The sequence below is a fragment of the Mesorhizobium sp. PL10 genome, assembly GCF_053714315.1.
The window spans coordinates 1-55991 of sequence record NZ_JBSKBR010000023.1 but is presented as its reverse complement, the minus strand read 5'-3'; the positions used below and the strand labels follow the sequence as shown (position 1 = coordinate 55991).

Sequence of the window (55991 nt, the reverse complement as noted above, 5' to 3'; positions counted from 1 at the left end):
GGAAACCAGTGAAACGTCGTCTTCGCGCTCCCAGGGGGTGCGGTAGTCGGCATCGTCGGGCAGCCGGTTGCGCTGGGCTGCCGCCAGACAGGCGGCAAACTCGCGCGCCGATTTCTGCGGATAGCCATGCCACCAGTCATCGCGAAGAAAGCGGACATGCCGCGCCTCCAGGGCGCCGGGTTCCAGAACGCCGGTCATGCGATCGTGGTGTTGGCGCAGAATCGCAAACAGCTCGGCAAAAGGCACCGCGCCATCGCCGATGGCGCAACGGATCAGCCGGTAGCCTTCCCCAGTGAACTGCACGCGGTAGTCCTTGAGATGGACATGGCGGACATAAGGGGCGATCCGCCGCGTAAAATCGAGCGGCGCTTCGCCGACCGGGAATGTGTTGCCTGTGTCGAAGGTGACGCCGACGCCGTCGCCGCCAAGCGCACAAAAATCGACGATTTCCCCGCTGGTAAAATCCTGGTGGTTTTCGATGGCAAGGGTGTAGCCTTCGGCATTCGCGCGCGGACCCCATTGCCTCAATCTGTCTCGAATGATGCCGGCGTACTCGCTCCACTTCTCGCCGGCGGCGTTGCGGTCGCCGCACAGAACCGGCGTCAGCGCTGTCCGGATGATCTTGGCATCGAGCAGGCGTGCGGCCCGAAGCGCATCGTCGAGCGGTTCGCCCACCAGAAGGCCACCGCTGACGATCGGCGTAATGCCAAGCACGGCGAGCCGTTCGCGCAGCGCGATCACCGCGTCGTCGGAAAGCTCGCTCAGCCATGGCACCCAGATCTCCAGCACACGCGCGCCGAGGTCGGTCGCCAGCGCGATGAAACCTTCGAGCCCTGCTGGCCTCGGATTGGCGCGTGGCGTGCCGCGACCCTGGAGGCCGAGATGATAGGTCAGGCCGTAGGGGTTCAGGCCAATCTCGAGCATGAAGCGATCCTTTGGATTGGTCATCGCAGGCCGGCATCCACGGTGATCGACTGCTTGGTGATCATGCGGCTGTCGTCGGCGGCCAGGAACAGCACCGTGCGCGCTATCTCCTCGCCGAGCAGAACGTGGCGGATCATCTGGCGCTGCACGACCTGGTCGACCGAGGCCTGCGTCTTGAACCAAAGCTGCCTTTGCCGCTCGGTAATGACGGCGCCCGGCTCGATGGCGTTGACGCGGATGTTGTCGGGCCCGAACGCCCGCGCCAGCGCGAATGTCAGCCCGATCACGCCAGCCTTGGCCGTCGCATAGGGCGCTATGTCAGCCGCGCCGAAACGCCAGGCGATCGAGGAAAAATTGACGATCGAACCAAAGCCCAATTCCTTCATGTGCGGATGCACGGCCTGGGCGGCAAAGAAGTGATGCCGCAGATTCACGTCCTGGGCGTGGTCCCAATATTCCTGCGTCACCTCGACGACGGGGTGGCGATTGTCGTCGGCGGCGTTGTTGACCAGCACCGCGACAGGCCCGAGGCGGTCGCGCACCGTGCCGATCGCGGCCTGGAGGGAAGGGATGTCGGTCACGTCGCAGCGCATAAACAGCGGCGCGTGCGATGCCGTAGCGGCGAGTTCGTGCGCCAGCGCCTCGCCGGCCTGCTGCTGCAGATCGAGAAACGCGACGCGTGCGCCATTGGCGGCGAAGGCGCGGGCCGTGTCGGCGCCGATGCCCGTCGCGCCGCCGGTGATCAGCACGACACGGTCAGCCAGGCTCGGATAGATGGCGAAGGACAAGTGCGAAACTCTTTCAGGTCAGGTCAGATCAGGCGTTGGGTCGTCGGGTCGAACAGGCAGGCACGCGCCATGTCGATGCCGAGCGTCACCGTCTCACCCATAAGCGGCGTGCCGTCGGGGTCGAAACGGCCGGTGATCTCCTTGCCGCCCAGGCGCAGAACGGCCATGGTCTCGGCACCTGTCGGCTCGACCAGTTCGACCACGGCATCGATTTGCGCGATGCCTGGCTTGCGGCGCGCAAGATCGGGATCGAACCGGTAGATGTGCTCCGGCCGGATGCCGAGCACGAGCTGCCGCGGCGTATCGGATGGAAGCGCTTGGACGATCGGCAGGCTGGCCGTCTTGCCATCGGCGGCCTGCAGGGCAACAGAAGGGCGACCGCCTTCATGGCTGAGCTCGGCCGGCAGAAAATTCATCGCCGGCGAACCCATGAAGCCGGCGACGAACATGTTAGCCGGCCGGTTGTAGATCGTGGCCGGCTCATCGAATTGCTGAACCTCGCCCTGATGCATCACGGCGATACGCGATGCCAGCGTCATCGCCTCGACCTGATCGTGGGTGACGTAGACCGTCGTCTTGCCGACACGGTGATGCAGCTTCTTGATTTCGGTGCGCATGTCGACACGCAGCTTGGCGTCGAGATTGGAGAGCGGCTCGTCGAACAGGAACAGTTTCGGATCACGCACCAGCGCCCGGCCCATCGCGACGCGCTGGCGCTGGCCGCCCGAGAGCTGTCCGGGCTTGCGCCCAAGCAGCGGTTCTATCTGCAGGAAAGCCGCGACCCGCTTGACGGCCTCGTCCTGCTGCGGTTTCGGCACGCGGCGGCTTTCCATGCCGAAGGTGATGTTCTCGCGCACCGTCATCGTCGGGTAGAGCGCGTAGGACTGGAACACCATGGCGATGTCGCGGTCCTTCGGCGCAACCGAATTGACCAGCCTTCCGTCGATGCGGATCTCGCCGGAGGTTACCGTTTCCAGCCCGGCGATCATCGCCAGCAGGGTGGACTTGCCGCAGCCGGACGGTCCGACCAGCGCGATGAACTCGCCGTTCTCAGCCTCCAGATCAATGCCCTTCAGCACCTCGACCGCGCCGAAGTTCTTGCGCAGGGATCGGATGGTCAATGTCGACATGCGATGCCCTTCCTGGCGGACGGAGCGACAGGCGACATGAGACAGGCTCCGCTCACTTGATCGTGGCTCACTTGATTGCACCCTGGGTCAGGCCGCGGACGAAATACTTGCCGCCGAAGAGATAGATCAGCAGCGGCGGCAGGGCGCCGATCAGCACGGCGGCGCTCATGACATCGTAGGCGCGTACATTGGTGCCGCTTGCCGTCAGCGCGACGAGCGCGGCCGTGATCGGCTGTTGCTGCCCGGAGGTGAAGACGACACCGAACAGATATTCGTTCCAGATGCCGGTGAACTGCCAGATCACCGTGACGATCAGGATCGGTGAGGAGAGCGGCAGGATGATCTTGCGGAAGATGCGCCAGAAGCCCGCGCCGTCGATGCGCGCCGCCTTGATGAGATCGTCGGGGATGCTGACGTAATAGTTGCGGCAAAACAGGGTTGTGAACGAAATGCCCTGGATGACGTGGATGAGGACAAGCCCGTAGACCGAATTGCTGAGGCCCAGATTGCCGAGGATGAACGCCCACGGCATCAACGAGATCTGGCCCGGAATGAAGACGCCGAGCAGCATGCAGGTGAACAGCGCTTCCGAACCCCTGAAACGCCATTTCGACAGGATGTAACCGTTCATCGCGCCGACCGCCGTCGAGATGATCGTCGCCGGGATCGTCATTTTCAGGGAGTTGTAGAAGTTGCGCTGCATGCCCTCGCAGGTGCCGCCGATGCAATAGGTGCTCCAGGCCTGGCCCCAGGCTTCGAGGCGGAAGCTGCGTGGCAGCGAGATCAACCCGTTGCGCGCGATCTCTTGCTGATCGCGGAATGAATTCAGCACCACGACCAGCAACGGGACCAGGTAGATCGCCGCGAAGATCACCAGCAGCCCATAAATGACGAAGCGGGTGAGAAAATGCCTGCGCGCCGCAACCGTGGCTGCGTGACGATCGAGAGACTGGTCCAGCACGACGTCAGCCATGGCCGGCTTCCTTGCGCCGCCGCCAGACCACCCAGAAAGAATAGGGCACCAGCACCACGGCAAGGGCGGCAAGCATCATGATGGCGGCCGCCGCACCTTCGCCGATCTGGCCGCGTTGGAACATCAGGTCATAGACGTAGATAGCGGGGAAGGTGGTCGAAATCCCCGGGCCGCCTTTGGTGAGCGCCGCCACCAGGTCGAAGGTCTTGATGGCGAACTGGATCTGGATGACGGCGACCGCCAGGAAGATCGGCGCAATCGTTGGCAGAAGCACTTTGCGATAGATGCGGAAGGTCGATGCGCCGTCGATCTGCGCGGCCTTGACGAGGTCCTGATCCACCGAGCGCAGACCGGCCAGGAAGAGCGCCATGGCAAAGCCCGAGGCCTGCCAGACACCGGTGATGATCACCGCGTAGATCGCATAGTGCCGGTCGCTGGCGAGTGCGAAACTGAAGCTCGTCCAGCCGAAACCGCGCACCAGCGCCTGGATGCCGTCGACCGGGTTGTAAAGCCAGCTCCAGACCGTGCCGGTGACGATGAAGGAGACGGCCAGCGGATAGAGGAAGATCGTGCGCCAGACCGCTTCGCCGCGCACGCGCTGGTCGATCAGGATCGCCAGCAGCAGTCCCACGGCCATCGAGCCGACAATGTAGAAACCGCTGAAGATAAAGAGGTTGTTGTAGGCGATGTTCCAGCGCCGGTTCGCCCATAGCGACGCGTAGTTGTCGAGGCCGACGAAGCCGTAGGTCGGCAGCAGCGAGGAGTTCGACAGCGAGATGTAGAGCGTCCAGCCGGTGAACACGAAGACGTAGACGAAACTCGCCACAAGCGAGGGGCCGAGCACCAGCAGGGGCACCGCGGAGCCCAGCCGCTCGCGCCAGGGGCGGGCGGGCGCCGGGACCGACAGGATCAGGTCGTGGTTTGACATTCAGAGCACTGGACTGGCAGGGCGCGGGACTGGGATGGAGGATGGCCGGGCGCGGATGGCGCCCGGCCGTTCGCGTCTATTTCTGTGCTTCGGCCGCGTCGGCCATCGCATTGGCGCCGTCCTCGGCCGACATGTCGGGCGTGGCCACGAACTCAGTGATGGAGTCCATGATCGCGCCGCGCATCTTCTGCGGGATGGTCATGTTGTGGGCCATCGAGCGGACCAGCGTGCCCTCCTTGATCGACGCCTGCAGATCCTTCTGCGAGAGCTGCTGGCACGGATTGAAGCCCTTCGACAGATCGATATCCAGGCGTGAGGGGATCGAGCCCTTGGCCTGGTTGAAGACCGTCTGGAAGTCGGGCGACAGGATCAGGCTGGCAAGCAGCTTCTGGCCGTCAATGTAATCCTGGTCCTTCTGCTTGAAGAACACGACCGAGTCCGAGTTGAGGATGAAGCCGGGTTTGCCCCAATCGGTCGGCGCCTGGGCGCAGACATAGTCGGTGCCTTCCTTGAAGCCGGCGGCGGTCAAAAGGCCGATCGTCCAGTCGCCCATGATGTGGAACGCCGCGTCGCCCTTGCCGACGAGCGCCGACATCGAATCCCAGTCGCGGCCGACCATGCCGGGATCCATGTACTTGCTCGTCATCAGGCGCATCTGCTCGAACGCCTTGACCATGCCCGGGCTGCGCATGGCTTCGACATCGCCCTGGACGAAGGCCTTGCGATAGAGATCGATGTCCTGGCCGTAGAGCACGACCTCGAACACCGTCGAATCCGTCCAGTCGGCGGTCGAATGCGAGATGCAGATCTTGCCCGAGGCGACGATCTTGTCGCAGGCCGCATTGAACTCGGCCCAGGTCTTGGGCATTTCCGCCACGCCGGCGGCCTGCATGACCTTCGGCGAGGCCCATAGCCAGTTGATGCGGTGGATGTTCATGGGCGCGGCGACCCATTTGCCGGTCGGCTTCATCACCGGAAGCAATTCCGGTGCAACCACTTTCTCCCATCCTTCCGAGGCCGCCAGCTCGTCGAGGTCGGCGGTCATGCCGGTCTCGTTCCACTCGGCGATTTCCGGGCCCTTGAGCTGCACGGCAGGCGGCGCATTGCCGGCGATGACGTCGGCGCGCAGCTTGGCCAGCGTATTGGCCGTGTGACCGGCGATCGAGGTCTGTTCCCACTTGCCGCCCTTGGCGGTGAACATCTCGCCGAGCTTGGCGATCGCCTGGGCGTCCGATCCGGTCGCCCATTGGTGCAAAAGGTTCGTCTTGGGCTCGGCGAAGGCGGCCCCGGCGACAAAGGTGCACGCAGCAGCGACCGCGAAGGCGGTCATGACGGATTTCATGGCTTCACTCCCATATGGTTGCACGGTTCGTATCGACCGCTTATGGCCGCGGTTTGAAGCCGCTGCCGGCGAGATGCGTTAATCTCGAGTTCTTTCCAAGATGACATATTGAAGCCATCAGTCAACGGTGTTTATGTTGGTCCATGACAAAACCTTCGCTTAGAGCCTGGCTGATCGACAGACCGTCCGCGTCGCCGGAGAGCATGATCGTGCGCTGCCTGAGCGAGCGCGGCGGCCTCTCGGCGTCGCAGATCGCACGCGTCACCGGTCTGGCGCGCTCGACGGTCTCGACTGCCCTCAACGGCTTGAGAAAGTCGGGGATGATCATCGAAGCCCCCGCCAGCAGCGATGGTATCAGAGGTATCGGCAGACCAGCCGCGGCCGTTACGCTCAATCCGACGGCGGGCACCTGCGTCGGAATTCACCTGGCTCTTCAAGAGATACGGCTCATCGTCGCCGATGTCTCGCATTCCGTCATTGCCGAACAAACTATCTCGATGCCTCTGGACTACCAGCCGCAACAGGCGGCCCAGATGGTCAAATCGGCAATTGCCCAATCTTACAAGGAAAACGGTCTGCCGGTGGCGGGGCTCCTGGGGGTTGGTGTCTCCGTCTCCGGCCCGGTCAGCCGCGATGGAGTGGTGCTGCGCGCGAGCATGGTTCCAACATGGGCCGGCGTCAACATACGGGATGTATTCGGACCCGTCCTGGAACAGCCGATCTTCGCCGACAATGAGAGCAACTGCTCGGCCATTGCCGAGCTGATGTGGGGTGCCGCCGTCGGCCAGGATGATTTCGTGCTGTTCAAGATCGATCTGGGTGTCGGCGGAGCCATTGTCCAGCAAGGCCGGCTGGTGACGGGCATCGCCGGCGGCGCCGGCGAATTCGGGCACATCAGCATTGATCCCGGCGGCGATCTTTGCCGGTGCGGCAATCGCGGATGTCTGGAGCTCTATGCAAGCTTTGCCCGGCCACTGGAACAGATTTCGCGTGTCGTGCGGCGGCAAGTCACCATGGACGATGTCATCACCATGGCCGAAGAGGGCGATGTCAGGGCGTTGCGGATGATCGAGGATACCGCCGAGACCGCCGGCCGCGGTCTCGGCCTGATCGGCTCGGTGCTCAATCCGCCGCTGATCATCATCGGCGGCCACATGGCCTTGGCAGGCGACATTCTGTTGACGCCGCTGATCGCGTCCTATGAACGCCACACGCTCATCAAGTCCCGCGATGTCGCTCCGGCCCTGCGCACACGCATAATCGTCGGCAAGCACACCGAGAACGATGCCTTGCTGGGCGCGGTCGGCCTGGTGCTGAGACACCAGACGACGGAACTGTCGCTCGGCTGATCGTCAGGCCGTTGGAGTTGCGTGAAACGATCGATAGCTCTAGTAGCGCCGAGCGCGCCGGCTCGGCGCCAGACAGACATCGCTGTTGCAGGGCCGAAGGCAACTTTGCGTCCTAAGCGGCCCATTGGCGACGATGAGAGCCACGCCGCTCCTTGGTTCAAACCAATCGACGGCCCGACTTATAGAGGCAACTCCTTGCCTGCCTTCTCCGCCGCCATGTGCTGCGCGTACCAGTCTGGCCAATTCTCATCACGCTGGCCGCCTGTCCGTTTCTCGTGCTCGCCATGGGCCACAGACGCACGCCGGAGCGCGGCCGCGAGCTCGGCCGACGAGCCAAATGTGGTTTCGCCAGCGTCCACGCGACCGGGCGCTCGCGCGGTGACCTCCTGCAACATCCAGATATTTCCGGCCGGATCGCTGAAGGATGCCCACGACAGGTAGCTGCGCCGTTCGGGGTCCGGACCGCTGACGCGGCCTTCGTTGCCGGCATAGTGGTACACTTCGCTCACGTCGACACCGAGATCGGCGAGTTCGGCGCGCGCCACCTCGATGTCCGACACGACGAGCTCGCCAGCGCTTTTGAGGACATCGAGTTCGAGCCGGGCATAGGGCTCCGTTGTGGTCCCTGAGCCGAAGACGACCGAACACGGGGAGCCCGGAGGCGTAAACTGGATGACACGAAATCCGTCGCCTGTGAGGTCGGCGTCCAGTCGCCAGCCCAAGCCGCCATAGAAGTGTTTGGCACGGTCGATGTCCGAAACGGGAATGACCGCGACCTCGAGCCTTATGTCTACGCCTCGCGCTGCGGGTGTCGCTATCGCGGCTTCGCGGCGCTGCTGAATATCGTTCATGTCAATTTCCTCCGATTTTGGTGGCTTCTGAGTTCACATGCGGCGGACCGGGGCGTGTGCCCGGTCCGTCTTGGATGGAGAGCGGAGCAGCAGACGCCCCGTTCATCTCATATCGATTGCCGAAGCGACCGGAACGCGGCGCGAAGCTCTTCGGTAAAGAGCTTCGGCTGTTCCCAAGCAGCAAAATGACCGCCCTTGTCGACCTTGTTGTAGTGGATGAGCTTGGGATACGCCCGTTCCGCCCAACTCCGCGGCGTCTGGTAGAGTTCGTCGGGGAAGACGCTTACGGCAACCGGAACGGAGATGCCCTTGGGACTGAAAAACGCGAGCTTGTTTTCCCAATAGAGACGACCTGACGAAACCCCTGTGTTGGTGAGCCAGAACAGTGTGACATTGTCGAGGACGTCGTCCGGCGTGAGGCCTTCACTCTGCCCATCGAACGAACGCGCGATCATCTGCAGACTGGCCATGTCGTGGTCGAGCAGGAAGGTGGCGAGGCCGATGGGGGAGTCCGCAAACCCGGTCAGTGTTTGCGGGCGCGTTGCCATCCAGAGGGCGTAGTAAACATGCTTGTAGAAGAACACGAGCTGTTCGTACGTGCTTCTCTCCTCATCGGACAGACCGGACGGCGCCGGCGCACCGGCGAAAGATGCCTGGTCGATCTCTGCAGGAATTGCACCGGGCATGTTGGTGTGAATGCCGAGCAGTTCAGGCGGCGCCTGCACGCCGATCTGCTCCGTGACGGTAGCACCCCAGTCGCCACCCTGTGCCACAAAGTGCTTGTAGCCAACGCGTCGCATCAGCGTGGTCCATGCCCGCGCGATCCGTTCGGGATCCCAGCCGGTCGTCTGCGGTTTGCCGGAAAATCCGTAGCCCGGCATCGACGGAATCACGATATCGAAGGCATCCGATGCGCTGCCGCCATGCGCGGTGGGATTGGTCAGCGGCTCGATTATCTTGAGCTGCTCGATGATTGAACCCGGCCATCCATGCGTGACGATGAGCGGCATTGCGTTTTCATGCACCGAACGGACGTGGATGAAATGGATGTCCAGTCCGTCAATCTCGGTGATGAAGTGCGGATAGGCATTCATCCTCGCTTCCGCTTTCCGCCAGTCGTATTCGGTCTGCCAGTAACGCAGAAGCTGCTGGACCGTCTTGAGCGGTACGCCCTGCGAATAATCGGTGACGGTTTCCTTGTCGGGTAATCGGGTCTGCGCCAGGCGTTGGCGCAGGTCGGCCAGATCTTCCTCTGAGGCACTGAACGTGAAGGGGCGAATCGAGTCGGTCCCGGTTGCCGCGTGTAGCGCAGAGGGAAGCGCGCTGATGGCCCCGGCTGCAACTGCGGTGGCAAGAAGTTCGCGCCGCGTGGGCGACATTGATGCTGATGACATGACATCCTCCTCTATTTTTCTATTTGTTCGGATGCGGTCACGCAGATCGAATGGCCGCGGAGGAATGTTCGCTCGAACGGGAGGGAATTGCGCGTTATGCGTTGTTAAGAGTCGTTAGCGGGCGCGTTAGCGCGATGCATTTGCGGATGTGCCGTTCAATTCGGCGAGCAGGGCGCTCGCCGCATTTACATCGGCGGTTTGCACTCCCTCGCCGAACCGCTGAAGGAGCCTGCCGAGCAAATCCCGGGCACGGTCTGCCTGACCTTGCTGCTGCCACATCCTGGCCAGCGGTACGGCAGCCCTCAACTCCCACGCCGTTGCCGATTGTTTACCTGCCCAATAGACCGCTTGAAGCAGCGAGTCCTCAGCCGCACTCACATCGGGCGGAGAGTATGCCAGGCGGATTTCGGCCCACACACGCAGCAAATCCGGACGATCGTACGTCTCGCCGGCTTGGTCCGCCAAGGCAATGGCCCGGTCGATTGTGGTCGTAGCCTCATCAAGCTGGCCGCTTCGCATCATACCTTCGGCGAGCGCTCGGAGGAATGCCGTCGCAAGGATATTGAACCGTTCAGCGCTAAGCGTCGCGACAGCGCTACGGAGCAATTGCGCGCCCTCGGCCGGCTCGCCTTGCAAGATCATGAGCTCACCCTTCAAAGCAAGGCCCATCGCATGATAGGGAGCCAGCGAATACTTCGTCGCATAAGCTAGAACACGTTCGATCCATTGCGCCGCGCGCTCAAAGTCGCCGCTCCAGAGGTAGACTGGGACAGTGTAAACCAGCGACATGCAAACCGCGACCGGATGCTCACGTTTCGTTGCTTCCTCGACGGCTTGATCCGCCATTCTGAGCGCACTCTCCGGCATGCCGCGCAACCACAAGGCACGCGCTAGCGCAATAAGCGCGCGTATCCTGTGGTCGTAGCCGAAGAAGTCGACCTGGACGCTGCCAGCCTCTGCTTCCAGTTCCAGTCCACGCTCGCTGTGTCGCTGCGACGCCGCCTGGTTTCCAACCAGGTGATGCGATACGCCGAGCATCCACTCGGCTATGATGATCCCTGACTGCTCCCCAAGCTCTGCCGCAACGAGCACGCTCCGCTCGGCGCAGGCGAGGGCCCCGCGAAAGTCCCCGATGCGAGTAAGAAAGATGTTCAGCCCGGCCAGCAGATGCAACTTGTATTGGCCGTCCCGCAGCGCCTCCGCCAGTCCGATGCCTCGCTCGATGGCCTTTCTGACGGCATCGCTGTTACCGCGTGTGAACATCGACGAGATCGCCAACGCTGCTTGAAGCGCCAATTCGCGCTCCGTTCCGCGATCTGTCTCCCCTAAGGCGGACAGGCCCCGCTCGCACCACCGTTCGCACTCGCCCAGAAGCGAGAACCCCAAGAACAGAGGCGCCGCTCCGGCTGCAAGTTGGACACCGTTCTGGGCCTCGCCGCCGTCCGAAAAGCTCCACTCGAGTGCTGCTCGAATATTGCCCATGTGCGGCTCATAAGCGGAGACGTCGCGGTTCCCGAACACAGTCGCTCTTGTCGAGTCTGGTTTGAAGCGATCGGCATAATGATGCGCATGTCGCCTCGACAGCACCGCGCCGTCGCCGGTTTCGGCAAGCTTGGCCGCCGCATAAACTCGACTGGTATCGAGGAGCCGGTGGTAAGTCGATCCCGCCAACTCGGACATCCTGATAAGCGACTTGTTCACCAGGCTCTCGACGGCGTCTGCTACCGCTGGCGCATCGGCTTCACCGTCCGATGCGATTGCTATGGCATCTCTGAGCGTGAAAGGGCCGACGAATACAGACAACCGGCGCAAGATCGTCTGTTCGTGCGGGGAGAGCAGGTTGTAGCTCCAGTCGAACATTGCCTGAAGCGTTTGATGACGCGGAATAGCGCTTCGCCGGCCGTGCCATAGAAGCTTGAAGCGGTCATCAAGCAGTTCGGCGGTTCCGCGAATTCCGTAGGTGCCCACGCGGCCGGCAGCGAGTTCAATTGCCAGTGCTATCCCGTCAAGCCGGCGGCATATTGCCGCCAGGATCGGCGCGTCCGCATCGCTGAGTTCGGCACCAAGGCCTCCCGCGACGGCGCGTTCCATGAAGAGTTGCACAGCGGGCGAGGCAAGTGCCTGCGCAGCGGTCAGCCCACTGTCTTCGGACGGCCCTTCAAGGGGCGTCAGCAGATGCACATTCTCGCCCTCGACACGCAAGGCCTCGCGGCTGGTTGTTAGCAGGTGCACGAGAGGGATTTCGGCAAAGAGACGCTCTGCCAGCGCGGCGACTGCATCGATCACATGCTCGCAGCTATCGAGGACGAGAAGAATCGGCTTGTCGACCAGAAAGGCAACCAGAGCAGACACCGGGTCCTGCGCCGCCTGACCGCTCAAACCCAACGTTGAAGTCACAGCGCCGGCGACCAGAGATGCATCTCCCAGCGCGCCAAGGTCGAGAAAATAGATCTGATCGGAAAACTCGCTGCGCAAGGAGTGAGCTATCGCAACCGCAACGGTCGTCTTGCCCATACCTCCCGGCCCGACCACATTGACGAACCGCCGTTCGGTAAGCAGGGAGCGTAGAGCGGCAACCGTTTCTTCGCGCCCGATCATCCTTTCAAGTCGCGGCGGCAGCCTTTTGGGCCGACCGGCTCCTGAGCTGGGCGGGGTGGGGATCATGCGAGCGGAGGTCTGCACCGGCGCTACGAAACTGTAGCCACGTCCGGCTACATTGGCGATGTATCGGTTGCCATCTTTCCCGTCACCCAAAGCCTTGCGAAGATTGGAGAGGTGTACCCGGAGACTTCCCTCCTCAACAATCACATCGGGCCAGACACGCCTGAGCAGATCCTTGCTGCTCAGGACTTCCCCGGCGTGCTCCACCAGTACGATAAGGATATCCAACGCCCGCCCGCCAATCCCGACAGGTTCCCCGCCTCTTGCGAGCAATCTCTCAGAGACGCTCAAGCGAAAAGGGCCGAAAGACGCAATCACGTCATGCGAAACGTCCTGATCGAGCATGGTGGACTCCGGTAGCTCGTGGCTACCTTCACGGCCGCGCTCAATCCGGGGAGGGCATCCGCCTGCGAGACGGGCGTCGACCTTTCACGGGTTTATGGCGCACTCGAACATATACGACATGCGCATTCCGGTGCAATCCGATGAATTTCAATCAAGGCCAGCCGCGTGGGCTGTCACTGCACTCGATGCTCGTTTCGGACCATTCTCTGAAGCCGGTTTTCCGTTCACCCACACGTATCGGCCGCCTTGAGCGCTTCGGCGCGGGAAGGTTGACGCAGATCCGCGATCCGCCGGACAGAAGCGTAAAACCTGGGATAATCGCCCGAACACAAGTCGTACAAGCGAAGAAAGGCCGGAACCTGTTCACCGTAGACAGAAGTCGCGGCGAGCTTCGCGTTGTTGATCGGGGCATTGAACCAGGCGTCGTATCCCCGGTATCCGGCCCAGTTTTTGTTGCGCATCTGCCGGTAGCGCATCCGCAGCCTGTCGATCGTGGCTGTTTTGGCAGCCGTCATCTGCTCCGGGGTGCGGGGGCTTTCATAGACCTGTCTTAACTCGTCGCGCGTTTTCGACACCAGTCCGAGAAAATCGGCGCTGCGCTTGCGATCGGCTTCGTAGCGGCGCAATCCGGCCCGATCGCCGGCAGCGCGGAGCCACTTCCTGACGCCGGTGGTTTCGACGGCAACGGCGAACGCCTCGTTGAATGCGGAATCGCCATCCACATAGAGGCGCTGATGCGCCAGCTCGTGAAAAACAAGGCTTGCGAGGTAGGTGTCGTCCTGACGCAGCATGGTGCTCAGCAGTGGATCGCTGGACCAGCCCAGTGTGGAATAGGCGGTGACGCCCGTGACATAGACGTCCAGTCCCTCTCGATGAAGTTCGACAGCGCTCTCAGCGGCGGATTTCCGGGAGAAGTATCCCCGGTACGGAACGCAGCCGAAAACCGGAAAGCACCATGTGCGTGGTGTGAGCGAGAATTGCGGCGCGGCAAAAACCGCCCAGGTCACGGCGTCCCGATGGATGTCGACATAGCTGCGGTAGCTGCTGTTGTCGGGCAGCGCCAGTTCATCAGTCGCAAACCGCCTGATGGCGCTTGCCGATGTCAGTTTGGCGCGCAAGGCCTTGGGCGTCGAAGGATCATGAATGAGTTTCCCGACATTCCTGCGCGCCGCCATGATCTGCACATGGCCCTCCAGCGACTGCGTGTAGTAGGAAATGCTGGTGCAGCCGGTTACCCCGGACGCCACAATCGCCGCGGCAAGCATCCGAAGAACGCGCTTCACGGTTTGCCCACCCTTGCCCATCTCCCCATGAATCGATGTCCCGATCCTCCGCTCTCAAACAGGCGCACCGATTTTCGTCAAGCTCTACAGGGGCGGTGGGTCTGACTTTCGACTTCGGCAGGGTTGGCAATGCGGCCATTCGCCTTCGATGGACGGAGGTCCACCGGTATCGGCGGAGCCGCGAATCTGTGTTAAGCCGCCGCTCGACCAACCAAAGGACGACAGCTGTGAGCGAACCGACCGTGGCCCAGGCGACCGAGAGCATTTATGCCTCGCTTCGGGCCGACAATGCCGACATTGACGCCCATATCGCGACGCTCAAGGCGGCGCTGGCACGGGAAGGGATAAAACAGGCGGTGTTCGATCCGACCAAGTTGGCACAGAACAACCGCCAGGGACGCAAGTTGATGCAGGCTTATTTTCGGCAGCGCGGCGTGAGCGTGAGCTTTTCGAACTAGCAGAGCCGCGCGCGTCGACTAGCTCCTGGAAAAAACCCAGACCGGAAAATCCCGCAGTGTTGCGGTATAATTGATGACGTGGTCCTTACCGAGCAACATTGAACGCTATATTGCAGTTGCCGCCGCCGCCATTTGAAATGGTTCGCCCCAAACGCCCGTTGTCGAGTCGGTGACGCGGCAACCGGCTGCCTCACGAATCAGCCTAAGTCAAGAGATACCCGCTTGCGAGCCGGGTATTTTGCTGACATGCTCTGTTTTTTATGGGGTTTTACACCGTGGCAGGTGTTCAGATGGAAGGGCAAAAGCATGGCAAAGGAATCTACGAATACCGTTTCTTCAGAAAAGAAGGCGGACGCAAATCTCCTAGGTAACGCAGAAGGTAACGGGCTGAACTTCCTGGGAGTCCAGGCTCGTGAGAACGGCGGCGCCGGCGACGCCGTAGGTGTCGACAAGATACGTGATCTGCTGTTCGGCAACCAGATGCAGGACTATGACCGCCGTTTTTCCAAGCTTGAAGAACGGGTCTTGCAGCGCTTCAAGGATGTCGAATCCGAAGCCAAGCGCAATCTCGAAATGTACGAGTCGAATGCAAAGAAGCAGATCGACTCGCTTGCGGGGCAGTTGCGGACCGAAAAAGATTCGCGAGCCGACGCCGACAAGGAGATTGACCGGAATCTTCGCGAGCAAAACCAGGCACTTGAAAAGCAGGTGCGCGCCCTGTCGGATCAACTGAGCGCGCTTGAGCGCGACGTTTCGGACCGGATAAATCGAAACGATCATTCGCTGCGTGAGGAAATCAAGCAGAAGAATGAAGGCGTTCAGATGCTGATCGAGAAAATGTTTGCCGATCTCAGCAACGTCAAGACCGACCGAAACCTTTTGGCTGGCCTGTTTGTCGAGGTTGCAAAAGCTCTGAATCAGGATCCCGTCGGCAGCAAGAGCAACTCGGACCGTAGCTGGAAAGTGAGTTGATGGGACCTTGACGTCAACCGTCGACCCACTCAACCTACCGAAAAGAACAGCCTCGAACGATACAGAGATTGATCGCGAGGCTCTGGCTCGCCTTTTGATCGAAATTGCCCGGAACGTCGATCCGGACTACCGTGCGCGTTTCGAGGCTGTTCCAACCGCCGATCCTCGCATGGAAACGCTGCGCCAGTTGCTGGTCAGCCGCGAAATTTCGGAGCTTTCACGAGTCACGCATCTGCTGGACGAACCGGAGCAGCTTGCGGCAGCAGTGGGCGACGTTCTTCCCAGTGCGACAGCGCGAGCGTCTCATGCGCAACTCGGCGAGGCGCTTGCGCCAGCTGTCGAAAGGGCTGTGCAGCGGTCGATCCAGAAGAGCCCGCGCACGCTGACGGATATATTATATCCGGTGTTTCTGCCGGCAATTCGCAAGTCGATCGGGGAAAAGATCGACCAGACCTTTCAGTCGCTGAATGAAACTTTAAGGCATATATTTACCTGGCATGGGCTCAAGTGGAGATTTGAAGCTTGGAGAACGGGCGCTAGTTTCTCGCAAGTTGTTCTGAAGCATTCTCTTGTCTATCGTATAGAGCATGCCTTTCTCATTCATCGGAATTCCGGGCTTTTGATAGCGCATGTGACGGCCGATAATGCGACGAGCGAAGATCCTCAGCTCATCTCTTCGATGCTTAGTGCAATTCAGGATTTTGTGAAGGACTCGTTTAACGAGAAAGAGCAGAGCGGCCTGGACACTATTCGTTTCGGCGACCTTCGACTCTGGTCGGAAGTTGGACCGTTTGCGACCCTGGTTTCGGTGATCCGGGGAAATCCGCCGGAGGAATTGCACGACATAATTCGCGATGTATTGCTTCGCATCCATGAGGAAAGCTCACAGGCTTTAGAGCAGTTTGACGGCGACGGTTCGCAGTTGGTCGGCGTAGAGACGCAGTTGCAGACCTGCGTCGAGCTGAAGCAGGAGGAATCAAACGAGGGATTTCCGTGGCTGGTGGCGGCCGTGGCTCTGCTGCTTTTGAGTCTGGCAGGCGGCTGGTACTTTCTTTCCTGGCAATCAGCGCAGCGCTGGCAAGCTTACGTGTCGCGCTGGCAGGCTTACGTGTCGCGACTGGAGGCCCAGCCGGGCATTATCGTTGCCGAACAACAGGTGCGCGATGGCCAATTCTACATTGCCGGCTTGAGAGACCCGCTTGCCGCCGACCCGCAGTCGCTGTTGTCCGGAACGGAGGTCGATCCCGCCCAGGTTCATTCGCAGTGGCAATTCTATCAGAGCCTTGAACCCGAGTTCGTGTTGAAGCGGCTGACGGCGTCGCTGGCTCCGCCGGATTCAGTACGACTGTCGATCGTCAATGATCGCATCGTTGCCGAAGGCGAGGCGCCCGACACCTGGATAGATCGGGCGCGCGCAGCGGCCCAGCAGCTTTCGGCAGGCGGGCCGGTCTTCGATATCTCCGGGGTCCGTGACGTAAGCCCTGAAGTACGAGCGGCGGAGCGCTGGCAGGCCTATGTGTCGCGGCTGGAGACCCAGCCGGGCATCATCGTTGCAGAACAAAAGATACGCGATGGCCAATTCTATATCGCCGGCTTGAGAGACCCGCTTGGCGCCGACCCGCAGTCGCTGTTGTCCGGCACCCAGGTCGATCCCGCCCAGGTTCATTCGCAATGGCAGTTCTATGAGAGCCTTGAGCCGGAGTTCGTGTTGAAGCGGCTGACGGCGTCGCTGTATCCGCCGGATACAGTACGACTTTCGATCGTCAATGATCGCATCGTCGCCGAGGGTGAGGCTCCCGACACCTGGATAGATCGGGCGCGCGCAGCGGCCCGACAGCTTTCGGCAGGCGGACCGGAATTCGACATCTCCAAGGTTCGTGACGTGAGTCCCGATGCACGCTCGGCGGAGCACTGGCAGTATTATGTCTCGCGACTTGAGGCTCAACCGGGCATCATCGTCGCCCAACAAACGGCGAGGGGCGGACATTTCTACATTTCCGGCCTGAGAGACCCGCTTGCCGCCGACCCGCAAGCGCTGCTGTCCGGAACGCAGGTTGATCCTGCCCGGGTTCATTCACAGTGGCAATTCTACCAGAGCCTTGATCCGAAGTTCGTGGTGAAGCGGCTGACGGCGTCGCTGAACCCGCCGAAAACGGTTCAGCTGTCGATCATCCAGGGTCGTATCGTTGCCGTGGGTGAGGCTCCTGCCGGCTGGATCAGCCGCGCGCAGGCCGCCGCCGAACAACTTTCGGCGGACGGAGTGGTTCTGGATGTCTCGCAGCTGAGCGAGCTGAATCTTGCAGAACTGAATTATTTGAGAGAGGCCATCCAGACGACCGATATCTTCTTCTCTTCCGGCAAAGTTGTGCCGGGGCCAGAACAGACGCCGGTTCTCGACAGGTTGGCGGATCAAATAAAGGTATTCGCCCAAAATGCCCGCAAGTCGGGCGTAACAGCGCGGTTCATGTTGACCGGCCATTCGGACACCACGGGCCGCGAGACGGCCAACGCGTCGATCAGCGCCGCCCGCGCCGAGACAGTTCGTGCGCTTCTCAACAAGCGCGGCGTCGCTCCGGAACTGCTGCTGGTTCGGGGCGCGGGCACGTTTGAGCCGCTGGTGCCTGAAAATAGTCAAAACGGGAGCTCCACCAACCGCCGGGTTTCGATTACTGTGAACCTGGACTAGCGGAGCCCGAAATGTTGCAAAAAAAGATCTGCATGCTGGGCGGCTTCGCTGTCGGAAAGACGAGTCTGGTTCGCAGGTTTGTGCAAAGCATCTTTTCAGAAACCTACCTGACCACGGTGGGAGTGAAAATCGACAAGAAGAGTGTCGAACTCCCGGGCAAAACCGTGGATCTGATTTTGTGGGATTTGGCCGGCGAAGACGATATCGGCTCATTTCGCGTCAGCTATGTTCGCGGTGCAACCGGGCTCGTGCTTGTCGTCGATGGAACCCGCGCTGCTACCCTTGCCGTGGCGGTCACGCTGCGCGAACGGGTCGAGGCCGAATTCGGCGCTATGCCGTTTGTATTGCTGATCAACAAATCCGATCTGGCCGATCGATGGGAAATATCGGATAGTGAGATTGACGAACTGAGGCAGCGTGGATGGCAAATCTATCTGACAAGTGCGCTCTCAGGTCAGCATGTTGATGATGCGTTTCATCAACTTGCTTTGATGGTCGCAAAATAGACCATGCATGGATTGCCAAAAGAAGTCGTAAATTGGATTTTCAATTTCTTCTACAATGGGCACTCTGTCGCTTATGTGAAAATCGACGCCCAGCTTTGCGTGACTGCGAAGGGCGGTAATGTTGAACATCACGGACTGTCGTCGCTTCGCATTGGCAAGCCTGTTGCCGAGCAGCTTGAGTTTATGGAAGGGCTGCTGCCTTGCCCGGAACTTCCGTTTCATATTCCCATGGTCGAGCTGCCCAGCGGGCGTGTCGCGGACCTTCATTTTTTTGCTGACGACGCCTGCGTGTGGCTGCTCTTTCTCGACGCCAGCGTCGAACGCGCCAACAGGCAACGGCTTCAACAGAAGGCTTATGAGATGACGCTCCTGCAAGAAAGGGAGCGTCAACTCAACGAGAAATTACAATCGGCGAACGAGGCGTTGAGGAAGAGCCAGGAGGGATTGGCGCGTGAATACCAGCGCGCCGAAACCCTGCTCCTCAACATTCTTCCGGCGTCGATCGCGGAGCGGTTAAAAGCGCACAAGAAGATTGCGGACAACCACGCAGAGGTGAGTGTGCTTTTTGCCGACATCGTCGGTTTTACGGAAAGAGCGCGGAGCGTCGGAGCCGTGACGACGCTGGCTATTCTGAATTACTTCTTCAAGGCGGCGGATCGGCTTTCGGAACGATACGACTGCGAAAAGATCAAGACAATCGGCGATTGTGTGATGGTGGTCAGTGGCCTGCCCACCGCGCGATCCGATCATGCAAAGGCCCTCGCGCGCTATGCGCTTGAGCTGCGCAAGGCGGTCAAGCGCGAACGTTTCGCAGGAGAACCGATAAGGCTCAGAATTGGAATTCACTCAGGGCCGATCGTCGCCGGCGTGATAGGCAAGAGGCGGTTCGCCTATGACCTGTGGGGCGAGACCGTTAATCTCGCCTCACGTATTCAAACGTCCGCGGAGCCCGATGAAATCCGCATTTCCGACGCAACGCGCCAACTGCTCGGACCAAAATTTGCTTGCGACCCACTCGAGGAAACGGAATTGCGTGGCGCAGGTCGCGTGCGAATGTGGCGGCTCCCGGCCTGATTTAACCGCTTGCCAGTGCCGACGCTGCAGCCCGTTGCATCTCAAGCCAGCCCGGCCGCGCCGTCCGCCGGCATCTGTCCCGGTGAGCCCGATCCAGCTTGAATGACCCCAAGCTAATATGCTATTTCTCCGTTATGCGCGGAATGCTGGCACTTGGCATGCTGGTATTGGCGGCTACGACAGCAGCCGCAGGTGAGCATTTGTTCGACTCCATCGCCGCCGGAGACAAGGGTGCCGTGGAGCAAGCCTTGGCAGGCGGTGCCGAGGTCGACAGCCGGGCACGCGACCAGGCAACCCTCCTCATCGCTGCAGCGCTCGACAACCAGCCGGAAATTGCCGCGTTCCTGGTGGGCAAGGGCGCCGACGTCATGGCGCGTAACTCGGGTGGCTTTACCCCACTTCACGCGGCTGCTTTCTCGGGCAGCCTGCAGATTGCCAGGCTGCTGCTGGAAAAAGGCGCGGTGCTTGACGATGCCGCCAACAAGGCGGGTGCTACGCCGTTGTTGGTGGCCGGCGAGGAAAACCACGTTGAACTGGCGGAATTCCTTATAGCGAAAGGTGCGGATGTGAATCATCCCGAGGGGCATGGCTACATGCCGATAACGCGCGCATTCTGGAAGGACAACACGGATATCATACGACTTTTCAAACGCCATGGTGCTACCTGCCAAGCCAAAATCCTTGGCGAGGCGAACGCGGCGAAGTGCGCCGAGATCCATGATTAACGGAGGATGCAGATGAGCACGATGATCAAGTCACGACTGGTTCGGAATTTGGGGGCGGCTGGCCTGGTCGCGGTAGCTGCGGTCGTCGGCGCGGGATCGGCCTGGGCCGACGATTCGGTAAACACCGGCTATTTCGGCGGTGTGGCGATCATGGGCTACGACACGGTCGCCTATTTCACCGACGGCAAGGCCGTGAAGGGCTCCGAAGAGTTCACTTATGAATGGCTGGGCACACCTTGGCATTTCGCCAGCAAGAAACACCAGGAAATGTTCATGAGCGAACCGGTCAAGTACGCTCCTCAATATGGCGGCTACTGTGCCGGCGAAGTCGTGGGCGGTGGGGTCACGGTCAATGTCGATCCGGAAGCATTCAAGATTATCGACGGCAAACTCTACCTGATCTACGACGTCGGCAATGCCGACGATTTCGCCGCGCATGCGGCTGAAAACATTCCGAAAGCCGACGCCAATTGGCCGCAGGTCGCGGCCAATTTGGAGCTCGACAAGTATCACTGACACCAGGTTCGCCTACTGGACGACCGTGAAGTGAAACACCTTGCTTGTATTGGCATAGGAGTAGCCTTTGCCAGCGGTGCCGTTGCGTCTGTAGACGGGACCGCAGTCGGGGCGCCCGAACAGGTTCTCGCTCTGCTCGCACAAGAGATTGCCATCGACGTAAACGGTCTCGGTGACCAGCCGCGTCGTCGTGCGGAAGGCCGCCTTGCCGTCGCTCCCGATCTGAAGGAAGGCTGGTTGGAGACCGGGTTCGATCTGGCCTTGAAGTGTATGGCCAATGACGAGGGACGCGATCTCAGCACCCTTCAACTGGTCGCGTTCGTCCGGGGTAAAGCCGTAGGGCCATTCGGGTAGTCCTGCTTGGCGCAGCGCATTGACGATGGTCGCCAGATCCTGCCGGTTCCGGAAATGTTGAGTCATCTGCCACCCAGCCACGGAGTCCACGTAGCTGGACCCTGCGGCGAGGCGGAGCCCATCGGCGATTGCGGCTTTCGCATCCGGTAGACGGCCGCCGCGGACATATGCCGCAGCGAGCGTAAACCGAAAGTTGGCAACTGTCGGCGCGTCGTCGCGTGTGCGTTCGAGCGTCTCGATCGCTTTCTCGACATTCCCCTGGAGAAGAAAAACCAGCCCAGCAGCTTCCCGGTTGATGGCGGAAAGGTCGGGGTCGAGCCTGAGCGCCGTCTCGACCGCATTGGCTGCGTCGACATGATTGCCGGCGTATAGCTGAACATATCCAAGGGCTGCTTGCGCCTCTGCATCGCCCGGACCGATTGAAACAGCCTTCGTGGCAGAGGCAATCGCATCTTCGTAGCGGCGATTCACGACTTGCATGATACCGAGAATAGCATAGGGCGACGAAAGGTCCGGGTCGAGTTCCAAAGCTCGACTCGCCTTCTCATAGGCTCTCTTTCGTGCGGGCGCGCTCTGGATGATGTCGTTGAAGGACTCGCGCCAGACATAGACGGTCGTGCGCGCGTCAGCCGCAAAGGCTTCTGCGAAGGCGGTGTCGAGCCCCTCCGCCTTTTCATAGAGCGCAAGCGCCTCCCGCAGACCGGCCAGCAGGCCGCTGCGTGACGCCGTCTCGGCTTGTAGATAGTAGTCGTAGGCCTCGAGGTTCTGGGTCGGCGGGCGTGCCATGCGCTCGCTTTCCGCTGCCGAAGCCTGGATACCGAGAGCTTTGGCGATCTCCCCGCTCATCTCGTCCTGGACACTGAACACTCCAGCTATGCCGCGGTCGAACCGATTGGCCCACAGATTATCGCCGCTTGCTGTGTCGATGAGCTGGGCATTGACGCGGATTTGCTCGCCGGTGCGTCGGACGCTGCCCTCAACGACGAAGCGGACGCCAAGGTCGCGCGCGACGTCCGCCAACGCTGCAGGCTTGTTCTTGTAGGCGAAGACGGAATTGCGGGCGATGACATCGAGACCGGAAAGTTTGGTGAGGTCGGTGATTAGATCCTCGGTGATGCCGTCGGCAAAATAGTCCTGGCTCGGATCGCCGCCGAGGTTTGTAAACGGCAGCACGGCGACCGATGGTCGGTCGGTCAGGGAAGATGTCCTCGATTGCCACGCAAACAATCCTGCAAGGAGCGCGACGAACAGCACCGCTATTCCTGCCATCCCGATCGCCCGCGAGGATACCGGCCGGCGAACTGCCACCTTGATCTTCCCTGCGGCCGCGGGATCCAGCAGCAGCCGATAGGCGCGAACCGGATCGGCGATGTTCTTGAGCCGCTGCTCGCCAAGACTGGCAAAGCCGACATCAACCTTGTGGACCGCGTGATCGAATGCGGTTCCGGAGATGCAGACTCCGCCTGGCTCGGCCATAGCCTCGAGGCGCGCGGCGATGTTCACGCCATCGCCGTAGATGTCATTGTCGTCAACGATGACGTCGCCGAGATTGACGCCGATGCGAAACCGGATATGGCGGCCATCAGCGGTGCCCTTGTTGCGATCGGCCATCCGGCGTTGGATCATGGCAGCACACTGGACGGCATCGACGACACTCGCGAACTCGACCAGCGCTCCATCGCCCATGAGCTTGATAATGCGACCGTGGAATTCCTTGATCGCGGGGTCGACCAATTCGCGGCGGCAACTTTTCAATCGTTCGAGCGTGCCTACCTCGTCCTCGCCCATGAGGCGGCTGTATCCGACAACATCGGCAGCAAGGATTGCGGTAAGCCTTCGCTCCATACCTTCCATCCGCGAGTCCAGAGATATCAATGAGACGCGTGCATCTACTGAGCCACCGTGAAGTGAAACACCTTGCTTGAATTGACAAAGGAATAGCCGCCGCTTCCATCGTCGTGGCGTCTGTAGACGGGACCGCAGTCGGGGCGCCCGAACATATTCTCGCTCAGCTCGCACAAGAGATCGCCATCGACACGGACGGTTTCAGTGATCAGCCGCGTCGTGGAGCGAAAGGCTGCCTTGCCGTCGCTCCCGATCTGAAGGAAGGCTGGTTGGAGACCAGGTTCAAGCTGGCCCTGCAGAGTATGGCCCAGCACCAAAGAGGCGATCTCCTCGCCCTTCAAGCGGTTGTGCTCGTCGCCGGTGAAGCCGAACGGCCATTCGGGCAAGCCCGCCTGCTGCAACGCCTCGATGATGAGAGCCAAATCCTGCGGGTTGCGGTATTGCGCACCGTTGACCCGATATGCGGACAATGAATCGAACCCCGAAATCGACATGGCGCGTAGTCCCTCGGTGACCGCCGCCCTGGCATCCTGCAGGCGGTCGGCACGGGCGTAAGCGGCACCAAGCGTGATCGTGAAATCTCCGACGGATGGCGCTTCGTGGTGGATACGTTCGAGCGCCTCGATCGCCTTGTCGTTGCTGCCTTGAATGAGAAAGACCAGACCGGCAATTTGCCGGTTGATGGGTGAAAGGTTGGGGTCGAGCCTGAGCGCAGTCTCGACCGCTGCGGCTGCCTCGGCATGATTGCCGGCGAACAGTTGCACGTATCCCAGGGCTATTTGCGTCTCCGCATCGCCCGGGCCGAGCGCAACGGCTCGTTCGACCGAAGCGATGGCTTCCTCGTAGCGGCGATCCACGACCTGCATGATGCCGAGAATCGCATAAGGCGACGAAAGGCCTGGGTCGAGTTGCAGCGCGCGGCTTGCCTTCTCATAAGCGCGCTTGCGCGCGGGCGCGCTCTGGATGATGTCGTGGAACGATTCGCGCCAGATAAAGACTGTTGTGCTTGCATCCGCCGCGAAGGCTTCTGCGAAAGCGGGGTCAAGCTCCTCCGCCTTGTCGTAGAGCGCAAGCGCCTCCCGCAACCCGTCGCGCCGGCTGGTCCGTGCTGTCTGTTCTGCGCGAAGGTAGAAGTCGTAGGCCTCGAGGTTTTCGGTCGGCGGGCGTGCCATGCGCTCGCTTTCCGCTGCCGAAGGTTGCATGCCGAGCGCTTTGGCGATCTCCCCGCTCATCTCTTCCTGGACGGCAAACACGCCGGCCATGCCACGGTCGAACCGGTTGGCCCACAGATTGTCGCCCGTTGCCGTATCGATGAGCTGGGCATTGAGGCGGATCTGCTCGCCGGTGCGGCGGACGCTGCCCTCGACGACGAAGCGAACGCCAAGGTCGCGCGCGACGTCCGCCAGCGCTGCAGGCTTGTTCTTGTAGGCGAATACCGAGTTGCGCGCGATGACGTCCAGACCGGAAAGCTTGGTGAGGTCGGTGATCAGATCCTCGGTGATGCCGTCGGCAAAATAGTCCTGGCTCGGATCGCCGCCGAGGTTTGCAAACGGCAGCACGGCAACGGATGGCCGCGATGGCACCGAGAACTTCTGCCAGGCAAAAATGCCGGCAAGCGCGGCAATCACCAGGGCGGCTGCGCCTGCCAGGATCATGACGCGCGAGCCCGGCCGGTGTGGCGCGGCTGTGACCTTGCCCGATGCCGCGGGATCCAGCAGCAGACGATACGCGCGAACCGGATCGGCGATGTTCTTGAGTCGCTGCTCGCCAAGGCTGGCAAAGCCGACGTCCACCTTGTGCAGCGCATGGTCGAACGCCGTGCCCGAGATGCATACCCCCCCCGGCTCGGCCATAGCCTCGAGGCGCGCGGCGATGTTCACGCCATCGCCGTAGATGTCATTTTCCTCAACGATCACATCGCCGAGATTCACGCCGATGCGAAACCGGATCTGCCGGGCATCTGCGGTGCCATTGTTGCGATCGGCCATCCGGCGTTGGATCATGGCAGCGCACTGGACCGCATCGACGACGCTGGCGAACTCGACCAGCGCGCCGTCGCCCATGAGCTTGATCATGCGCCCGTGGAATTCCTTGATCGCAGGGTCGACCAGTTCGCGGCGGCAACTTTTCAACCGCTCGAGCGTGCCGACCTCGTCCTCGCCCATGAGGCGGCTGTAGCCAACCACATCGGCAGCAAGGATTGCGGTAAGCCTTCGCTCCATGTTCGGTGTCTTCCCCCTAGGTCAACGCCTCGCTGACGAGCGTATTCCAGTACTCCTTTGATTGCGAGCGTCCTCGGCCCCTTGGGCAGCGGACAATGCAACCGCCCCTGGTCACTTACTTCACGTTCAGCTCCATCATGTAAGGGTTCGCACTCCCGGGGGGCCGTACGCCAATGCTGGACAATTATGAGATCGACCGGTTTGGCGTGATCCACCAGATCGACGTCACGCCGATCAAATACGACAAGAAGTACATGTCCTACTACGAGGATCTGAGCGACCGCACCATCAAGCTCGGCTATCAGCGGCTTGGCTGGGTGCTGGGCATCACCGGTCAAATACCGCGGTCCGTGCTGGAGATCGGCTATGGCACCGGCACCTTTATCGAAGCCGCGAAGATTACCGGAGTTGCCGACTGCGCCGGCTGCGACGTCACCAGGTTTCCGCTGCCCAAGGGCGTCCGCTTAGTTGACTGGCAGGAGGCGCTCGCCGGCGCGTGGGACCTCGTCGCCATGTTCGACGTGCTCGAGCACATCCCCGACCTGGGTTTCCTCGCCCGCCTTCAGGCCCGTCATTTGGCCATCGCCGTGCCCTATTGCCGCTGGCGTGAGCTCGGCGCCGATGGCGACGCGTGGTTTGAGACGTGGCGCATGCGTCTGCCCAACGAGCATTTGCACCATTTCGACCGGGACTCCCTGGTGGCGCTGCTCGCGCACCACGGCTTCGAATGCGTGACTTTGAATGGCTTCGAGGACGGGATCAGGCTGCGGCCGGGCGAGGCGGGACCGAATATTCTCTCGGGCTTTTTCAGGAAGCTATAGGCCGGGTTCTTCTGCGGCCGCGGTCAGCTGTCAGGCCTTCTGCTTGGTGAGCCGCTCCAGCGCATCCACAATCAGATCGCAGAATTTCGGATGGTCGAGCTTCATCGCCACGGTGTGGCGGAAGTCGGTCTGCTCGCTCGCCGAGCCTCCGAAATGGTGCATGCCGCCCATTTTCTCGAAATTGCAGACCGTCATGCCCTTGGTCCACCGTCCCGCGAGCTCGACGCGGATATCGGCTTTCTCGGTGGTGATGATGGTGGGATCGATCAGGGCCGCGACGCAGCACGCATCATGGATGGCGGGATACTCGATCTGCAGCAGGCCGCCATGGGTGGTCGCGATGAACTCCCATATATCGAGGATGAACTTGGCCATCGGGCCGCCGACGGCGCGCACCCTGTCCTGAAGACCCGGAGTTGCCAGGGCCTGAGTCTGCGTCAGGTCGAGACCCACCATGGTAACGTCCCACTTGGCCCGGAACACCACGTCGGCGGCTTCCGGATCGCCATAGATGTTGAACTCCGCCGCGGGCGTGATGTTGCCTCTGGTATAGGCGCCGCCCATCGCGACGACCCCTTTCACCCGCTCGACGATGCGTGGGTCCTTGCGCACGGCAAGCGCGATGTTGGTATAGGGACCGACCGGCACCAGCGTGATCGTCTTCGGCTCATGCGCCATGACCGTGTCGATGATGAAGTCGACGGCGTGGCGCTTGTCGAGCTCGAACGAGGCCGGCGGCAGCACGGGGCCGTCTAGCCCGGTCTCGCCATGGATCTCGATGGCCAGCACCTGATCGATAAGGAGCGGGCCGGGAGAGCCTTTCGCCACCGGCACCTTGATGCCATAAGCGGTGCAGACGGAAAGCGCATTGCGCGTGGTGTTCTCGACATTGTGGTTGCCCGAAACCGTGGTGATGCCGAGGAGATCGATGTTTGGATTGCCTGCCGCCAGCAGGATGGCGATAGCATCATCATGCCCAGGGTCGCAGTCCAGGATGATCTTTTCCATGGTGATACCTCCTCCGCCGACCGAGCTTGCCGGAACAAGAGACTGGCGTGTTTGCGTCGTCAAGGTTCTGGTCCTCGACAGATGTAGGGCCAACCCGCTCTGCCCGACACCGGCAGCTTAGCCAGGTTGCGGGAGGGGCCTTGCTATTTCCAACGCCAGGCCGGAGGATGCCGGCATGAAGAAAGAATATTCAAAGCCGACGCTCTTCCGCAAAGGCCGGCTGTCTGCCCAGACCGCCCAGCAAGCCCCATCCGGAGATTCGCAGGCTCCGGAATAAGGGCTAGCCAACGGCGGTTGAATCGACACGTCAGGCCAGCGAGCCAAGTGTCTGACATCGTTGGATGTGGGTTCTCTGGCCCTTCGCAGCGCCTCTCACATTCCCCAACTAATTTGCATACAAATGTTTCCGGCCGGCATCGCTACGTGAAGCGTTTCACCGTTGCCGCGCAATCGATCGGTTACAGACGCGGTTCAAGAGCCTGCCCGAGGCAGCGCTCTGCTGCTGCATAGGGGGGTACCGATGTTTGAAAGTCTCACCAGAATTCGCGCCGCCTTCGCGCGCGCCAGCAAGCACAGGAAGACCGTGCGGGCATTGAATGCGTTGCCGACGGAGATCCAGAAGGACATTGGCTGGACGGAGTCGAAGGCGATCGACGAGATACGGCTGCCGTTCTAGGCGAGGCAGTGGTCGCAGCGCCGAAATCGCACACGTGCGCAGCCCCTTGGCAAAGGGAAGGCGGGATCGTCGCCCTCCATTAGACATCCCTGCAAATCGGTCGTGGAAGGCAATGTTCCGGAAGAGCGGTGGCGTTCGCTTGCCGCTTCACTGGTGCGCGACCTGACCGGCCACGAAGACGTCGAGCCGGATCTCCTCGAGTGGATCGCGCGCAAGTAGCGGCAGCGCTACCCCACCCACCACCACAGCGCCGCGAGCACAAGCACGACCGCCGCGATCGACAGCCCCAGCATGATGTAGCTGCCCTTGATGATGTCGCGGATGATCTTCTTGACGCTTTCACGGTCGTTGAGGTTGGGGAAGGGCTCGTTGGGCTGCGCCACGCCGAGGAAGGCGCACAGCGGCGCCCAGCCTTCGCTGACCTTGAATACCAGGAGCTTTTCCGGTGGCACGGCGGCCTTCACCTCTTCAGTGTAGGCGTTGTAGCGGGCCACGGCCTTGGCGCGGTCGTCCATCACGCCGGCAAGCGTGCGGCCCCACACCAGCTTGTGCGACATGTCGCCGAATTTGCGGCCGAACGGCGTCAGCCATTCCAGTACCTTGAACTGCCACAGCGTCTCGGTGAAGTGGATCGTGTCGATGGTGCTTTCGTACCAGGCTTCGGCACCGCGCGGGTGCAACGTCAACAGCACCTTGGCGTCGGGATAGGCGGCCATCAATTCGCGCCACACGCAGCAGCCGGGATTGTCGACGGTCGCCGTGTAGTTGGCGAACACCCGGTTCCAGTCGTGCTGGGTGCCGGGCGGGGTGTTCGCCACCTTGCGCCAGAAATCGAGATGGCCCTTGTTGGCCTTGTTGAGGATGACTTCCTGCATGTGGTAGCTGGGAAAGCCGAGCCTGTTCAGCGCGGCAAAGGTCGACCATGTGCCGGTGCGGCCGAAGCCGGCCCCGATGAGCTTGAGCGTCATCTGCATCCCCCTTTGAACCGGTTTCTTTTTGTTCGGCCCAGCCAGGAATGAGGTTGCATCCACGCCTTTGGACGCGCAACAATTTTCCACGTTGAGCGATAAAAATGTCTCTGCTTTTTCGCCTGGGCCACGCGGAACGGCTTTCTGGCTATTCCAGCGGGTGAGGGAGCCTGATAATAGGTCAGCTAGATTGACCTAAATTCGCATGGCCGGAACGATCATGCCGGACCAGATGCCGTATCCCGGGAGGTGGGCTGATGAGTTTGATGGACCTGTTGGCGTCGCGCGCCTCGCGGATGAAGGCGTCGGAAATCCGCGAGCTGCTGAAACTGCTCGACCAGCCCGACATCATCTCGTTTGCCGGCGGCATTCCCGATCCGGCTTTGTTTCCCTCGCAGGCCATCGCCGACGCCTATGCCTCGGTGCTCGGCGGCCCGGATGCGGGCACAGCACTGCAATACCAGGTCTCGGAAGGCTATCTGCCGCTGCGGCGCTGGTTGGCCGGCCAGATGGGCAAGCTCGGCATCGGCTGCGACGAGCACAACATCTTCATCACCTCCGGCTCGCAGCAGGCGCTCGATTATCTCGGCAAACTGTTTCTGTCGCCCGGCGACACCGCGCTGGTGACGTGGCCGACCTATCTCGGCGCGCTGCAGGCCTTCAACGCCTATGAGCCGCGCTACGACCGGCTGACGCCGGACGGCGGCAACATGACGCCGGCCGCCTACCAGGCTGCGGCTTCCGCTGCCGGCGGCAAGGTAAAGTTCGCCTATCTCGTGCCGGATTTCGCCAATCCGACCGGCGAGACGCTGAACCGCGCGCAACGCGAGGCGGTGCTCGATCTCTCGGGTGAGCTTGACATCGCCGTCATCGAGGACGCCGCCTATCGCGCGCTGCGCTATGACGGGCAGGGCGAGCCGCCGATCCTGGCGCTCGACTGCGAGCGCTCGGGCGGTATCGACAATGCCCGCACGCTCTATTGCGGTTCGTTCTCAAAGATTCTGTCGCCGGGCATGCGCGTCGGCTGGGTCTGCGCGCCGCGCCGCGTCGTCGAGCGCCTGGTGCTGATGAAGCAGGCGTCTGACCTGCACAGCCCCTCGATCAACCAACTGGTCATGCACCGCGTCTCCGAGGCCGTGTATGACGGCCAGGTGGAAAAGCTGATCGGCGCCTACCGCGGTCGCCGCGACGCTCTGCTTGCCGCGCTCGAGGCCGAAATGCCCGACGGTGTGAGCTGGAGCCGCCCTGAAGGCGGCATGTTCGTCTGGCTGACGCTGCCCGAAGGTGCGGACGCCACAGCGCTGCTCGCCCGCTCGGTCAAGGAAGCCGGCGTCGCCTTCGTGCCGGGCAACGCCTTCCACGCCGACGGCTCGGGACGCAACACGATGCGGATGAGCTTCACGCTGGCCGACAGCAGAGCTGTGGGTGAGGGTGTGCCGAGACTGGCGAGGTTGATGCGGTAGCCAATCTCCCCCACATGGGGGGAGATCGGCAGCCTCAGCGCCTCACTCCGCCGCCACCAATTTATCCTGCGTCTTGGTCTCGAAATCACTGGCGTCGTGGCGTTCGTGCAGCTGCATGGTCGGGTCGCCGAAGGCGCGGTTGACCATGCGGCCGCGCTGCACCGTCGGGCGGGCGTCGATCGCCTTGGCCCAGCGTTGCACATGTTCGTAGTCCTGCACCGACAGGAACTCGCCGGAGTCATTGTACATGCGGCCGAGCACCAGCCCGCCATACCAGGGCCACACCGCCATGTCGGCGATCGAATAGCCGGCACCGCCGAGATATTCTGATACCGCCAGCCGCCGGTCGAGCACGTCGAGCTGGCGCTTGGTCTCCATGGAAAAGCGGTCGATGGCGTATTCGAACTTTTCCGGCGCATAGGCGTAGAAATGGCCGAAACCGCCGCCGAGATAGGGGGCGGACCCCATCTGCCAGAACAGCCAGGACAACGTTTCGGCGCGCGCCGGCTGTTCGGTCGGCAGGAACTCGCCGAACTTTTCCGCCAGGTACAGAAGGATCGAGCCGGACTCGAAGACGCGAACCGGCGTCTTGCCGCTGCGGTCCAGCAGCGCCGGGATCTTGGAATTGGGATTGATGTCGACGAAGCCCGAGCCGAACTGGTCGCCATCGTTGATGCGGATCAGCCAGGCGTCGTATTCGGCGCCCTTGTGGCCGAGCGCCAGCAGTTCCTCCAGCATGACAGTCACCTTGACGCCGTTCGGCGTCGCCAGCGAGTAGAGCTGCAGCGGATGCTTGCCCACCGGCAGCACCTTGTCATGCGTCGGTCCGGCGATCGGCCGATTGATGCTGGCGAACGTGCCGCCATTGGGTTTCTTCCAACTCCAGACTTTCGGCGGGGTGTATTCGGTCATGCGAGGAATTCCTTGGATTTGACGGGGCGGAACCGGCTTGCGCGACGGCGCGAGTTGATGGCGGAAAAAGTCGGCGGAACGTAGATACTGACAGAGATAGGTGCAATTCAGAAAGGTTCAACTTCCGTTGAACTATTATCAATGTCGGTGCCTTTTCCTTCGCCCCGTTCACGGGGAGAAGGTGCCCGAAGGGCGGATGAGGGGCAGCGCTGGCCTCTGAAAATGATGTCCGGAGATGATTGTCTCGATGCCCGGCCCTTCGCAAGGCTCCCAGCCCTTCGGGCGTTCAGCCCCATCAAAAGGTCCACTGGACCTTTTGATCCGCCCGAAGGCGGACCGGGCCATCACCGCTCGAAGCTCGAAAAGCCAAGCAATTGGCTTTTCGTTCGCTGCGCGAACCACCTCTCGCCCCTTGTGTCTTGTGGGGCGCGGCATACCTATAGAGGGTAATCCCCGCCCGCCAGGATGAAAGCATGCCCATAGATCCCCTTTCCCCGCTCTTGCGTTCGGTCGTCGCCGTGCGTGCCACGGTTCCCGATGACGCTTTTACGGCGAACGCCTTGGGCACGCGCCGGGAAGGCAGCGGCGTCGTTATCCGCGGCGACGGGCTGGTGCTCACCATCGGCTATCTCATCACCGAGGCCGAAGAAGTCTGGCTGACCGATCAGGACGGACGCGTCGTGCCGGCGCACGCGCTGGCCTACGACCAGGAGACCGGCTTCGGCCTGGTGCAGGCGCTGGCGCCGCTCGGTCTGCCGGCGGTGGCGCTCGGCGATGCCGAAAAGGCCAAGGTCGGCGACCCCGTGGTGTTTGCCGACGGCACCGGCCGCTCGGTCAAGGCGCACATCGTCACCAAGCAGGAATTCGCCGGCTATTGGGAATACCTGCTCGACGAGGCGATCTTCATCGCGCCGGCGCATCCGTCCTGGGGCGGGGCGGCGCTGATCGGCCAGGACGGCAGCCTGCTCGGCATCGGCTCGCTGCTGTTGCAGATGAGCCGCAATGGTGAGGTCGCTGACATCAACATGGTCGTGCCGATCAACCTTCTGACGCCGATTCTCGACGATCTCCTGACGCGCGGCCAGGTGGCGAAGCCGCCACGGCCGTGGCTCGGCGCCTTCTCGGCCGAGTCGAACGGCGCTGTGATAGTGATGAGCGTTGCCGAAGGTGGCCCCGCCGCCAAGGCCGGTCTGCGCCAGGGCGACATCATCTCCGACGTGCGCGACGGCGAGGTCGATGGGCTCGCCGATTTCTACCGCAAGCTATGGCAGAACCCCGCCGGTTCGGAGATCCCGCTCAGGGTGGTGCGCGACGGTCGCGAAACCTGGCTGCGTGTCAAATCCGCCGACCGCAACAGCTTTCTGAAGAAGCCGCATCTGCAGTGAATGAGCGCCTCCACCTTCTCCCACAGGGGGAGAAGGGAAGGGGGTCCGATGGTTGGCCTGCGGAGGTCTGCTGACGAAAACCGGCATCGACCGCCGGTATATCAGGTGCGGCAACGAACGAGGTGATGATGGCGCCGATCACGGTCGATCCGCAAAAGGTTCGCGAATTCCCCGATCCGGAAAGTTTTTACGCCTGGCTGAAGGAGAATCATGCCAGCGAGACCGAGGTCTGGATCAAGGTGCACAAGGTAGGCTCGGGCCTCGCCTCGATCACGCCCAAGCAGGCCATCGACGTGGTGCTGTGCTTCGGCTGGATCGATGCGGTGCGCAAGTCGCTCGACGACAAGAGCTTTCTGCAGCGCTACACGCCGCGCGGCAAAAAGAGCATCTGGAGCAAGATCAACATCGACAATGTCGCCCGCCTGGTCGAGGAGCGCCGGATGACCGAACACGGACAGAAACAGGTCGAGGCGGCCAAGGCCGACGGCCGCTGGGATCGCGCCTATGCCAGCGGCAAGGACATGAAGATCCCCGACGAATTGCAGACCGCCATCGATGCCGAACCCAAGGCGAAAGAGATGCTGGCGAAGCTTTCCGCCCAGAACCGCTTCGCGCTGGCGTTTCGAACCCACAACATGAAAACCGAGGCGGGCCGCAAGAAGAAGATCGAGGCTTTCGTCGAGATGCTGAAGCGCGGCGAGACGATCTATCCGCAAGGGAAAAAGTGACTGAGGACCGAGCGATGACCACCGCACTCCATTCCGGCAAGGTCGCACTCGTCACCGGTGGTAATCGCGGCATTGGTCTGGAGACCGGCCGACAGCTTGCGGCGCTTGGCTTCACCGTGCTGCTCGGCTCGCGCGATCTCGCCAAGGGCGAGGCGGCGGCAAGACAGCTAGGCGGCAAGGTGGAAGCGATCGCGCTGGATGTAGCAGCAGTCGATGCGGCAGCACTTGCCGGGGCCGAGGTTGAGCGCCGCTTCGGCCGGCTCGACGTGCTCGTGAACAATGCCGCCATCCACTACGATCCGCGTGCGCGGGCGCTCAAACCGGACTGGACGGTGATCCGCGAAGCCTTCGAGACCAATGTCTTCGGCGCCTGGCGCGTCGCGGCCGCCTGTGCGCCGCTGCTCGGCACGTCCGGTCATGGCAGGCTGGTCAACGTCTCCTCCGAGGGCGGTTCGCTCGCTTCGATGGGCGCCGGCGCGCCGGCTTATTCGACGACCAAGGCGACGCTCAACGCGCTGACCTGCATCCTGGCGGCCGAATTGCGAGGCGCCGGCGTGCTGGTCAACGCCATCTGCCCCGGCTGGGTGGCGACCGACATGGGCGGTCCGGGCGGCCGCCCGGTGGGACAAGGTGCGGCCGGCATCGTCTGGGCCGCCACCTTGCCGGATGACGGCCCGACTGGCGGCTTCTTCCGCGACGGCAAAAGATTGCCGTGGTGAAGAAGCCGCCGCGCACCCTGCGCCATGCTACCAAAATAGCATTCTCGCCTTGCGATATGTGATGCTAGGCTCCCGATGCACCCAGGGCGGAGGGCGCTAGAGGAGGAGTGGCGGGCGCGACCGCCCGAACTTTCAGCGAGAATCGGGACAGAACTGTTGAACCATTGCGAGGCAACCGCGTTCCCCGTGGTTGGCCATATGGGAGGAATTACCTGTGAAAGCATCCTATCTCGTTTCAGCCGCGCTGCTTGCGGCGACTGCGATGCCGGCGGCGGCCGGCGAAATTTCCGACGGCAAGGTCAAGATCGGCATTCTCAACGACCAGTCGGGCGTCTATGCCGATTTCGGCGGCAAATGGTCGGTCGAGGCCGCCAAGATGGCCGTTGAGGATTTTGGCGGCAAGGTGCAGGGCGCGCCGATCGAGATCGTCAACGCCGATCACCAGAACAAGCCCGACATCGCCTCCAATATCGCGCGCCAGTGGTACGACACCGAACAAGTCGACGCCATCATGGAGCTCACCACCTCGTCCGTCGCGCTGGCCGTCCAGGGGCTGTCCAAGGAAAAGAAGAAGATCGACATCGTCACCGGCGCGGCTTCGGCGGATCTCACCGGCAAGCAGTGCTCGCCCTATGGCTTCCACTGGGTCTACGATACCCATTCCCAGGCGGTCGGCACCGGTGGTGCGCTGGTCCAGCAGGGCGGCGACAGCTGGTATTTCATCACCGTCGACTATGCCTTCGGTTATTCGCTGAAGGAACAGACCGCAAAGCTGGTTGAATCAAGCGGCGGCAAGGTGCTCGGCGAAGTGCGCTATCCCCTTGGCTCCACCGACTATTCCTCCTTCCTGCTGCAGGCGCAGTCCTCCGGCGCCAAGGTCGTCGGCCTTGCCAATGCCGGCCTCGACACCGCCAACTCGATCAAGCAGGCGGCCGAGTTCGGCATCGTCGCCGGCGGCCAGCGGCTGGCGGCACTTCTGTTCACCCTTGCCGAAGTGCATGGGCTCGGCCTGCAGGCGGCGCAGGGCGTGGTGCTGACTGAAGGTTTTTACTGGGACCGCGACGACAAGAGCCGCGACTTCGCCGACCGCTTCTTCAAGCGCACCAACCGCATGCCCAACATGGTCCAGGCCGGCATCTATTCGGCGGTGCTGCAATATCTGAAGGCCATCGACAAGGCCGGCACCGACGAGACCGAAGCGGTCGCCAAGCAGTTGCACGAACTGCCGGTCGACGACGTCTTCACCGCCAACGGCAAGGTGCAGGCCGACGGCTCGATGGTGCACGACATGTATCTCTATCAGGTCAAGAAGCCCGAGGAGAGCAAGAAGGACTGGGACTACTACACCTACCTGGCGACCATTCCGGGCGACAAGGCCTTCATCAAGGCCGAAGACAGCGGTTGCCCGCTCGTCACCAAGTGACGCTGGAGACCGCAGCCGCCGCCCGCGCGGACGGCAAAGAGCAGATGCCGCGGGTGGTGCTTTCCGCCCGCGGTCTCAGGCGCGACTTTGCCGGTTTCGTCGCCGTCAACAATGTCGACCTCGACGTCCACCACGGCCAGATCCATGCGCTGATCGGGCCGAACGGCGCCGGCAAGACGACGATCTTCAACCTGTTGACCAAATTCCTGCAGCCGAGCAGCGGCAGGATCGAACTGCTCGGCAACGACATCACCCGCACCGCGCCGGCCAAGGTGGCGCGCATGGGCCTCGTCCGCTCGTTCCAGATCTCGGCGATCTTTCCGCACCTCAGCGTGCTGGACAATGTGCGCGTCGCCCTGCAGCGGCCGAGCGGGCTGGGCTTCCAGTTCTGGCGCTCGCTGTCAGCGCTCGACGAACTTACGCCACGGGCGCGCGAACTGCTCGCCATCGTCGGCCTCGACGATGTCGCGCATCGTCTGGCCGGCGATCTTTCCTATGGCAGGAAGCGCGTGCTCGAGATCGCCACCACGCTGGCGCTCGATCCGAAGGTGCTGCTGCTCGACGAACCGATGGCCGGCATGGGGCACGAGGATGTCGGCACCATCTCCGGCATCATCCGCTCTCTGGCCAGGGAGCGCGCCGTGCTGATGGTCGAGCACAATCTCACCGTCGTTGCCGATCTCTGCGACTGGATCACGGTGATGCAGCGCGGCCAGGTGCTCGCCGCCGGCGACTATGCGACCGTCAGCAGCGACGAGCGTGTCCGCGTCGCTTACATGGGGACCGAGCCAGAGGACCGGGCATGAGTGAGCCGCTGCTGGCCGTGCGCGATCTCCACGCCTGGTATGGCGAGGGCCATGCCCTGCATGGCGTCAACCTTGACGTCTTCCGTGGCGAGACGGTGACGCTGCTCGGCCGCAACGGCGTCGGCAAGACCACCACGCTGCGCGCCATCATGGGGCTGGTACGCAAGCGCAGCGGCAGCGTCACCTTCGACGGCAGCGACCTTATGCGCCTGCCATTGCATCGCGTTGCCCATAAGGGCCTGGGCTTCGTGCCGGAAGAGCGCGGCATCTTCGCCACGCTCACCGTCGACGAGAACCTGATCCTGCCGCCGGTGGTGGCCAAGGGCGGCATGAGCGTCGAGGAAATCTTCGATCTCTTCCCCAACCTCAAGGAGCGTCGCAACAGCCCCGGGACGAAACTCTCCGGCGGCGAGCAGCAGATGCTCGCCATTGCCCGCATCCTGCGGACCGGCGTGCAGATGCTGCTGCTCGACGAGCCGACCGAGGGCCTGGCGCCGGTCATCGTCCAGCGCATCGGTGAATTGCTGGCCGCCTTGAAAAAGCGCGGCATGACCATCCTGCTCGTCGAGCAGAATTTCCGCTTCGCCGCCCGCATCGCCGACCGATTCTATCTGATGGAGCATGGCAAGGTGGTGGAGGGTTTTGCCGTAAGCGAGCTTTCCGCTCACACCGAACAGCTGCACGAGGTGCTTGGGGTATGACGCCATGACGATGATCTTCGGCATCCCCGTCCAGGCCTTGCTCGGGCAGATGCTGGTCGGGCTGATCAACGGCTCCTTCTATGCCATGCTCAGCCTTGGACTGGCCGTTATATTCGGCCTCTTGCGCATCATCAATTTCGCCCATGGCGCGCTCTATATGTTCGGCGCCTTCATCGGCTATCTGATGCTCGTTCATCTCGGCATCGGCTACTGGCCGGCGCTGGTCCTGGTGCCGCTCGTCGTCGGTGTGTTCGGCATGGCGGTGGAGCGCCTGGCGCTGTCGCGGCTTTACCGTCTCGATCCGCTCTACGGCCTGCTCTTCACCTTCGGCCTGGCGCTGGTCATCGAAGGCGTGTTCCGCTTCTACTACGGTGTGTCCGGCAATCCCTACGCCGTGCCGTCGCAACTCGCCGGCGGCACCAATCTCGGCTTCATGTTCCTGCCCAACTATCGCGGCTGGGTGGTGGTGGCTTCGCTCATCGTCTGCATCGGCACCTGGCTGCTGACCGAAAAGACCAGGCTCGGCTCCTACCTGCGCGCCGCGACCGAGAACCCGGAGCTGGTGCAAGCCTTCGGCGTCAACGTGCCGCTGCTGCTCACGCTCACCTACGGGCTGGGCGCGGCCCTTGCCGGCCTGGCAGGCATCCTCGCCGCACCCGTCTACCAGGTCAGCCCGCTGATGGGCTCGGATCTCATCATCGTCGTCTTCGCCGTCGTCGTGGTCGGCGGCATGGGCTCGATCCTCGGCGCCATCGTCACCGGCTACATGCTCGGTCTCGCCGAAGGCCTGACCAAGGTGTTCTATCCCGAGGCATCGAACCTCGTCGTCTTCGTCATCATGGCGATCGTGCTGCTCTTGCGCCCCGCCGGCCTGTTTGGAAGGGATGCCTGAGATGAGCGAGGCGACCCTTCACGAACAGCGTACCGCCGCTTCGGTTCGGCTTGAGCGGGTACTGATAGCATTGGCCATACTGGCGCTCATCGCCGCGCCCTTCTTCGTCTACCCCATCTTCCTGATGAAGATGCTGTGCTTCGCGCTGTTTGCCTGTGCCTTCAACCTGTTGCTTGGCTACACCGGGCTGTTGTCCTTCGGCCACGCCACCTTCTACGGCGCCGCCGCCTATTTCTGTGCCTACGCCGTCAAGGCATGGGGCTGGCCACCGGAAGCCGGCATCCTGCTTGGCACCGCCGGCGCGGCTGTGCTCGGGCTGGTCATGGGCTTCCTCGCCATCCGCCGGCAGGGCATCTATTTCTCGATGATCACACTGGCGCTGGCGCAGATGTTCTACTTCTTCTGTGTCCAGGCGCCGTTCACCGAAGGCGAGGACGGCATCCAGGGCGTGCCGCGCGGCACGCTGTTCGGCATCGTCGATCTCAACGTCACGCTCAACATGTACTTTTTCGTGCTCGCCGTTTTCCTCCTCGGCGTTTTCGCCGTCTGGCGCATCGTCAACTCGCCCTTCGGCATGATCCTGCGTTCGATCCGCGAGAACGAGAACCGCGCCATTTCGCTGGGCTATTCGGTCGGCCGCTACAAGCTCGCCGCCTTCGTCATGTCGGCAGCGCTCGCCGGGCTTGCCGGCGCGACCAAGGCAATCGTCTTCCAGTTCGCCACGCTCACCGACGTCACCTGGCAGATGTCGGGCGAGGTGATCCTGATGACGCTGCTTGGCGGCATCGGCACCATGGTCGGTCCGGTCGTCGGCGCCGGCCTCGTCGTCGGCCTGGAAAACACGCTCGCCACCTCGGGGTTTCCGGTCACCATCGCCACCGGCCTGATCTTCATGATCTGCGTGCTCGTCTTCCGCCGCGGCATCGTCGGCGAAATCTATGCGCGGTGGCTGGCGCCGGCTGACGGCGGCCCCGACGGAGCCTGACGTCGTCCGCGCGCTTCAGTCCTTGGCCTCGCATGGGTGAGTTCGGCGTCGCGATGCGCGACCGGGCCGCTGATTCGAGCAGGCACTCTCCGGTGTTTGTATCCAGACAGGTGAATTTCGGTCGGATTCTTGTCTCCAACAGCAGTGAAATTGTCTTGTACCGCATGGATATTGCTGGCCTCTGGACAACAGTTTAACTGGTCCAATAGGTTGCGCATCCGACTGAAGACGCGCACGCAGAAAGACGCGGTTGCCCTTGAAAAAGAATGTCTTCTCGTCGGTCGACCTCCCGGCGCATCTCGACGATCGCTCGCGTTTCGCGCTCTGGCAGGACATCCATGTCGCCGAGATTTGGTCGGTCGAATATACCATCTCCGGCAACCGGCCGTTCGAGGCGGCAATCGAAGCGACCGCCGTCGGGCCGGTGGTGCTCGGGCAGATGGCCGGAACGATCCAGCATGCCAGCCGCAAGGGGCGCAATATCGCCGACGATGGGCGCGACGGCTATCTGCTGCTGGTCAACAATGGCGACACACTGCTGAGCGGTGCCCAGGTCGGCCGTGACTACAGCGTGGGCAAAGGCCAAGCCGCGCTGGTCTCGGCTTCGGAAGCGCTGGAAATGTACGGCAGCGACTGGAACATCTGGGCCAATGTGGTGGTGCCCCGCGAAACCCTGGAGAAAGCCTTCGCCAATATCGACGACCGGCTGGCGCTGACCATCGGCGCCGGCAATGAGGCGCTCGACATGCTCAAGCGCTATTGCAGCTTTCTGGGAGCGGGACCCGCCTTGGTCTCGCCGGAGCTGGTCACCCATGCCACCGAAACGATCGTCGACCTGATTGGCCTGGCGACCGGGGCGAAGGGCGAGCCCGCCGAGCTGGCGGGACTGCGCGGGCTGCGCGCGGCAAGGCTGCAGGCCATCCTGGACAAGATCCGGGACAATTTCGCCGATCCCGCCATTTCGGCCCAGAGCGTCGCCCAGCAACTGCGGCTGTCCCCGCGCTATGTTCATGATCTCCTGCAGGAGACCGGGACGAGTTTCGCCGAGCGCGTTCTCGAACTGCGCCTGCAGAGGGCTCACCGCATGCTCGCCGACCGTCGCAACGACCGGATGCGGATCAGCGAGATCGCGTTGCTCAGCGGGTTCTCCGACGTATCCTACTTCAATCGCTGTTTCCGCCGCCGCTTTGGCTCGACACCGAGCGGCGCCCGCTAAGAAAATCGATGTCCCCGAAGGCACGCTCTTGGGTCCTGACCCAAGGGCGCGGAGCCTTTTTTGGATGGCCACATTCAAAAAAACAATGACTCGAGCGCGTCGGTTGATTCTGTCGAACTGCTTTGCAGGCCCATCGGCTGATGCCGAACGGCCACACTGATCGCGCAAGTGCCGTAGCGCTTTCCAGGACAATTCCAGTGCGGCTCAGCCCAAGACGCCGCCGGCGAACAATGCAAAACCTCGACGACGCCCGGATCGCCGCGGAGCATTTCCACGGCCGGGGGGACGCAACATCATCGGGGTAGCAAACAGTGAAAACGATTCTTCTCGCCACAGCCTTCATTCTCGCGCCTGTCGGCATCGCGTCCGCGGCCGACATCAATGAAACCTTGCCCGTTGCCGCCGAGTACGACTGGTCAGGCCTCTATGCCGGCGTTCACTTCGGGTACGCGGCCGGAAAATCCGATCTTTCCATCCCCACCAGTGCCATTGAAGCTTCGCTCGATCCGGACGGTTTTATTGGCGGCGTCCATATCGGCGTCAATCAGGAAATGGCGAACCGCTTTGTGCTCGGTGCCGAGGCTGACATTGCCTACAGCAATGTAGACAGTCTGACGACCTTCGCCGGTGCTGGCGCGTTGCTCAAGAGCGAACTCAAGTGGTCGGGGTCGGCCCGGCTGCGGGCCGGCTATGCTTTCGATCGGACCATGCCTTACATCACTGCCGGCGTGGCCGCGGCCAAGTATGAAGTGACTGCGATCAGCACGGGCCCCGGCGGTACGATTCCATTCCACGACGAAACCCATATTGGCTGGACGGCTGGCGCCGGCGTCGAGCACGCCTTCACCGACAAGTGGATCGCTCGCGTCGAATATCGCTACACCGACTTCGGCAGCAAGCCTCTCTCGATTGCAGCTGGTCTTGGTACGGCTGCGGACGTCGATCTCCAGACGCACGATATCCGGGCCGGCCTTAGCTACAAGTTCTGATACGCCGGACCGAACAAGACCCCGAAGGTTGTGTCCAACTTTCGGGGGTCAGTTCACCCCGTGCGGGGGTTGTTCGTGCCTGAGGCATGATCTGCGTGCTCGTCTTCCGTCGCCGCACAGTCGGCGAGTTTATGCGATGGCTGGTGCGGCCAGGCGCTCAATAGGTGATGGTGACCACCACCGTGTCGGTGTAGACGCCGGCCGACGGCGTCGCCTGCGGCGGCACGCGGCCGTAGACAGCGAGCGGCTGCGCCGCGCCGGTGCCGGTGCCGGCGACCGTGCTTCCCGGCGTTCCTGCGTCACCCCAGGGCTGCGAGCGGGCGTTGTCCTTGTAGAGGCCGTAGGTTACCCGCTCAGCCCCCTTCGACATCTTGCGGGTGGTCGGTGTGCCGCCCGTAGTGCCGCCATTGAGCGAGACCGTATAGGCGGTGGACGGGGTGCAGGTGACCGAAACCTGGCCGGTGGCGTCGACATTCGCGTCGAGCACGCCCTTGGAGCCGAAATCGATGTTCTGGGTGGTGACCAGGCAGTTGGCCGCAATCGTGGCGTTGATGGTGAAGGTCGGAGAGGCGGCCAGGGTGCCCAAGCCGGTGTCGCAATTGCTGCCCAGCAGGGTTGTCCGGTAGCGGAACTCGACATGCCCGCCCGAAAACGTCGACAGATAGGTGCCGGGCGGAACGGTCGCCTGCCCGCCGGGAACCCGGCCATAGAGCGTCAAGGTGCCGGATGAGTTTCCCAGGATACTGGGGCTCAGCAGCAGCGGCGGCGGGCGCGAGGCATAGGCCCAGGCATAGGAGCCCCAGACGACGCTCATCGCCGGGTCCGAATAGATCTGGTAATCGAGGCTGTTGGCGCCGCTCAGCATCTGCCTTGCTGCCGCCGAGGTTGCGCCGCCGGTGCCGGCGGCGAGATGCGGACAGACCAGGATGGGCAGCAGCAACGGCAGGCTGCCGCTGCAGGTCACGCTGAGGGTGGCCGTCGATGTCGCCGCGCTGCCCGACAGCGTGTCGACCGCGCCGAAATTCATATTGGTGACGGTAAAGCTGCAGCTTTGCGCCAGGGCAAGCGACGGCAGCAGCGCCAGGAAGGCGACGAGTACGGCGCGCAGCATCTGGCTTCGCATTGTCATTGGCACACCACATCCTTGATCGTCACCTGCCGGCCGCGCGCCGCCTCGAAGGTGAAACTTGCCGTGCACGACGTGCCGTCGACGCGATCGACCTGGACGGAGTTCTGCCGCGACAGACCCTTGACGTAGGCCTGCCCGTCATAGCCGACGACGAAGTCTTCCTTGCCGCCGTCCAGCCGTCCGGAAAGCCCGGCTTCGAGCGGCGTGCCGCTTGCATCGATCAGGGTGACGAGCGCTGCCTGCGCCGCCTCCGACACGCCGAACTTCAGCACCACGCCGTTGCGGTCGGCCGGAACGACGGTCTCCTTGGTGGCCGGAACATCGGCATCGACCGGCAGATTCTTGGGGTCGATCGACACCGTGTTGAGCTCATAGGAATTGAGTCCGGTGACCAGAATGCGGCCCCTGCTGTCGGTCTTTCCGACCGGCCGATTCTGGTGCAGCACCTCGACATCGGGCGTGCCGACATCGACGACGGCAAAGGCATCGTCGATGCGGGTTGTGGCGAACACGCCGCCACCCGCGACTGCGATGGCGCCGTCCATCTGCCCGGTGACGCGAAAGTCTTTGTCGAATTGCTGCCCGCCAGCCTCGAAACGCGCAAACGGCGCCCGGTAGCTCACCGCGGCCGAGCGGTTCGGCGTTTCGCCTTCCGAGGTGCGCAATCGCCAGCCGATGCTGCCGTCCTCGGCCCGATCCGACTTGGCGATGTCGGCGACGACGTTGACGCCGTCAGGACCTTGCTCGACGCCGGTCGAGACCGTCACGTCATTGTCGAACGGGATGGAAATCCCGGCGAACACGCCATAGGAGTCGTTGTCGTCGAGATCGGCAAAGGCGGTGGCATAAATCGTGCTGCGCTTGAAAATTGACTGGCTGTAGGACAGGCCGACGATCTGGTTGGTGTCGCCCTCGGCGGTCTTGAGATGGGTGTAGGACAGGTTGAGGCTGGAGAAATCGAGCGGCATCGGCACGCTCAGCGTCACCTGGTCGACGGCGCGCGGCACGCCGGCGCTAAACCGGGTGAAATCGTTGGGGTCGATAATGACCGGCAGTGCCGTCACCGAGGCTATGTCCTCATAGCCGCCGAAGGCGCGCTGCATGCGGGCGTTGAGAGCCCAGCCGTCATAGCCGAACTCCACGCTGGCGTTGACCAGCGAGCCGGTGTGCCCGTCATGATGGCTGCCGGCCATCGCCACCGAGGCGGCACCGTAGGGACCGAGCGGGAAGGCTGCGCCGACGCCGCCATTGATCAGATCGGCGCCGCCCTCGGCATGGGCCTCCAGCGTCAGCTGATCGGTCAGCCCATAGCGCGCCGTGGCGACGCCCATGACGCGGCCGTCATAGTCGTCGGAGGAGATGCCGAAATTGCGCCGCGCCATGCCAGCCTCGACGGAAAAATCGAGCAGTCCCTGGCGCAACAGCATGCTGGAGGCATAGAACGGTAAGGTGGCGGTGGTCTCGCGGCCGAGGCTGTCGCGCAGCACCACCTGCGCCTGGCCAGCGCCGGTGAACACCGGCAAATTGGTGACCTGGAACGGCCCGGCCTGGATGTCGCCGGAATAGGTTCGCACGTTTTGCGTATAGACCTCGAGCGTCGACGGCACCGCCGCCGTGCCGCCGAAGGAGGGTAGCGGCAAAGTCACCAGGTCCGAGCGCAGGCTGAAATTACGCTGCGCCTGGATGCCGCCGAGATAGACTGGACGCGTCCACGACAATCCGCCCGAGACGAAGTCGCCGGCCCGGTAGGTCATCAGCCGGTCGGGGTCGGAATAGCTCCAGGTGGTGTTCAGCCGCGTGAAGCCGCCGAGCCTGCCGTCGGAATAGCCGGCGATGAATGACTGGCTGAGCGTTCCATAAGGGCTGAAGACACGCGTGTCGAAGCCGCCCGAGATGCCCTGGAACAGTTCGTTGTCGCCGTCGAACAGTGTGTTTGAGCTGGCAAACAGCGAGTAGTTGAGCACCGCGCCATAGCCCGATTGCGGCGCCGGCCGGTCCTGCAAGCGCAAGCCGAGATCGACGATGCGCGCCTCGCGGCTGTCATTGGCGGCGGTGACATAGAGGCGCTGCGCGGCCTCGTCGATTTGGTAGGACACATCCGCCAGCTGGTCGATGCGGACCAGGCCGTTGGCATCAGCCACACCTTCCGGTGGCTTCAGGCCGACGTCCTTCAGCTCCTGCGGCGTTGCCGCCAGTCCGCCATCGGGCATCTCAGTGAAGTTGCCGATGAGTTTTGTCGACGCGTCGTTGATGAACACCTCCAGATAGAGGCTGCGTCCCTGGTCGGGCTCTTCAATGTCGGTACCGGCCGGCAACTCTTGCGAACGCACCGCCGAGCAAGGTGTAAAAGTCGCGAACGCGACGATGACAGCGATGCTACTTGCCCTTGACTGCAACTTTTGCATCGAAGGGTCCAACATCGCTCTGTGCCTTCAAGAGCACCGAGCCCGCCGACAGCGATTTTGAGCTGCCGATCGGCCACTGCATGGTCGCGCCTCCCAGCACATAGCCGACCAGCCCGTTTCGGCTGCCGAGCTTCTTGCCGTTCTGGCTCAGCATCAGGTTGGACAGGCGAAAGCGGCTCTCGCCACTGTTGCTGGCGGTGAGCATCAGGCTGCCGCCATTGCGCGAAAGGCTCCACGCGATGGCCGGCGCCGCCGCATCGGCATTGCGGAAAAACACCGGCACCGAATAGCGCAGCGCCAACGCAACCGTGCCGGCCTTGCGGCGTGAGGGGTCGGGCAGCTCGTCGACGACGATGCGGTAGCTCTCCTCGGCCCGCACCGGCGCCTTCGAGACGCGCACGACGCGAACCACGTATTGGGCATTGGGCGCCAGTTTGGTCGATGGCGGGCTGGCGACGACGTCCGAGGTCGGCGTCAGCGTTTCGATGCCGCCGGCCTGGCTCCAGGCGAACACCCGGATCTGCACGTTGATCGGCCGCTTGGCATCGTCATTGCTGAGGTTGAGGACTGCCGCGCTGTCGGGCGCGATCAGTTCGAGACCTGTCGGCGCCACCCTGAGCGACGTGGCGTGTGAAAGGCCGGCGCACAGCAACAGAACAGCCGTGGCGCCGATGCATGAAAGCATGGATCGCATGTCGTCCTCGTCTAGGCATCAATGGTCAGTAGGTTACCGTGATCGCAACGGTGTCCGTATAGAGGCCCGCCGCAGGTGTTGCCTGCGGTGGAACCCGCCCGTAGACCGGGATGTTCTGAACGCTGCCGTTGCCGGTTCCCGCAACCGTTTCAGCGGGGATGGTCGTCCCCCAGACCACCGTGCGGCCGGGGTCCTTGTAGAGCGAATAGTTGACCACGGCGGCGGCCGGCCCGGTCATCTTGCGCGACGCGAGCGTTGCGCCGGCGCCGGTTCCGACGTCCAGCCCCACATCATAGGTCTGGCCGGTGGTGCATTGCACGCCGATGGTGCTGTCCACGTCTAAATTGGCGTCGATGACGCCGTGCGAGCCGAAATTGAGATCGCTTCCTGACTGGACCTTGCATTCACTTGTGATCGTGATGCGCACGGTCAAATTGCCGGTCGCGACCGTGGCGACCGCGGGCAGGGTTGAAAACAACGATGCCCCGCACAGCAACGCGTATTTCAGCAATCTCATGCTATGTCCCTCCGTCGGGCAGACCGTTCCTCGCAAACAGTCCTGACCCGGATTTCACCCCTGCAGCTCCTCCCGCTGCATACCTCGCAAAGACATCAACCATATCGGTAATATCAAAGCGAACTGCGAAATGATTATTGCAACTTAGATTCGAATTACAATAGGCGGATAACTCAAAGACTATCAGATAACTTTGGTTAATATTTGGTTAACAGGGGTAAAATCGACATATTTTGAAAGTGAAGAATCGTCTATCGATAATTTATTTTAGTCTTTTTGCCGAAAATGCGAAAGAATTGGAAAATCATCTTGATTTGATAGAGTCTGACCTGTCGTCTATTATTATCGATTATTTCGCGGCGTATACCGACGGCAAACACGTTCGAATCATTCTTGTCGCTCCACCAGATTTCCTGCGGCAGCGCATCGCCCGGACGGGAGATGCGCCTGTTGTCCCTCGGAGCCATGATCATAAGGCTGGCAGGAGCGCCGGCCGAGTGCCAGACGTCAAGGAAGAACGATGAAGAAGACCTGTGAACAGCCAAGCCTCGAAAAGCGCCGGAAGCTGTCCTCCGTGACGGCAGTGGCCGCGCCGTCGGCCGGCGATCTCTGAGCTGAAATCTTGCCTTCAAGACTTTCGAACCAAATGGGACAAGGAGAATGGCCATGGATCGGCATGTGAACCCGTCACCGGGCTTCAGGCGCAATCCCGGCAAGGTGATCACCATCGTGTCCTTCAAGGGGCGTGTCGTCGTGTATGCGAATGGCGCCATCATCGCCTCCTCGGCGAAAGCCAAATTGGTGACCGAGCCGCCTTATCCCTTCAGCTTCTACATCCCGTTCGAGGACATCGACTTCCGCAAGCTCGGGAGGACGGAGCTGTCGACGCTGTGCCCCTACAAGGGCGACGCCAGCTACTGGAACGTGCTGCCGGCGGGTGAGGCCGGCAAGGACGCGATGTGGGCCTACGAGCGGCCTTTCGACGAAATGGCAGAGATACGCGACCACGGCGCCTTCTATCCCGACCGGGTCACCATCGATGCTGCGCCGCGCTGAGCGGGTCATGCCTGTCGCCCAGAAATGCTTCGCGTTTTGGAGCCAACGACAGGCATGAACAGAGGAACTTTCCAAAGTTGCCCTCGCCCGAGGGGAGCTGCGGTTCTGCGGCAACGGCATGCCGAAACAAAGACAAAAGGTCATGGACGAAAAGCAGAGAGCTATTCTCGACGAAATCCCGCGTCTGCGGCGCTATGCGCGCTCGCTGGTGCGCGACCGCGATTCCGCCGACGATCTCGTCCAGGACTGCCTGGAACGGGCGCTGCTGCGGCTGGACAACTGGCAGACGGGAGAGAGCCCGCGAAAATGGCTGTTCACGATCATGCATCATCTGTTCATCGACCAGATGCGCAAGGTGAACCGGCGCGGCGAAGCCTCGATGCTGCCGCTGGAAGCCGGCGAGGTGCAGGCCTCTCCCGCCGACCAGCTGGAGAATGTCGCCGCCCGCGAGATCATCGACGCGCTGCAGGCGATCAGCCCCGACCGCCGTGCCGCGCTGACCATGGTTGCCGTCGAGGGCTTTTCCTATGCCGAGGCCGCCGAGATGCTCGGCGTACCGGCCGGCACGCTGATGTCGCGCATTGCGCGCGGCCGCGAGGAACTTCGCGGCCTGCTCGAGGACAATGCGCGCCGCCGCGCGATAAGGATCGTCGAGTCCGGTCCGGGCCGGACGACTCCCATCAGAGCGCCCATGGCATGACGAACCCCCATCGCATGATCACGCCACACGGCATGATAAGGCCCCACTGCAGGCATTGCGCCTCGTACGGGCGCGCCGGTAACGGTTTCTTGTCTGCTTCGATGCATATTGGCGGGAATGGGGTGGATGAAACCAAGGCATGGCTGAAGAGAAAAGACGCAACAGCGAGTTCTGGGCGCTGGCGCTCGAAAGCGCTCATCTCGGCGTCTGGGACTGGGATGTTTTGAGCGGCGACTGTTTCTATTCGCCGACCTGGTCGCACATGCTCGGCTATAAGGATGGCGAGCTTGCCGACACCACCGATCTCTGGCTGAAGCTGACGCATCCCGATGACCGCGAGCGGGCGCTGGCCAGCGGCGAGCGCCACATTGCCGGCCTGACCGCATCGATCGAGACCGAGCTGCGCCTGAAGCACAAGGACGGCCACTGGATCTGGGTGCTGGACCGCGGCGGCATTGTCGAGCGTGACGAGACAGGCAAGCCGGTCAGGCTGATGGGCGTCCAGACCGACATCAGCCGGCAGAAGGAAGCCGAGGCCGAACTGGAGCGTGTCAATGTGCGCTTCCGCCTGGCGCTGGCCGCCAGCGGCACCGGCATCTGGCATCACGATATCGATGCCAACAAGAGCTATTGGGACGCCCGCACCAGGGAGATCTTCGGCCTCGTCGCCGACACCGACGAGGTCGCCGCCGAACTCTGGCACACCTATCTGCACCCCGACGACAAGGTCGCCACCGAGCGCGCCCATCTGGCGCCGGTTGTGTCGGATGAAGTCGTTGCCTCGCAATACCGCATCATCAGGCGCGATGGCGAAGTCCGCCATGTCGAATCACTGGTGCGCTTCATCGCGGACCCGGACTCCGCGGGCCAGATTCTCGGCACCGTGCGCGACATCACCGAGGACAAGAAGCGCGAACGCGAACTCGCCTACGCCGCGCACCACGATGCGCTGACCGGCCTGTTCAACCGCGCCGCCTTCGACCGGCTGCTGGCCGAACACATCGCAACGGAGCGGCTGCTGCCGCTGGCGGTGTTCTATGTCGATCTCGACTACTTCAAGGCGCTCAACGACTTTGCCGGCCACGCCGCCGGCGACCTGGCGCTGAAGGGCATCGCCGCCGGCATCCTGGGTTGCCTGCCGGCATCGGCGCGTGCCGCGCGCCTTGGCGGCGACGAGTTCGCGCTGCTGGTGCCCAATTGCGAACCGGCCGCGGCCGAGACGCTGGCCGACGCCATTCTTGCGGCGGTCAGCGACGCCGACCTCGGCCTGCCGGTGACGTCGCGCAAGCTCGCGGCCAGCATCGGCATCGCCTTTGTCGACGACACCACCACGACGGTGGCCGATGCGCTGGCCTGCGCCGACGACGCCTGCTACGCCGCCAAGGCGGCCGGGCGCAACCGCTTTGCCTTGTTTTCGGCCGACGCGGCGTCGGGTTCCGGCGGCCTCAACGCCGCCCGCGTCGCCGCCGACACGGTCGACGCGATGGATGATGGGCGGCTGAAACTGTTCGGCCAGGAAATCCATCTGCTGGGACTGCCCTGGCGGGAGAGCCGTCATGTCGAAGTGCTGGCGCGGCTTGCCGGGCGCAATGGCAAGCTTATCCCTCCGGGCGAGTTCATTCCGGTTGCCGAGCGCTTCGGCATTGCCTCGCGGCTGGACCGCTGGATCATCAGGACCGCACTGTCGCAGCACGGCCTGGCCATGAAATCGGGCGTCATCACGCTCGGCTTCAACCTGTCGGCGCAGACGTTGAGCGACCCGCTCTTGTGGGATTTCGTCGACGCCGTCATCGCCGAGACCGAGGCGCCGCATTCCGGCATCGGCTTCGAGATCACCGAGACTGCGGCCGTCACCAATTTCGACGCCGCCGAACAGTTCGTGCGCAAGGCGCGCGAGCGGCAATGCCGTGTCAGCCTCGACGATTTCGGCGCCGGCATGAGCTCGTTCGAATATCTGCGCCGCTTTCCCGTCGATCAGATCAAGATCGACGGCTCGTTCATCCAGAACATTGCGCAAAGCCGCTTCGACCGCGAGATCGTCTCGGCCATATCCGGCATCGCCAGGAGCCTCGGCTGTTCGGTGGTGGCCGAAAAGATCGAACAGCAGGCCGCGCTCGACATTTTGCGCGACATGGGCGTCGCCTACGGCCAAGGTTTTCTACTGCACCGGCCGGAGCCGCTTGAGGGGATCGTCGCAAGGGCAAGCGCTGAGACGCCGCGCAAGCGGTTCGGCTGACGGGCGAGCCCGGTTGAAGTGGCAACTCGCCGGCAAGAAAATTCGGTCACGGCAGATCGTTACGCTCAAGGCATGATGTCTTCGCTTGAAAGTCCGGCGCACCGGTCAATCACATGTGCAAGAGAACGATCTTCCTTGGGGGAGATCGGCACTCAGCGATGCGCGTGGCTATCGTTGCGCTTTCGAGTTGCTGCAGCCTTCTTTGCCGACGCCGACTTGCTGGCCGAAGAGCGCGAGGCTGACGCCTTGCCGCCGAGCTTGCCGCCCTTGTGCGCGGCCGGATGACCGGTGTCTTTGCCGCGGCCCGAGCCGCCTTCCTTCTTGCCGCCGCCATCGTCTTTGTTCACCGTCGCCCAAGCACGACGTTCGGCCTCTTTTTCAGGGACGCCTCGATGCTCGTAGCCTTCGGCGATATGGTCGGCCTTACGCTCCTGCTTGTCGGTATATTTCGATTTATCTCCACGCGGCATTGTCTTCTCCCTTCGTCTACGTGATGCGGCAGTCGTCATCCGCATGCCCGCTTGAGAGCAGCCTCAGCTTAGCTGGCGTCGGCCTTTTCCTGCTTCCGCTGCGCGGCCTCCTTCTTGCGGCGCAACACCTCGTCGGTGCCGACAAGATCCTTCGACCCGCCCGAAATCGAGGTTGAGACAACGGCCGGCGGATCACTGGCCGGAAAGCTGTCCTCGAGTCCGGATTGCAGCTGTTCTTCGAGCGTGTCGGGATTCTCCGAGCGGCCCTCGGCGCGGCGTTCGCCGACGTCCTCGACGTCGCTCTTGCTGTCGGGATGGGCGCGGGCCTCTGATATCGTCGACACCACCAGCTGGATGGCGAACTCTCTCATCGCCTCGGCTTGCGGCTCATTGACGTCGGAGACGTCGGAGTTCTCGATCAGGCGTATCAGCGACTTTTCCAGATCGCCGAGTTCCTTGGTTCCTTGACAGCGCGCCAGCCGCTTGGTCAGCGAACCGATGAGCACCGGGGCAAAGGTGGAATAGGCGTGGTCGCGTGTCGCGTCGACCTGCTCGGGATGAAGCTTTTGCAAGGACATGGGTTCGTGCCTCCAGCCAACCAACTGGGCCAGCAGCTTCTGCCGCTGGGCCCTCCCTTAGGAAACTGAGGGGAGGGCAAGAGGTTCCATGCGGTGGTCGACAAGGCCGCCACGCTCAACTCCACAGCGACTCCATCGTCAACGATGCTTCGAAGATCTGTTGCCTGTTCTCGTTCAGCATCTTGACGGTGATCCGCCGGTGCTCGCCTTCCGGTATCTCGTCCCGGGCGACATCGTGCAATATGCGCAGCGCCTCTGCTCCCGCGCGCTCTCGGTTTGGAAACAGCTGTCCCACCTCATCGAACTGGTTTTCGGTATTATACAGATCGAAGTAGAACCGTTCCATGTGCGGCATTCCCTGCATGAGAACGGTAAATCCCCTTTCTCGCTCATGGTTCCATCCGCCTGATTCCCAAACAGATTTCTCGCAATCGTCTGAGCAAGATGCCGGCGCGCCGTCATGGATGCAACCGCACCCGATCTGCGGCGTTGAGCTAGGCCTACCGGTTTCTTCTCCACCCATTCGGATGGAAAAACCATCGATGCTAGAGTCGCTCTATCTGAACCTTGGCCAGCATGACGCCCTCTCGGAAGAGGAGAAGGGGCTGCTCGCCGGGGCCATGACCATCGAGCTCGATTTTGCCACCGGCCAGGACATCGTTGCCGAGGGATCGAGACCCGGCTACAGCACGCTCATCATCGAGGGGCTGGCTGCGCGCTACAAGGTGCTGGAGAATGGCGGCCGGCAATTCACCTCGCTGCAGGTCCCCGGCGATTTTGTCGACCTGCACGCCTTTCTGCTCAAGACCATGGACCATGGCATCATTGCTTTGTCGCCATGCCGGGTGATCGCCGCCGACCACAGCCGGTTGCGCGCCATCACTGAACAGGCGCCGCATCTGACAAGGTTGCTGTGGCTGGACACGCTGGTCGACGGCGCCATCCACCGCGAATGGATCGTGGCCATGGGCCGGCGCTCCAAGACCTCGCATCTGGCACATCTGGTGTGCGAACTGTTCGTCAGGCTTCAAGTGGTCAAGCAGACCAACGGCATGAGTTTCCGGCTGCCCTTGTCGCAAGCCGAACTGGCCGACGTGCTGGGGCTGTCGATCGTCCATATGAACCGGGTCATCGGCGCGTTGCGAAGGCTCGGCGTGATTGGCTGGGCAAATTACACGGTGACAATCCTGGACTGGCAGCGGCTTGTAGAGATTGCCGAGTTCGACCCGACCTATCTCAGCATGAACCGCGAGCCGAGGTAGGTATCGCGGAGCGGTGAGGAGGCAACGCGTCAGCCGGTTTTTGTCTGACCGTCCAGCGACGCCAATTCGTCGAGCATGGCAAGGGCGGCACTTGGCTTCGCCGGCTTCAGCAAGCCCTGTTGGGCGGCGGCATTTCTGAAGGCGGCAAAGGCAATGTCGGGGCGGCAGATGCCGTTCAATGCGTCATCCACCAGCCTGACGGCCGCCTTGTAGGCAACTGCTTCCTTGTTTTTCCATGTTCCGCCCAGCGCCTTCCTGGCGTCGGCGATCGACGACACCGTCATCGTACTGTAGTCCACGAATTTGATCGTCAGGGGAAGAAATCGGCTCATGAGAAATTCACCATCCGAACCATTCGCGCGTCCGCCACAAAAGCCCGGCGAAAGGCGCGGCCAGAAAGGCAGCTGCACCCAGGACGAGAATGGGATTGTTTGTCCGTATTGATTTCATGCATAGCCTCCGTAAACGGGATCGCCATAAACGAGGAAATCGCGAAGTGGTTGCGGCCTGCGCAAGCTACATGTTGCTTGCCGGCCGGATCGGTTGGCGTGGCCGGTAGGGCGGTCGCGACTGCGTCTTCAACGGGATGTCGGCGAGCGAGTGGCGGATCGGCCTGAACAGTATTGGCGGAGATGGGGCGCGCCGGCGCAGTACCGCGGCCGACAGTTTGGCAACTAGATCTAGAACGTCCATGGACTCCTCCCGAGAGTTTTAGAGCCCCCCTGTCGCACCCACCTACCACCTGATGCCTGTGCCTCGCATTTAACTTTGATGTAGGCCGGACGAATGCGCTCGCGGGCGCGCAGCACCTGCCGCGACCTTTTTGCTCGGCCAACCTTTTTGGCTGACACGCGTTGTCCTTCGACACGGAAGGAGAGCCCCATGCTGACCAAATCGGAAACCTCGAAGGCGGTGCGCAGGCAGCGCAGCGTGCAGCGCAAGGTCGATAACGACGATCGCCGCAAGCCGAAGGCTAAATCATCGGCCGCCATGCAGGCCGGCGCTCGGCTCTATCCGGAGCCGCCTTTTCCCAAGCAGCATCATCCCAAGCCCGGCGAGGAAGGCGAGATCAAGCCGGCGCCCCTTTATGACGCGCCGTTCTGGCAGGGCTCGAAGAAACTTGACGGCAAGGTGGCGCTGGTCACCGGCGGCGATTCCGGCATCGGCCGCGCCGTGGCAGTATTGTTTGCGCGCGAAGGCGCCGACGTCGCCATCGTTTATCTCAGCGAAGACAGGGATGCCGACGTGACCAGGCAGGCGGTCGAGACCGAGGGCCGGCGCTGCCTGGCGCTGCGCGGCGATGTCTCTAGCCGAGCCTTCTGCCGCCGCGCGGTAGAGCGCACGGTCAAGCAGCTCGGCAGGCTGGACGTGCTGGTCAACAATGCCGCCTTCCAGGTTCATTCGGCCGACTTCGCCGACCTCACCGAGGAGCATTTCGACACCACGCTGAAGACCAACCTCTACGGCTATTTCCATATGGCTCAGGAAGCGGTGGCGCATATGAAGCCCGGCTCGGCCATCGTCAACACCGGTTCGGTCACCGGCATAGACGGCTCGAAGGAGCTGGTCGACTATTCGATGACCAAGGGCGGCATTCACGCCTTCACCCGGGCGCTGTCGGGCAGTCTGATCGGCAAGGGCATCCGCGTCAACGCGGTGGCGCCGGGGCCGGTCTGGACGCCGCTCAATCCGTCCGACAAACAGGCAGCCGATGTCTCGCAATTCGGTGCCAAGACTCCGATGAAGCGCCCGGCCCAGCCGGAGGAGATCGCGCCGGCCTATGTGTTCCTGGCCTCGCCGCAATGCTCAAGCTACATCACCGGCGAAATCCTGCCGATCGTCGGCGGGTATTGAGGGCGGCCCAGGCTGGCGGTGATGCATCCGGGCAGTGACGTCGCAGGCGCTGCTGCAACCGGATCACTTTTCGTGCATTCTTGTGCATGGCCACGATGCAGCGCCCCGACCCGCCTGCAAAATGCTGCTCCTACTGCGGCTCGCGCGACCACGACTACGAGGATTGCCCGAAGCGCAAGAGCGACGAGGCCGAGCGTCGGCGCGAGGAGCAGGAGGGGCGGGAGCAGCACCCCGCCGATACGAGATTTCCGGACCGCTGAATTCAGGCCGTCAAGCGCAAAACCAGCCTATCAGCCTTTGCCCGACAAAACGCGCTCGCCCACTTCGATGCTTCCGACGAAGGCCATCAGCAATTCCATTCCCGCCGGCCATTCGCCGAGGCCGCTGTCGCTGTTTATATGGCCGAGCGGCCCGGCGATGTGCAGCGCGCTGCCCCATTGCCCGGCCTTCGCCCTGGCATAGCCGTGCGGGTCGTAGGGATCGTCGGTGCTGGTGACGATCAGCGAGGGGAAGCGGAGCCGTTGGCGTGGCGTGTCGCCAAAGGGGATGCCGTAAGCGGGAAACACCGGCGATGCCGGATCGGGAACTGCAACCAGAAACGCGCCGCCGACCGGGCGGCTCGACACCAGCTGCCAATGCGTCACCAGCAGGCAGCTGAGGCTGTGGGCGATGAGCACGGGCGGCGTTGTTGCCTGCGACACCGCGGCGTCCAGGGCCGCCAGCCAGTCGTCGAAATCGGGCAGCTCCCAGCTCGCCGGGCTGAAGCGGCGCATCGCCGGGTTGGTCCGCTGCCAGCGTGTCTGCCAATGGGCCTCGCCCGATCCGCCGCTGCCTGGCAGGATGATGAAGTCGGTCATGGAAAGTCGTGTCTCCTTGAGTGCGATAGCGCCCAATTCTAGGTCTTCTCCTCGTCGACGGAATGAGAGATCATCGGAAAGCGACGAAGAATTCCGATGGATTGAAGGTGCGCATGGCAAATGGCGATTATCGGCCGCGGCTCGACCCCACCGACATGGCGATCATCGAGATCGTGCAGGAGGATGGCCGCATCGGCATTTCCGAACTCGGCCGGCGCGTCGGCCTCTCCCAGCCCGCCACCTCGGAAAGGGTGAAGCGGCTGGAGGAGCGAGGCATCATCGCCGGTTATCGGGCGGCGATCGATCCCGCCGCCCTTGGTCTCGGCACCATGGCGATGATACGCCTGCGCACCACGCATGAGCACATCCAGACCTGCCTGAAGAAGTTCGCTGCCATGCCGGAAGTGGTCGAGGTGCTGCGAGTGACCGGCGAGGATTGCTTTCTGGTCAAGGTCGTCGTCCCTTCGCCGCCCGATCTTGAAAGCATCGTCGATGCCATTGGCCGCTACGGCGCGGTGACGACGAATGTGGTGTTACGGGCAGAGCCGCCGAAGCGGCTGGGACGGGAGTTGATGGCGAAGCTCTGAGCAACGTGCCGGCTGTCGGGAGATGGCGCCTGCGAGACGTCCTGGCTTTGCCCGCCAAGAATTTTTGCCGGATGATGTCGGATCGGCGGCGTGCCGCCCGTCCTTGGAGCGAAACCATTGCAAACCTTGGAGGACATTATGGAAACCGTTCAATCGCCGTGGCAGACCGCGGTCATCCTCATCGCCCGCCTGATCTTCGCTGCCATGTTCGCGATGGCCGTGGCCTTCAAGTTCATGGATATGGGAGCGACCGCCGGCTATATCGCCGCCGCCGGCTTCCCGTTCCCGCTGTTTCTGGCCTGGTGCGCGGCGATCCTCGAAACGCTGCTGGTGATCGCCTTCCTGACCGGCGCCTTCCTGACCCCGGCAGCGCTGATCGGCGCGGTCTACGTGGTCTTCCTCGGCTTTGCCTTCCATGGTCCGTCGCACTGGGCCGCGGACCAGGCCGAGTTCGGCGCATTCATGTCCCATTTCCCGTTCGCCGCCGGCCTGCTGTTTGCCGCGGTCCATGGACCGGGCAGCGTCCTGGCGTCGAAGCTTGGCAGGGCGTGAATGTCTCTCCCCTAGGGACCTGTTGCACAGTACGAGAGAGTGCGGCCGGGATGCGAATACAGTGGTTCGTTGCTTG

At 62.4% G+C, this 55991-nt stretch carries 55 protein-coding genes (1 of these 55 running past the window's edge); 30 read left to right on the top strand and 25 right to left on the bottom strand.

What is annotated here, in order from left to right:
• The 6 genes from ACWGTO_RS27150 to ACWGTO_RS27125 all read right to left on the bottom strand — a co-directional run.
• Positions 1 to 924, bottom strand: partial view of a sugar phosphate isomerase/epimerase family protein gene (locus ACWGTO_RS27150; RefSeq protein ID WP_454577871.1) — the 5' portion only. It extends 69 nt beyond the left edge of the window; the window shows 924 of its 993 coding nt (coding positions 1–924); the start codon lies at positions 922 to 924; its stop codon lies beyond the left edge, outside the window.
• A gap of 20 nt (positions 925 to 944) precedes the next feature.
• The gene (locus tag ACWGTO_RS27145) at positions 945 to 1712 is read right to left on the bottom strand and encodes an SDR family NAD(P)-dependent oxidoreductase (RefSeq protein WP_454577870.1); all 768 of its coding nucleotides are present in this window, start codon (positions 1710 to 1712) and stop codon (positions 945 to 947) included.
• A gap of 23 nt (positions 1713 to 1735) precedes the next feature.
• Positions 1736 to 2842, bottom strand: a complete 1107-nt coding sequence (locus tag ACWGTO_RS27140) for an ABC transporter ATP-binding protein (RefSeq protein WP_454577869.1) — start codon at positions 2840 to 2842, stop codon at positions 1736 to 1738.
• Between the two features lie 67 nt (positions 2843 to 2909).
• Positions 2910 to 3815 (bottom strand): carbohydrate ABC transporter permease, encoded by a 906-nt coding sequence (locus ACWGTO_RS27135; RefSeq protein WP_454577868.1) that lies wholly within the window; start codon positions 3813 to 3815, stop codon positions 2910 to 2912.
• Positions 3808 to 4743, bottom strand: coding sequence for a carbohydrate ABC transporter permease (locus ACWGTO_RS27130; RefSeq protein WP_454577867.1), 936 nt, complete (start codon positions 4741 to 4743; stop codon positions 3808 to 3810). The genes ACWGTO_RS27135 and ACWGTO_RS27130 overlap by 8 nt, the downstream gene beginning before the upstream one ends.
• Positions 4744 to 4819: 76 nt before the next feature.
• Positions 4820 to 6085 carry an ABC transporter substrate-binding protein gene (locus ACWGTO_RS27125; protein WP_454577866.1) on the bottom strand — a complete coding sequence of 422 codons (1266 nt, stop codon included), beginning with the start codon at positions 6083 to 6085 and terminating at the stop codon, positions 4820 to 4822.
• Positions 6086 to 6228: 143 nt separating this feature from the next.
• Here ACWGTO_RS27125 and ACWGTO_RS27120 point away from each other — a divergent pair, with 143 nt between their 5' ends.
• Entirely contained in the window at positions 6229 to 7434 is a 1206-nt protein-coding gene (locus ACWGTO_RS27120) for an ROK family protein (RefSeq protein WP_454577865.1), read from the top strand.
• Between the two features lie 179 nt (positions 7435 to 7613).
• On the opposite strand, the gene ACWGTO_RS27115 is transcribed toward ACWGTO_RS27120, so the two are convergent.
• The 4 genes from ACWGTO_RS27115 to ACWGTO_RS27100 all read right to left on the bottom strand — a co-directional run bounded on the left by ACWGTO_RS27115 (position 7614) and on the right by ACWGTO_RS27100 (position 13950).
• Positions 7614 to 8285, bottom strand: a complete 672-nt coding sequence (locus tag ACWGTO_RS27115) for a VOC family protein (RefSeq protein ID WP_454577864.1) — start codon at positions 8283 to 8285, stop codon at positions 7614 to 7616.
• A gap of 107 nt (positions 8286 to 8392) precedes the next feature.
• The gene (locus ACWGTO_RS27110; protein WP_454577863.1) at positions 8393 to 9679 is read right to left on the bottom strand and encodes an epoxide hydrolase family protein; all 1287 of its coding nucleotides are present in this window, start codon (positions 9677 to 9679) and stop codon (positions 8393 to 8395) included.
• A 126-nt stretch (positions 9680 to 9805) separates the two neighbouring features.
• Complete coding sequence (locus tag ACWGTO_RS27105) at positions 9806 to 12685, bottom strand: ATP-binding protein (protein ID WP_454577862.1); 2880 nt, start codon at positions 12683 to 12685, stop codon at positions 9806 to 9808.
• Between the two features lie 224 nt (positions 12686 to 12909).
• The gene (locus ACWGTO_RS27100) at positions 12910 to 13950 is read right to left on the bottom strand and encodes an aminopeptidase (protein WP_454577879.1); all 1041 of its coding nucleotides are present in this window, start codon (positions 13948 to 13950) and stop codon (positions 12910 to 12912) included.
• A 245-nt stretch (positions 13951 to 14195) separates the two neighbouring features.
• On the opposite strand from ACWGTO_RS27100, the gene ACWGTO_RS27095 reads away from it, so the two are divergent.
• The 7 genes from ACWGTO_RS27095 (at position 14196) to ACWGTO_RS27065 (ending at position 20905) form a co-directional block, all read left to right on the top strand.
• A complete protein-coding gene (locus ACWGTO_RS27095; protein ID WP_454577861.1) occupies positions 14196 to 14426 on the top strand; it encodes a hypothetical protein in 231 nt (76 codons plus the stop codon).
• Between the two features lie 306 nt (positions 14427 to 14732).
• Positions 14733 to 15398, top strand: coding sequence for a hypothetical protein (locus tag ACWGTO_RS27090; protein ID WP_454577860.1), 666 nt, complete (start codon positions 14733 to 14735; stop codon positions 15396 to 15398).
• A 7-nt stretch (positions 15399 to 15405) separates the two neighbouring features.
• Positions 15406 to 18084 carry an OmpA family protein gene (locus ACWGTO_RS27085; RefSeq protein WP_454577859.1) on the top strand — a complete coding sequence of 893 codons (2679 nt, stop codon included), beginning with the start codon at positions 15406 to 15408 and terminating at the stop codon, positions 18082 to 18084.
• 11 nt (positions 18085 to 18095) lie between these two features.
• On the top strand, positions 18096 to 18590 hold the full coding sequence (locus ACWGTO_RS27080; protein WP_454577858.1) for a Rab family GTPase: 495 nt from the start codon (positions 18096 to 18098) through the stop codon (positions 18588 to 18590).
• 3 nt (positions 18591 to 18593) lie between these two features.
• Positions 18594 to 19664: an adenylate/guanylate cyclase domain-containing protein gene (locus ACWGTO_RS27075; RefSeq protein ID WP_454577857.1), complete on the top strand. Its 1071-nt coding sequence runs from the start codon at positions 18594 to 18596 to the stop codon at positions 19662 to 19664.
• Between the two features lie 134 nt (positions 19665 to 19798).
• Entirely contained in the window at positions 19799 to 20389 is a 591-nt protein-coding gene (locus ACWGTO_RS27070; protein ID WP_454577878.1) for an ankyrin repeat domain-containing protein, read from the top strand.
• Between the two features lie 12 nt (positions 20390 to 20401).
• On the top strand, positions 20402 to 20905 hold the full coding sequence (locus tag ACWGTO_RS27065) for a YHS domain-containing (seleno)protein (RefSeq protein WP_454577856.1): 504 nt from the start codon (positions 20402 to 20404) through the stop codon (positions 20903 to 20905).
• Positions 20906 to 20917: 12 nt separating this feature from the next.
• Here the strand turns inward: ACWGTO_RS27065 and ACWGTO_RS27060 are convergent, their stop codons facing one another.
• Both ACWGTO_RS27060 and ACWGTO_RS27055 read right to left on the bottom strand, forming a co-directional pair.
• A complete protein-coding gene (locus ACWGTO_RS27060; protein ID WP_454577855.1) occupies positions 20918 to 23104 on the bottom strand; it encodes an adenylate/guanylate cyclase domain-containing protein in 2187 nt (728 codons plus the stop codon).
• Between the two features lie 44 nt (positions 23105 to 23148).
• On the bottom strand, positions 23149 to 25326 hold the full coding sequence (locus ACWGTO_RS27055) for an adenylate/guanylate cyclase domain-containing protein (protein ID WP_454577854.1): 2178 nt from the start codon (positions 25324 to 25326) through the stop codon (positions 23149 to 23151).
• A 173-nt stretch (positions 25327 to 25499) separates the two neighbouring features.
• Here ACWGTO_RS27055 and ACWGTO_RS27050 point away from each other — a divergent pair, with 173 nt between their 5' ends.
• Positions 25500 to 26147 carry a class I SAM-dependent methyltransferase gene (locus ACWGTO_RS27050; RefSeq protein ID WP_454577853.1) on the top strand — a complete coding sequence of 216 codons (648 nt, stop codon included), beginning with the start codon at positions 25500 to 25502 and terminating at the stop codon, positions 26145 to 26147.
• A gap of 30 nt (positions 26148 to 26177) precedes the next feature.
• Here the strand turns inward: ACWGTO_RS27050 and ACWGTO_RS27045 are convergent, their stop codons facing one another.
• A complete protein-coding gene (locus tag ACWGTO_RS27045; RefSeq protein ID WP_454577852.1) occupies positions 26178 to 27155 on the bottom strand; it encodes a nucleoside hydrolase in 978 nt (325 codons plus the stop codon).
• Positions 27156 to 27675: 520 nt separating this feature from the next.
• Here ACWGTO_RS27045 and ACWGTO_RS27040 point away from each other — a divergent pair.
• Positions 27676 to 27831: a DUF1127 domain-containing protein gene (locus ACWGTO_RS27040; protein ID WP_181060164.1), complete on the top strand. Its 156-nt coding sequence runs from the start codon at positions 27676 to 27678 to the stop codon at positions 27829 to 27831.
• A gap of 227 nt (positions 27832 to 28058) precedes the next feature.
• On the opposite strand, the gene ACWGTO_RS27035 is transcribed toward ACWGTO_RS27040, so the two are convergent.
• On the bottom strand, positions 28059 to 28799 hold the full coding sequence (locus ACWGTO_RS27035) for a sulfotransferase family protein (protein ID WP_454577851.1): 741 nt from the start codon (positions 28797 to 28799) through the stop codon (positions 28059 to 28061).
• Positions 28800 to 29056: 257 nt separating this feature from the next.
• Between ACWGTO_RS27035 and ACWGTO_RS27030 the strand changes: the two genes are divergently transcribed.
• Complete coding sequence (locus ACWGTO_RS27030) at positions 29057 to 30262, top strand: aminotransferase-like domain-containing protein (protein ID WP_454577850.1); 1206 nt, start codon at positions 29057 to 29059, stop codon at positions 30260 to 30262.
• Between the two features lie 42 nt (positions 30263 to 30304).
• Here the strand turns inward: ACWGTO_RS27030 and yghU are convergent, their stop codons facing one another.
• Positions 30305 to 31174 (bottom strand): glutathione-dependent disulfide-bond oxidoreductase, encoded by an 870-nt coding sequence (yghU, locus tag ACWGTO_RS27025; protein ID WP_454577849.1) that lies wholly within the window; start codon positions 31172 to 31174, stop codon positions 30305 to 30307.
• Positions 31175 to 31647: 473 nt separating this feature from the next.
• Between yghU and ACWGTO_RS27020 the strand changes: the two genes are divergently transcribed.
• From ACWGTO_RS27020 to ACWGTO_RS26975, 10 genes are all read left to right on the top strand, one after another.
• Entirely contained in the window at positions 31648 to 32559 is a 912-nt protein-coding gene (locus ACWGTO_RS27020; RefSeq protein WP_454577848.1) for a S1C family serine protease, read from the top strand.
• A gap of 128 nt (positions 32560 to 32687) precedes the next feature.
• The gene (locus ACWGTO_RS27015) at positions 32688 to 33287 is read left to right on the top strand and encodes a YdeI/OmpD-associated family protein (protein WP_454577847.1); all 600 of its coding nucleotides are present in this window, start codon (positions 32688 to 32690) and stop codon (positions 33285 to 33287) included.
• 14 nt (positions 33288 to 33301) lie between these two features.
• Positions 33302 to 34006 carry an SDR family NAD(P)-dependent oxidoreductase gene (locus ACWGTO_RS27010; protein WP_454577846.1) on the top strand — a complete coding sequence of 235 codons (705 nt, stop codon included), beginning with the start codon at positions 33302 to 33304 and terminating at the stop codon, positions 34004 to 34006.
• A 214-nt stretch (positions 34007 to 34220) separates the two neighbouring features.
• A complete protein-coding gene (locus tag ACWGTO_RS27005; RefSeq protein WP_454577845.1) occupies positions 34221 to 35429 on the top strand; it encodes an ABC transporter substrate-binding protein in 1209 nt (402 codons plus the stop codon).
• Positions 35430 to 35473: 44 nt separating this feature from the next.
• The gene (locus tag ACWGTO_RS27000) at positions 35474 to 36235 is read left to right on the top strand and encodes an ABC transporter ATP-binding protein (RefSeq protein ID WP_454577877.1); all 762 of its coding nucleotides are present in this window, start codon (positions 35474 to 35476) and stop codon (positions 36233 to 36235) included.
• Positions 36232 to 36936, top strand: coding sequence for an ABC transporter ATP-binding protein (locus tag ACWGTO_RS26995; RefSeq protein WP_454577844.1), 705 nt, complete (start codon positions 36232 to 36234; stop codon positions 36934 to 36936). The genes ACWGTO_RS27000 and ACWGTO_RS26995 overlap by 4 nt, the downstream gene beginning before the upstream one ends.
• A 4-nt stretch (positions 36937 to 36940) precedes the next feature.
• Positions 36941 to 37828, top strand: coding sequence for a branched-chain amino acid ABC transporter permease (locus ACWGTO_RS26990; RefSeq protein ID WP_454577843.1), 888 nt, complete (start codon positions 36941 to 36943; stop codon positions 37826 to 37828).
• Between the two features lies 1 nt (position 37829).
• Positions 37830 to 38813, top strand: a complete 984-nt coding sequence (locus ACWGTO_RS26985; RefSeq protein WP_454577842.1) for a branched-chain amino acid ABC transporter permease — start codon at positions 37830 to 37832, stop codon at positions 38811 to 38813.
• 256 nt (positions 38814 to 39069) lie between these two features.
• A complete protein-coding gene (locus tag ACWGTO_RS26980; protein ID WP_454577841.1) occupies positions 39070 to 40029 on the top strand; it encodes a helix-turn-helix transcriptional regulator in 960 nt (319 codons plus the stop codon).
• 311 nt (positions 40030 to 40340) lie between these two features.
• The gene (locus ACWGTO_RS26975; protein ID WP_454577840.1) at positions 40341 to 41018 is read left to right on the top strand and encodes an outer membrane protein; all 678 of its coding nucleotides are present in this window, start codon (positions 40341 to 40343) and stop codon (positions 41016 to 41018) included.
• Positions 41019 to 41175: 157 nt separating this feature from the next.
• Here ACWGTO_RS26975 and ACWGTO_RS26970 read toward each other — a convergent pair whose 3' ends face one another.
• The 4 genes from ACWGTO_RS26970 to ACWGTO_RS26955 are packed head-to-tail and all read right to left on the bottom strand — an operon-like array spanning position 41176 to position 45763.
• Positions 41176 to 42129: a Csu type fimbrial protein gene (locus ACWGTO_RS26970; protein WP_454577876.1), complete on the bottom strand. Its 954-nt coding sequence runs from the start codon at positions 42127 to 42129 to the stop codon at positions 41176 to 41178.
• Between the two features lie 14 nt (positions 42130 to 42143).
• On the bottom strand, positions 42144 to 44552 hold the full coding sequence (locus tag ACWGTO_RS26965) for a fimbria/pilus outer membrane usher protein (RefSeq protein ID WP_454577839.1): 2409 nt from the start codon (positions 44550 to 44552) through the stop codon (positions 42144 to 42146).
• Complete coding sequence (locus ACWGTO_RS26960) at positions 44524 to 45246, bottom strand: fimbrial biogenesis chaperone (RefSeq protein ID WP_454577838.1); 723 nt, start codon at positions 45244 to 45246, stop codon at positions 44524 to 44526. Before ACWGTO_RS26960 ends, ACWGTO_RS26965 begins: the two co-directional genes overlap by 29 nt.
• A gap of 25 nt (positions 45247 to 45271) precedes the next feature.
• Positions 45272 to 45763 (bottom strand): Csu type fimbrial protein, encoded by a 492-nt coding sequence (locus ACWGTO_RS26955; RefSeq protein ID WP_454577837.1) that lies wholly within the window; start codon positions 45761 to 45763, stop codon positions 45272 to 45274.
• 233 nt (positions 45764 to 45996) lie between these two features.
• On the opposite strand from ACWGTO_RS26955, the gene ACWGTO_RS26950 reads away from it, so the two are divergent.
• The 4 genes from ACWGTO_RS26950 to ACWGTO_RS26935 all read left to right on the top strand — a co-directional run bounded on the left by ACWGTO_RS26950 (position 45997) and on the right by ACWGTO_RS26935 (position 49755).
• Positions 45997 to 46287: a hypothetical protein gene (locus tag ACWGTO_RS26950; RefSeq protein ID WP_454577836.1), complete on the top strand. Its 291-nt coding sequence runs from the start codon at positions 45997 to 45999 to the stop codon at positions 46285 to 46287.
• 142 nt (positions 46288 to 46429) lie between these two features.
• Positions 46430 to 46819, top strand: coding sequence for a DUF427 domain-containing protein (locus ACWGTO_RS26945; protein ID WP_454577835.1), 390 nt, complete (start codon positions 46430 to 46432; stop codon positions 46817 to 46819).
• A gap of 142 nt (positions 46820 to 46961) precedes the next feature.
• A complete protein-coding gene (locus ACWGTO_RS26940; RefSeq protein WP_454577834.1) occupies positions 46962 to 47519 on the top strand; it encodes an RNA polymerase sigma factor in 558 nt (185 codons plus the stop codon).
• 139 nt (positions 47520 to 47658) lie between these two features.
• Positions 47659 to 49755 carry an EAL domain-containing protein gene (locus ACWGTO_RS26935; protein ID WP_454577833.1) on the top strand — a complete coding sequence of 699 codons (2097 nt, stop codon included), beginning with the start codon at positions 47659 to 47661 and terminating at the stop codon, positions 49753 to 49755.
• 152 nt (positions 49756 to 49907) lie between these two features.
• Here the strand turns inward: ACWGTO_RS26935 and ACWGTO_RS26930 are convergent, their stop codons facing one another.
• The 3 genes from ACWGTO_RS26930 to ACWGTO_RS26920 form a co-directional block, all read right to left on the bottom strand.
• Positions 49908 to 50225 carry a plasmid stabilization protein gene (locus ACWGTO_RS26930; RefSeq protein WP_454577875.1) on the bottom strand — a complete coding sequence of 106 codons (318 nt, stop codon included), beginning with the start codon at positions 50223 to 50225 and terminating at the stop codon, positions 49908 to 49910.
• 68 nt (positions 50226 to 50293) lie between these two features.
• Positions 50294 to 50803 carry a hypothetical protein gene (locus ACWGTO_RS26925; protein WP_454577832.1) on the bottom strand — a complete coding sequence of 170 codons (510 nt, stop codon included), beginning with the start codon at positions 50801 to 50803 and terminating at the stop codon, positions 50294 to 50296.
• Between the two features lie 115 nt (positions 50804 to 50918).
• Positions 50919 to 51149, bottom strand: a complete 231-nt coding sequence (locus ACWGTO_RS26920) for a DUF6894 family protein (protein ID WP_454577831.1) — start codon at positions 51147 to 51149, stop codon at positions 50919 to 50921.
• Positions 51150 to 51345: 196 nt separating this feature from the next.
• Here ACWGTO_RS26920 and ACWGTO_RS26915 point away from each other — a divergent pair, with 196 nt between their 5' ends.
• Positions 51346 to 52065 (top strand): Crp/Fnr family transcriptional regulator, encoded by a 720-nt coding sequence (locus ACWGTO_RS26915; protein WP_454577830.1) that lies wholly within the window; start codon positions 51346 to 51348, stop codon positions 52063 to 52065.
• A 29-nt stretch (positions 52066 to 52094) separates the two neighbouring features.
• On the opposite strand, the gene ACWGTO_RS26910 is transcribed toward ACWGTO_RS26915, so the two are convergent.
• Positions 52095 to 52475: a DUF982 domain-containing protein gene (locus ACWGTO_RS26910; protein ID WP_454577829.1), complete on the bottom strand. Its 381-nt coding sequence runs from the start codon at positions 52473 to 52475 to the stop codon at positions 52095 to 52097.
• Positions 52476 to 52581: 106 nt separating this feature from the next.
• Positions 52582 to 52758 carry a hypothetical protein gene (locus ACWGTO_RS26905; protein ID WP_454577828.1) on the bottom strand — a complete coding sequence of 59 codons (177 nt, stop codon included), beginning with the start codon at positions 52756 to 52758 and terminating at the stop codon, positions 52582 to 52584.
• Between the two features lie 189 nt (positions 52759 to 52947).
• Here ACWGTO_RS26905 and ACWGTO_RS26900 point away from each other — a divergent pair, with 189 nt between their 5' ends.
• Together ACWGTO_RS26900 and ACWGTO_RS26895 are read left to right on the top strand one after the other, a co-directional pair.
• Positions 52948 to 53919 carry an SDR family oxidoreductase gene (locus tag ACWGTO_RS26900; protein WP_454577827.1) on the top strand — a complete coding sequence of 324 codons (972 nt, stop codon included), beginning with the start codon at positions 52948 to 52950 and terminating at the stop codon, positions 53917 to 53919.
• A gap of 86 nt (positions 53920 to 54005) precedes the next feature.
• Positions 54006 to 54179 carry a hypothetical protein gene (locus tag ACWGTO_RS26895; protein ID WP_454577826.1) on the top strand — a complete coding sequence of 58 codons (174 nt, stop codon included), beginning with the start codon at positions 54006 to 54008 and terminating at the stop codon, positions 54177 to 54179.
• Positions 54180 to 54209: 30 nt separating this feature from the next.
• On the opposite strand, the gene ACWGTO_RS26890 is transcribed toward ACWGTO_RS26895, so the two are convergent.
• The gene (locus ACWGTO_RS26890) at positions 54210 to 54776 is read right to left on the bottom strand and encodes an RBBP9/YdeN family alpha/beta hydrolase (protein WP_454577825.1); all 567 of its coding nucleotides are present in this window, start codon (positions 54774 to 54776) and stop codon (positions 54210 to 54212) included.
• A gap of 113 nt (positions 54777 to 54889) precedes the next feature.
• Between ACWGTO_RS26890 and ACWGTO_RS26885 the strand changes: the two genes are divergently transcribed.
• Positions 54890 to 55363 (top strand): Lrp/AsnC family transcriptional regulator, encoded by a 474-nt coding sequence (locus ACWGTO_RS26885; RefSeq protein WP_454577824.1) that lies wholly within the window; start codon positions 54890 to 54892, stop codon positions 55361 to 55363.
• Between the two features lie 138 nt (positions 55364 to 55501).
• The gene (locus ACWGTO_RS26880; protein ID WP_454577823.1) at positions 55502 to 55915 is read left to right on the top strand and encodes a DoxX family protein; all 414 of its coding nucleotides are present in this window, start codon (positions 55502 to 55504) and stop codon (positions 55913 to 55915) included.
• Positions 55916 to 55991 lie beyond the last annotated feature (76 nt).

Bases quoted from the DNA above. Each gene is read 5' to 3' on its own strand.
- ACWGTO_RS27140 (WP_454577869.1), bottom strand. From the start codon at position 2,842: ATGTCGACATTGACCATCCGATCCCTGCGCAAGAACTTCGGCGCGGTC.
- ACWGTO_RS27135 (WP_454577868.1), bottom strand. From the start codon at position 3,815: ATGGCTGACGTCGTGCTGGACCAGTCTCTCGATCGTCACGCAGCCACG.
- ACWGTO_RS27130 (WP_454577867.1), bottom strand. From the start codon at position 4,743: ATGTCAAACCACGACCTGATCCTGTCGGTCCCGGCGCCCGCCCGCCCC.
- ACWGTO_RS27125 (WP_454577866.1), bottom strand. From the start codon at position 6,085: ATGAAATCCGTCATGACCGCCTTCGCGGTCGCTGCTGCGTGCACCTTT.
- ACWGTO_RS27120 (WP_454577865.1), top strand. From the start codon at position 6,229: ATGACAAAACCTTCGCTTAGAGCCTGGCTGATCGACAGACCGTCCGCG.
- ACWGTO_RS27115 (WP_454577864.1), bottom strand. From the start codon at position 8,285: ATGAACGATATTCAGCAGCGCCGCGAAGCCGCGATAGCGACACCCGCA.
- ACWGTO_RS27110 (WP_454577863.1), bottom strand. From the start codon at position 9,679: ATGTCATCAGCATCAATGTCGCCCACGCGGCGCGAACTTCTTGCCACC.
- ACWGTO_RS27105 (WP_454577862.1), bottom strand. From the start codon at position 12,685: ATGCTCGATCAGGACGTTTCGCATGACGTGATTGCGTCTTTCGGCCCT.
- ACWGTO_RS27100 (WP_454577879.1), bottom strand. From the start codon at position 13,950: ATGCTTGCCGCGGCGATTGTGGCGTCCGGGGTAACCGGCTGCACCAGC.
- ACWGTO_RS27090 (WP_454577860.1), top strand. From the start codon at position 14,733: ATGGCAAAGGAATCTACGAATACCGTTTCTTCAGAAAAGAAGGCGGAC.
- ACWGTO_RS27080 (WP_454577858.1), top strand. From the start codon at position 18,096: ATGTTGCAAAAAAAGATCTGCATGCTGGGCGGCTTCGCTGTCGGAAAG.
- ACWGTO_RS27075 (WP_454577857.1), top strand. From the start codon at position 18,594: ATGCATGGATTGCCAAAAGAAGTCGTAAATTGGATTTTCAATTTCTTC.
- ACWGTO_RS27070 (WP_454577878.1), top strand. From the start codon at position 19,799: ATGCGCGGAATGCTGGCACTTGGCATGCTGGTATTGGCGGCTACGACA.
- ACWGTO_RS27065 (WP_454577856.1), top strand. From the start codon at position 20,402: ATGAGCACGATGATCAAGTCACGACTGGTTCGGAATTTGGGGGCGGCT.
- ACWGTO_RS27060 (WP_454577855.1), bottom strand. From the start codon at position 23,104: ATGGAGCGAAGGCTTACCGCAATCCTTGCTGCCGATGTTGTCGGATAC.
- ACWGTO_RS27055 (WP_454577854.1), bottom strand. From the start codon at position 25,326: ATGGAGCGAAGGCTTACCGCAATCCTTGCTGCCGATGTGGTTGGCTAC.
- ACWGTO_RS27050 (WP_454577853.1), top strand. From the start codon at position 25,500: ATGCTGGACAATTATGAGATCGACCGGTTTGGCGTGATCCACCAGATC.
- ACWGTO_RS27045 (WP_454577852.1), bottom strand. From the start codon at position 27,155: ATGGAAAAGATCATCCTGGACTGCGACCCTGGGCATGATGATGCTATC.
- ACWGTO_RS27040 (WP_181060164.1), top strand. From the start codon at position 27,676: ATGTTTGAAAGTCTCACCAGAATTCGCGCCGCCTTCGCGCGCGCCAGC.
- ACWGTO_RS27035 (WP_454577851.1), bottom strand. From the start codon at position 28,799: ATGACGCTCAAGCTCATCGGGGCCGGCTTCGGCCGCACCGGCACATGG.
- ACWGTO_RS27030 (WP_454577850.1), top strand. From the start codon at position 29,057: ATGAGTTTGATGGACCTGTTGGCGTCGCGCGCCTCGCGGATGAAGGCG.
- yghU (WP_454577849.1), bottom strand. From the start codon at position 31,174: ATGACCGAATACACCCCGCCGAAAGTCTGGAGTTGGAAGAAACCCAAT.
- ACWGTO_RS27020 (WP_454577848.1), top strand. From the start codon at position 31,648: ATGCCCATAGATCCCCTTTCCCCGCTCTTGCGTTCGGTCGTCGCCGTG.
- ACWGTO_RS27015 (WP_454577847.1), top strand. From the start codon at position 32,688: ATGGCGCCGATCACGGTCGATCCGCAAAAGGTTCGCGAATTCCCCGAT.
- ACWGTO_RS27010 (WP_454577846.1), top strand. From the start codon at position 33,302: ATGACCACCGCACTCCATTCCGGCAAGGTCGCACTCGTCACCGGTGGT.
- ACWGTO_RS27000 (WP_454577877.1), top strand. From the start codon at position 35,474: ATGCCGCGGGTGGTGCTTTCCGCCCGCGGTCTCAGGCGCGACTTTGCC.
- ACWGTO_RS26995 (WP_454577844.1), top strand. From the start codon at position 36,232: ATGAGTGAGCCGCTGCTGGCCGTGCGCGATCTCCACGCCTGGTATGGC.
- ACWGTO_RS26990 (WP_454577843.1), top strand. From the start codon at position 36,941: ATGACGATGATCTTCGGCATCCCCGTCCAGGCCTTGCTCGGGCAGATG.
- ACWGTO_RS26985 (WP_454577842.1), top strand. From the start codon at position 37,830: ATGAGCGAGGCGACCCTTCACGAACAGCGTACCGCCGCTTCGGTTCGG.
- ACWGTO_RS26970 (WP_454577876.1), bottom strand. From the start codon at position 42,129: ATGCTGCGCGCCGTACTCGTCGCCTTCCTGGCGCTGCTGCCGTCGCTT.
- ACWGTO_RS26965 (WP_454577839.1), bottom strand. From the start codon at position 44,552: ATGCAAAAGTTGCAGTCAAGGGCAAGTAGCATCGCTGTCATCGTCGCG.
- ACWGTO_RS26960 (WP_454577838.1), bottom strand. From the start codon at position 45,246: ATGCGATCCATGCTTTCATGCATCGGCGCCACGGCTGTTCTGTTGCTG.
- ACWGTO_RS26955 (WP_454577837.1), bottom strand. From the start codon at position 45,763: ATGAGATTGCTGAAATACGCGTTGCTGTGCGGGGCATCGTTGTTTTCA.
- ACWGTO_RS26945 (WP_454577835.1), top strand. From the start codon at position 46,430: ATGGATCGGCATGTGAACCCGTCACCGGGCTTCAGGCGCAATCCCGGC.
- ACWGTO_RS26940 (WP_454577834.1), top strand. From the start codon at position 46,962: ATGGACGAAAAGCAGAGAGCTATTCTCGACGAAATCCCGCGTCTGCGG.
- ACWGTO_RS26935 (WP_454577833.1), top strand. From the start codon at position 47,659: ATGGCTGAAGAGAAAAGACGCAACAGCGAGTTCTGGGCGCTGGCGCTC.
- ACWGTO_RS26930 (WP_454577875.1), bottom strand. From the start codon at position 50,225: ATGCCGCGTGGAGATAAATCGAAATATACCGACAAGCAGGAGCGTAAG.
- ACWGTO_RS26925 (WP_454577832.1), bottom strand. From the start codon at position 50,803: ATGTCCTTGCAAAAGCTTCATCCCGAGCAGGTCGACGCGACACGCGAC.
- ACWGTO_RS26920 (WP_454577831.1), bottom strand. From the start codon at position 51,149: ATGGAACGGTTCTACTTCGATCTGTATAATACCGAAAACCAGTTCGAT.
- ACWGTO_RS26915 (WP_454577830.1), top strand. From the start codon at position 51,346: ATGCTAGAGTCGCTCTATCTGAACCTTGGCCAGCATGACGCCCTCTCG.
- ACWGTO_RS26905 (WP_454577828.1), bottom strand. From the start codon at position 52,758: ATGGACGTTCTAGATCTAGTTGCCAAACTGTCGGCCGCGGTACTGCGC.
- ACWGTO_RS26900 (WP_454577827.1), top strand. From the start codon at position 52,948: ATGCTGACCAAATCGGAAACCTCGAAGGCGGTGCGCAGGCAGCGCAGC.
- ACWGTO_RS26895 (WP_454577826.1), top strand. From the start codon at position 54,006: ATGGCCACGATGCAGCGCCCCGACCCGCCTGCAAAATGCTGCTCCTAC.
- ACWGTO_RS26890 (WP_454577825.1), bottom strand. From the start codon at position 54,776: ATGACCGACTTCATCATCCTGCCAGGCAGCGGCGGATCGGGCGAGGCC.
- ACWGTO_RS26885 (WP_454577824.1), top strand. From the start codon at position 54,890: ATGGCAAATGGCGATTATCGGCCGCGGCTCGACCCCACCGACATGGCG.
- ACWGTO_RS26880 (WP_454577823.1), top strand. From the start codon at position 55,502: ATGGAAACCGTTCAATCGCCGTGGCAGACCGCGGTCATCCTCATCGCC.